The 57116-nt window shown below is 48.8% G+C and carries 53 protein-coding genes and 2 tRNA genes (1 of these 55 running past the window's edge); 35 read left to right on the top strand and 20 right to left on the bottom strand.

Annotated elements, in window-relative coordinates; translation table 11 throughout:
* From MAQ5080_RS08120 to ppnP, 3 genes are all read left to right on the top strand, one after another.
* Window positions 1-1258, top strand: partial view of a DEAD/DEAH box helicase gene (locus MAQ5080_RS08120; RefSeq protein WP_156496547.1) — the 3' portion only. 35 nt of this gene lie to the left of the window's left edge; the window shows 1258 of its 1293 coding nt (coding positions 36-1293); its start codon lies beyond the left edge, outside the window; the stop codon is at window positions 1256-1258.
* Between the two features lie 70 nt (window positions 1259-1328).
* Window positions 1329-2216, top strand: coding sequence for a transcriptional regulator GcvA (gcvA, locus tag MAQ5080_RS08115; RefSeq protein WP_067208848.1), 888 nt, complete (start codon window positions 1329-1331; stop codon window positions 2214-2216).
* Between the two features lie 65 nt (window positions 2217-2281).
* Window positions 2282-2566: a pyrimidine/purine nucleoside phosphorylase gene (gene ppnP / locus MAQ5080_RS08110; protein WP_067208851.1), complete on the top strand. Its 285-nt coding sequence runs from the start codon at window positions 2282-2284 to the stop codon at window positions 2564-2566.
* A 75-nt stretch (window positions 2567-2641) separates the two neighbouring features.
* Here ppnP and MAQ5080_RS08105 read toward each other — a convergent pair whose 3' ends face one another.
* Both MAQ5080_RS08105 and gloB read right to left on the bottom strand, forming a co-directional pair.
* Window positions 2642-4288, bottom strand: a complete 1647-nt coding sequence (locus tag MAQ5080_RS08105) for a lytic transglycosylase (RefSeq protein WP_067208853.1) — start codon at window positions 4286-4288, stop codon at window positions 2642-2644.
* Window positions 4289-4347: 59 nt separating this feature from the next.
* On the bottom strand, window positions 4348-5127 hold the full coding sequence (gene gloB / locus MAQ5080_RS08100) for a hydroxyacylglutathione hydrolase (protein WP_067208856.1): 780 nt from the start codon (window positions 5125-5127) through the stop codon (window positions 4348-4350).
* 85 nt (window positions 5128-5212) lie between these two features.
* Between gloB and MAQ5080_RS08095 the strand changes: the two genes are divergently transcribed.
* The 3 genes from MAQ5080_RS08095 to dnaQ are packed head-to-tail and all read left to right on the top strand — an operon-like array spanning window position 5213 to window position 7129.
* Complete coding sequence (locus MAQ5080_RS08095; protein WP_067208859.1) at window positions 5213-5950, top strand: methyltransferase domain-containing protein; 738 nt, start codon at window positions 5213-5215, stop codon at window positions 5948-5950.
* 4 nt (window positions 5951-5954) lie between these two features.
* On the top strand, window positions 5955-6398 hold the full coding sequence (gene rnhA, locus MAQ5080_RS08090; RefSeq protein WP_067208862.1) for a ribonuclease HI: 444 nt from the start codon (window positions 5955-5957) through the stop codon (window positions 6396-6398).
* Window positions 6395-7129 (top strand): DNA polymerase III subunit epsilon, encoded by a 735-nt coding sequence (gene dnaQ, locus MAQ5080_RS08085; RefSeq protein ID WP_067208865.1) that lies wholly within the window; start codon window positions 6395-6397, stop codon window positions 7127-7129. Before rnhA ends, dnaQ begins: the two co-directional genes overlap by 4 nt.
* 86 nt (window positions 7130-7215) lie before the next feature.
* On the opposite strand, the gene nhaB is transcribed toward dnaQ, so the two are convergent.
* The gene (nhaB, locus tag MAQ5080_RS08080; protein ID WP_067208868.1) at window positions 7216-8721 is read right to left on the bottom strand and encodes a sodium/proton antiporter NhaB; all 1506 of its coding nucleotides are present in this window, start codon (window positions 8719-8721) and stop codon (window positions 7216-7218) included.
* A 180-nt stretch (window positions 8722-8901) separates the two neighbouring features.
* Here nhaB and sohB point away from each other — a divergent pair, with 180 nt between their 5' ends.
* Window positions 8902-9927, top strand: a complete 1026-nt coding sequence (sohB, locus tag MAQ5080_RS08075; RefSeq protein ID WP_067208871.1) for a protease SohB — start codon at window positions 8902-8904, stop codon at window positions 9925-9927.
* Window positions 9928-9986: 59 nt separating this feature from the next.
* Here sohB and MAQ5080_RS08070 read toward each other — a convergent pair whose 3' ends face one another.
* The 3 genes from MAQ5080_RS08070 to folX are packed head-to-tail and all read right to left on the bottom strand — an operon-like array spanning window position 9987 to window position 14470.
* On the bottom strand, window positions 9987-10697 hold the full coding sequence (locus MAQ5080_RS08070; protein ID WP_067208874.1) for a hypothetical protein: 711 nt from the start codon (window positions 10695-10697) through the stop codon (window positions 9987-9989).
* On the bottom strand, window positions 10694-14095 hold the full coding sequence (gene mfd / locus MAQ5080_RS08065; RefSeq protein WP_067208876.1) for a transcription-repair coupling factor: 3402 nt from the start codon (window positions 14093-14095) through the stop codon (window positions 10694-10696). The genes MAQ5080_RS08070 and mfd overlap by 4 nt, the downstream gene beginning before the upstream one ends.
* 12 nt (window positions 14096-14107) lie before the next feature.
* Window positions 14108-14470: a dihydroneopterin triphosphate 2'-epimerase gene (gene folX, locus MAQ5080_RS08060; RefSeq protein ID WP_067208879.1), complete on the bottom strand. Its 363-nt coding sequence runs from the start codon at window positions 14468-14470 to the stop codon at window positions 14108-14110.
* A 403-nt stretch (window positions 14471-14873) separates the two neighbouring features.
* Between folX and MAQ5080_RS08055 the strand changes: the two genes are divergently transcribed.
* From MAQ5080_RS08055 to sthA, 9 genes are all read left to right on the top strand, one after another.
* A complete protein-coding gene (locus MAQ5080_RS08055) occupies window positions 14874-16211 on the top strand; it encodes a Na(+)-translocating NADH-quinone reductase subunit A (protein WP_067208882.1) in 1338 nt (445 codons plus the stop codon).
* Between the two features lie 3 nt (window positions 16212-16214).
* Window positions 16215-17411 (top strand): NADH:ubiquinone reductase (Na(+)-transporting) subunit B, encoded by a 1197-nt coding sequence (locus tag MAQ5080_RS08050; RefSeq protein WP_067208886.1) that lies wholly within the window; start codon window positions 16215-16217, stop codon window positions 17409-17411.
* Window positions 17404-18201: a Na(+)-translocating NADH-quinone reductase subunit C gene (locus tag MAQ5080_RS08045; protein WP_067208890.1), complete on the top strand. Its 798-nt coding sequence runs from the start codon at window positions 17404-17406 to the stop codon at window positions 18199-18201. Before MAQ5080_RS08050 ends, MAQ5080_RS08045 begins: the two co-directional genes overlap by 8 nt.
* 2 nt (window positions 18202-18203) lie before the next feature.
* Complete coding sequence (locus MAQ5080_RS08040; RefSeq protein ID WP_067208893.1) at window positions 18204-18866, top strand: NADH:ubiquinone reductase (Na(+)-transporting) subunit D; 663 nt, start codon at window positions 18204-18206, stop codon at window positions 18864-18866.
* A complete protein-coding gene (nqrE, locus tag MAQ5080_RS08035; RefSeq protein ID WP_067208897.1) occupies window positions 18867-19475 on the top strand; it encodes an NADH:ubiquinone reductase (Na(+)-transporting) subunit E in 609 nt (202 codons plus the stop codon).
* Between the two features lie 42 nt (window positions 19476-19517).
* Window positions 19518-20744, top strand: a complete 1227-nt coding sequence (gene nqrF / locus MAQ5080_RS08030) for an NADH:ubiquinone reductase (Na(+)-transporting) subunit F (protein WP_067208900.1) — start codon at window positions 19518-19520, stop codon at window positions 20742-20744.
* A gap of 73 nt (window positions 20745-20817) precedes the next feature.
* Complete coding sequence (locus MAQ5080_RS08025) at window positions 20818-21837, top strand: FAD:protein FMN transferase (RefSeq protein WP_067208903.1); 1020 nt, start codon at window positions 20818-20820, stop codon at window positions 21835-21837.
* A gap of 20 nt (window positions 21838-21857) precedes the next feature.
* Window positions 21858-22091 carry a (Na+)-NQR maturation NqrM gene (nqrM, locus tag MAQ5080_RS08020; protein WP_067209020.1) on the top strand — a complete coding sequence of 78 codons (234 nt, stop codon included), beginning with the start codon at window positions 21858-21860 and terminating at the stop codon, window positions 22089-22091.
* Window positions 22092-22109: 18 nt separating this feature from the next.
* Window positions 22110-23504 carry a Si-specific NAD(P)(+) transhydrogenase gene (sthA, locus tag MAQ5080_RS08015; RefSeq protein ID WP_067208905.1) on the top strand — a complete coding sequence of 465 codons (1395 nt, stop codon included), beginning with the start codon at window positions 22110-22112 and terminating at the stop codon, window positions 23502-23504.
* Between the two features lie 71 nt (window positions 23505-23575).
* On the opposite strand, the gene MAQ5080_RS08010 is transcribed toward sthA, so the two are convergent.
* Entirely contained in the window at window positions 23576-24124 is a 549-nt protein-coding gene (locus MAQ5080_RS08010; protein WP_067208908.1) for a hypoxanthine-guanine phosphoribosyltransferase, read from the bottom strand.
* 35 nt (window positions 24125-24159) lie between these two features.
* Window positions 24160-25011 carry a YihY family inner membrane protein gene (locus MAQ5080_RS08005; RefSeq protein WP_067208911.1) on the bottom strand — a complete coding sequence of 284 codons (852 nt, stop codon included), beginning with the start codon at window positions 25009-25011 and terminating at the stop codon, window positions 24160-24162.
* Window positions 25012-25354: 343 nt separating this feature from the next.
* Here MAQ5080_RS08005 and MAQ5080_RS08000 point away from each other — a divergent pair.
* The 8 genes from MAQ5080_RS08000 to MAQ5080_RS07965 all read left to right on the top strand — a co-directional run bounded on the left by MAQ5080_RS08000 (window position 25355) and on the right by MAQ5080_RS07965 (window position 33833).
* Window positions 25355-25431: transfer RNA gene (locus MAQ5080_RS08000), tRNA-Arg, on the top strand.
* 109 nt (window positions 25432-25540) lie between these two features.
* A complete protein-coding gene (tig, locus tag MAQ5080_RS07995; protein ID WP_067208914.1) occupies window positions 25541-26875 on the top strand; it encodes a trigger factor in 1335 nt (444 codons plus the stop codon).
* 71 nt (window positions 26876-26946) lie between these two features.
* Window positions 26947-27579: an ATP-dependent Clp endopeptidase proteolytic subunit ClpP gene (gene clpP, locus MAQ5080_RS07990; protein ID WP_067208916.1), complete on the top strand. Its 633-nt coding sequence runs from the start codon at window positions 26947-26949 to the stop codon at window positions 27577-27579.
* Between the two features lie 15 nt (window positions 27580-27594).
* Entirely contained in the window at window positions 27595-28878 is a 1284-nt protein-coding gene (clpX, locus tag MAQ5080_RS07985) for an ATP-dependent Clp protease ATP-binding subunit ClpX (RefSeq protein ID WP_067208919.1), read from the top strand.
* Window positions 28879-29059: 181 nt separating this feature from the next.
* Window positions 29060-31447: an endopeptidase La gene (gene lon / locus MAQ5080_RS07980; protein WP_067208922.1), complete on the top strand. Its 2388-nt coding sequence runs from the start codon at window positions 29060-29062 to the stop codon at window positions 31445-31447.
* Between the two features lie 120 nt (window positions 31448-31567).
* Window positions 31568-31840 carry an HU family DNA-binding protein gene (locus MAQ5080_RS07975; RefSeq protein WP_067208932.1) on the top strand — a complete coding sequence of 91 codons (273 nt, stop codon included), beginning with the start codon at window positions 31568-31570 and terminating at the stop codon, window positions 31838-31840.
* A 7-nt stretch (window positions 31841-31847) separates the two neighbouring features.
* Window positions 31848-31924, top strand: a tRNA-Asp gene (locus tag MAQ5080_RS07970).
* 76 nt (window positions 31925-32000) lie between these two features.
* Window positions 32001-33833 (top strand): SurA N-terminal domain-containing protein, encoded by a 1833-nt coding sequence (locus MAQ5080_RS07965; RefSeq protein ID WP_067208934.1) that lies wholly within the window; start codon window positions 32001-32003, stop codon window positions 33831-33833.
* A gap of 74 nt (window positions 33834-33907) precedes the next feature.
* Here MAQ5080_RS07965 and MAQ5080_RS07960 read toward each other — a convergent pair whose 3' ends face one another.
* Genes MAQ5080_RS07960 through MAQ5080_RS07930 form a run of 7 tightly spaced genes read right to left on the bottom strand, consistent with a single transcriptional unit; the run spans window position 33908 to window position 41725 of the window.
* Window positions 33908-34828, bottom strand: coding sequence for a Dyp-type peroxidase (locus MAQ5080_RS07960; protein WP_067208937.1), 921 nt, complete (start codon window positions 34826-34828; stop codon window positions 33908-33910).
* 20 nt (window positions 34829-34848) lie between these two features.
* A complete protein-coding gene (locus MAQ5080_RS07955; RefSeq protein ID WP_067208940.1) occupies window positions 34849-36699 on the bottom strand; it encodes a BatD family protein in 1851 nt (616 codons plus the stop codon).
* Complete coding sequence (locus MAQ5080_RS07950) at window positions 36693-38405, bottom strand: vWA domain-containing protein (protein WP_067208944.1); 1713 nt, start codon at window positions 38403-38405, stop codon at window positions 36693-36695. Before MAQ5080_RS07950 ends, MAQ5080_RS07955 begins: the two co-directional genes overlap by 7 nt.
* Window positions 38402-39400, bottom strand: a complete 999-nt coding sequence (locus MAQ5080_RS07945) for a VWA domain-containing protein (protein ID WP_067208947.1) — start codon at window positions 39398-39400, stop codon at window positions 38402-38404. The genes MAQ5080_RS07950 and MAQ5080_RS07945 overlap by 4 nt, the downstream gene beginning before the upstream one ends.
* Entirely contained in the window at window positions 39393-39860 is a 468-nt protein-coding gene (locus tag MAQ5080_RS07940) for a DUF4381 family protein (protein ID WP_067208949.1), read from the bottom strand. The genes MAQ5080_RS07945 and MAQ5080_RS07940 overlap by 8 nt, the downstream gene beginning before the upstream one ends.
* Window positions 39860-40756, bottom strand: a complete 897-nt coding sequence (locus MAQ5080_RS07935; RefSeq protein WP_067208952.1) for a DUF58 domain-containing protein — start codon at window positions 40754-40756, stop codon at window positions 39860-39862. Before MAQ5080_RS07935 ends, MAQ5080_RS07940 begins: the two co-directional genes overlap by 1 nt.
* A 3-nt stretch (window positions 40757-40759) precedes the next feature.
* A complete protein-coding gene (locus MAQ5080_RS07930) occupies window positions 40760-41725 on the bottom strand; it encodes an AAA family ATPase (protein WP_067208955.1) in 966 nt (321 codons plus the stop codon).
* Between the two features lie 126 nt (window positions 41726-41851).
* Between MAQ5080_RS07930 and MAQ5080_RS07925 the strand changes: the two genes are divergently transcribed.
* Window positions 41852-42073 carry a DUF2835 domain-containing protein gene (locus MAQ5080_RS07925; protein WP_067208957.1) on the top strand — a complete coding sequence of 74 codons (222 nt, stop codon included), beginning with the start codon at window positions 41852-41854 and terminating at the stop codon, window positions 42071-42073.
* A 36-nt stretch (window positions 42074-42109) separates the two neighbouring features.
* The gene (locus tag MAQ5080_RS07920; RefSeq protein WP_067208960.1) at window positions 42110-43150 is read left to right on the top strand and encodes a quinone-dependent dihydroorotate dehydrogenase; all 1041 of its coding nucleotides are present in this window, start codon (window positions 42110-42112) and stop codon (window positions 43148-43150) included.
* Window positions 43151-43206: 56 nt separating this feature from the next.
* Here MAQ5080_RS07920 and rmf read toward each other — a convergent pair whose 3' ends face one another.
* Window positions 43207-43416 carry a ribosome modulation factor gene (rmf, locus tag MAQ5080_RS07915; protein WP_067208963.1) on the bottom strand — a complete coding sequence of 70 codons (210 nt, stop codon included), beginning with the start codon at window positions 43414-43416 and terminating at the stop codon, window positions 43207-43209.
* A gap of 124 nt (window positions 43417-43540) precedes the next feature.
* Between rmf and rlmKL the strand changes: the two genes are divergently transcribed.
* The 3 genes from rlmKL (at window position 43541) to MAQ5080_RS07900 (ending at window position 47033) form a co-directional block, all read left to right on the top strand.
* On the top strand, window positions 43541-45709 hold the full coding sequence (rlmKL, locus tag MAQ5080_RS07910) for a bifunctional 23S rRNA (guanine(2069)-N(7))-methyltransferase RlmK/23S rRNA (guanine(2445)-N(2))-methyltransferase RlmL (protein WP_067208966.1): 2169 nt from the start codon (window positions 43541-43543) through the stop codon (window positions 45707-45709).
* Window positions 45710-45793: 84 nt separating this feature from the next.
* Window positions 45794-46651, top strand: coding sequence for a formyltetrahydrofolate deformylase (purU, locus tag MAQ5080_RS07905; protein ID WP_067208969.1), 858 nt, complete (start codon window positions 45794-45796; stop codon window positions 46649-46651).
* 121 nt (window positions 46652-46772) lie between these two features.
* Window positions 46773-47033, top strand: coding sequence for a formyltetrahydrofolate deformylase (locus tag MAQ5080_RS07900; protein WP_067208972.1), 261 nt, complete (start codon window positions 46773-46775; stop codon window positions 47031-47033).
* Between the two features lie 27 nt (window positions 47034-47060).
* Here the strand turns inward: MAQ5080_RS07900 and MAQ5080_RS07895 are convergent, their stop codons facing one another.
* Window positions 47061-48125, bottom strand: coding sequence for a DUF3549 family protein (locus tag MAQ5080_RS07895; protein WP_067208976.1), 1065 nt, complete (start codon window positions 48123-48125; stop codon window positions 47061-47063).
* Between the two features lie 74 nt (window positions 48126-48199).
* On the opposite strand from MAQ5080_RS07895, the gene MAQ5080_RS07890 reads away from it, so the two are divergent.
* From MAQ5080_RS07890 to can, 5 genes are all read left to right on the top strand, one after another.
* Window positions 48200-48547 (top strand): YqcC family protein, encoded by a 348-nt coding sequence (locus tag MAQ5080_RS07890; RefSeq protein WP_067208980.1) that lies wholly within the window; start codon window positions 48200-48202, stop codon window positions 48545-48547.
* Window positions 48544-49401: a DUF1853 family protein gene (locus MAQ5080_RS07885; RefSeq protein WP_067208984.1), complete on the top strand. Its 858-nt coding sequence runs from the start codon at window positions 48544-48546 to the stop codon at window positions 49399-49401. Before MAQ5080_RS07890 ends, MAQ5080_RS07885 begins: the two co-directional genes overlap by 4 nt.
* 65 nt (window positions 49402-49466) lie before the next feature.
* Window positions 49467-51530, top strand: a complete 2064-nt coding sequence (locus MAQ5080_RS07880; RefSeq protein WP_067208987.1) for a putative bifunctional diguanylate cyclase/phosphodiesterase — start codon at window positions 49467-49469, stop codon at window positions 51528-51530.
* Between the two features lie 68 nt (window positions 51531-51598).
* Window positions 51599-52453 carry a putative RNA methyltransferase gene (locus tag MAQ5080_RS07875; protein WP_067208990.1) on the top strand — a complete coding sequence of 285 codons (855 nt, stop codon included), beginning with the start codon at window positions 51599-51601 and terminating at the stop codon, window positions 52451-52453.
* Entirely contained in the window at window positions 52443-53078 is a 636-nt protein-coding gene (gene can / locus MAQ5080_RS07870; RefSeq protein WP_067208993.1) for a carbonate dehydratase, read from the top strand. The genes MAQ5080_RS07875 and can overlap by 11 nt, the downstream gene beginning before the upstream one ends.
* A 64-nt stretch (window positions 53079-53142) precedes the next feature.
* On the opposite strand, the gene MAQ5080_RS07865 is transcribed toward can, so the two are convergent.
* Window positions 53143-54096 carry a LysR family transcriptional regulator gene (locus MAQ5080_RS07865; protein ID WP_067208997.1) on the bottom strand — a complete coding sequence of 318 codons (954 nt, stop codon included), beginning with the start codon at window positions 54094-54096 and terminating at the stop codon, window positions 53143-53145.
* Between the two features lie 148 nt (window positions 54097-54244).
* On the opposite strand from MAQ5080_RS07865, the gene MAQ5080_RS07860 reads away from it, so the two are divergent.
* Window positions 54245-55735 carry a TyrR/PhhR family helix-turn-helix DNA-binding protein gene (locus MAQ5080_RS07860; RefSeq protein ID WP_067209000.1) on the top strand — a complete coding sequence of 497 codons (1491 nt, stop codon included), beginning with the start codon at window positions 54245-54247 and terminating at the stop codon, window positions 55733-55735.
* Window positions 55736-55795: 60 nt separating this feature from the next.
* Here MAQ5080_RS07860 and MAQ5080_RS17400 read toward each other — a convergent pair whose 3' ends face one another.
* On the bottom strand, window positions 55796-55957 hold the full coding sequence (locus MAQ5080_RS17400; protein ID WP_156496549.1) for a hypothetical protein: 162 nt from the start codon (window positions 55955-55957) through the stop codon (window positions 55796-55798).
* Window positions 55958-56072: 115 nt separating this feature from the next.
* Window positions 56073-56894 carry an HAD-IIB family hydrolase gene (locus tag MAQ5080_RS07855; RefSeq protein ID WP_067209003.1) on the bottom strand — a complete coding sequence of 274 codons (822 nt, stop codon included), beginning with the start codon at window positions 56892-56894 and terminating at the stop codon, window positions 56073-56075.
* Window positions 56895-57116 lie beyond the last annotated feature (222 nt).

Below are 57116 nucleotides of genomic sequence, written 5' to 3'. Positions count from 1 at the left end.
GACTGAAATTCAGGCGCGTGCGATTCCAGAGGCGATGGCTGGTAAAGATCTTTTGGCGTCATCGAAAACCGGCTCAGGGAAAACCTTGGCGTACCTGTTACCCGCTGTACATCGCCTTTATACGCGCAAAGCGTTAGCGAAACGCGACCCTCGTGTATTGATTCTAGTGCCTACCCGTGAGTTGGCGAAGCAAGTATACGCCACTTTGCGTACTTTGATCGCTGGCACACGCTTTAGCTCGATCTTGGTACTGGGCGGCGAGAACTTTAACGATCAACATAAAAACTTTCAGAAAGACCCACACTTTGTGGTGGCGACACCGGGGCGTATGGTCGACCATTTGAAACAGCGCAACGTGTTTCTTGAGGGCTTGGAAATGTTGATCTTGGACGAAGCGGATCGCATGCTCGATTTGGGCTTTGCGGCCGATCTGCGCGCGATCAATAACGCCGCTAACCACCGTCGCCGTCAGACGCTGTTCTTTTCCGCTACGCTGGATGACACCGAAGTCAATGAATTGGCGCAGGAGCTTTTGTATGAGCCGGTGCGAGTAGCCATTGGTCATGGCCAAGATGAGCACCAAGATATCAAGCAACACGTGTACTTGTGTGATCATTTGGATCATAAGCAAGCGCTATTGCAGCATTTCTTAGAAACACTGACCATCAAGCAAGCCATTGTCTTCACTGCGACTAAGCAAGACACGGTGCGCCTAGCGGAGCTTTTGGCAACCTGGGGCCTAACAACGGGCAGTCTAAACGGCGATATGTCACAAAGTGCCCGTTCAAAAGTGATGGATGACTTTGCCCGTGGTAAGTTTAACGTGTTAGTGAGCACGGATCTGGCGTCACGTGGCCTCGATATTGCAAGCGTTTCACATGTGTTTAACTTTGATATTCCAAAACCTGCGGAAGAGTTTGTACATCGTACTGGCCGTACCGGTCGTGCTGGTTTCCAAGGGGATGCCATTTCTTTAGTAGGGCCAAAAGACTGGTTTAACTTTAAAGAAGTGGAAGACTACCTAAAGCGCAGTTTTAGCATTTCCACGGTAGAAGGCTTAGAGCCGACCTTTACCGGCATTACACAAAAGCGTGCGCCGCAGAAGAAAGCGAAGCATAAAGCCCCTGTCAAAAACAAAGCGCCAAAAGCGCAAAAGAAACCCGCTGCCCGTAAAAAAGTGGTGTTTCACGATAATGAGCAGCAAGGTTTTGAGCCGTTCCGTTTGCCAAAGAAATCGACTCAGACTGATTCTGAATAAGGTTTGAGCGACGGCTTTGGCATCATGTTTGCGCCCTAATAGGGCGCTTGTAAGAGTTGGAGTGTGACCTATTAACAGATTACCGCCTCTAAATTCATTAAAGTGTTTTGAGTCCGCGGCGCGTCATGGAAGTTTTAACAAGGCCGCCCAAGAGCTGAATGTCACCCCTTCGGCGATTAGCCATCAGATAAAGGGATTGGAAAGCTTTTTAGGCATCGAGCTGTTTCGACGAACCAAGCGCAAAGTGGTGTTAACCGAGGCCGGCGAAAATTACATCAAGCCGATCAAACAAATTTTTCAACAATTAGAACAGGCAACCGCCGACTTAAAGAGTGCCCAGCATGCGGGCTCGCTAAAACTAGCAGTGGCACCATCGTTCTTAACGCGTTGGTTGATGCCGCGCATGGAGCGCTTCCAAGCCCGTTACCCAGACATCGAGATTGAAATTCGTTCCTCCATGGGCTTGATTGACTTCTCCTTGGGGGAGATCGATATGGCGGTATATTTTGGTAACGGTGAGTGGTCCGATGTGGAAGCCCACTATTTGCGTCCGATTCGTTTGGCTCCAGTCTGTTCGCCAAAGTTAATTAAACCTGGCCAACCGATTAATGAGCCAGAAGACATGCGTTTATACCCGCTATTGCACGTCAGTAAGCGCAGCGATGAATGGCACGATTGGTTGGTGCAAAATGATCTTGATCCGAAGGTATTTCGCCGTGGATTGATGTTCTCCAGCGGCTCTCTAACGGCTGGCGCGGCGGCACAGGGGTTAGGGATTGCACTGGCGGATGTCAGCTTGGTGACACCTGAGATTGAATCGGGTCAACTGCAGGTGCTGTTCGATAAACAATTGGATACCAATCGCTCCTTTTACCTAGTATTTGAAAAGAAACGTGCTTTGACGCCTGCCATGGCGGCGTTTAAAGAATGGATCATTGAAGAAATGAATGATGGTTGAGTCCTCAGCCATTTTAAAGTTGGCTAGCTGCAGGTTAGCCGTGTTTGACCACAGTGAGTGTGTTTATGTCTCTACAAGTAAATAGCTATTTTGATGATGCCGTGAAGTCGATTGCCCTAGAAAACGCAGAAGGTACCTCGACCGTGGGTGTGATGAGCATCGGTGACTATGAGTTCGGTACATCGCAGCGCGAATACATGACCGTAGTGTCCGGTTATCTAACGGTTTTGCTGCCAGGTGAAACAGAGTGGAAAACGTTCGCAAAAGGCGAAACCTTTATCGTTGAAGCAAACCAGAAGTTTGGCGTGAAAGTAACCGAAATCACAGCTTACTTGTGTCGTTACGAATAATCGTTTGATGATTTCTCGTGCATTAAAAAAGAGGCCATGGGCCTCTTTTTTAATGTTTAATGCTCAGTGGTGGGTTTAGCCACCCACCACATTCACAAGTAAGGTCACTTTGTCGCCCGGTTGTACGTATTTCTTACTGCCAACTTTTGGGTTCCATTTGCGAATCTCATTGACACTGACGTTGAACTTATTCGCTACCACCGCTAGGGAGTCACCAGAACGGATGGTGTAGACCACACGTTTGACCACCGAGCGAGCATTACGCTGACTGCTCTTGCCAGACTCAGGCTTCATCCAAACGGCCAGTTTCTTGCCTGGGTGAAGAGGGTCGCCAAGGCCCATGCTGTTCCAGCGCGCTAACGTTTTCGTGTTAGTGTTGTATTTCTGAGCAATGCTCCACAAACTGTCGCCGCTCTCAACCGTGTAGTTGACCTTAATTCGGTTTGAGCTTGGCGAGCGTGACTGCTTTTTAAGTAGACGCTGATGCGAGCTGAGTGTGTAGCTAGCCGCACTTTGTCCGGCTACTGGGATCATCAACTGTTGACCGACTCGGATGAAGCTGCTGGAGATCTTGTTGATGTCCTGCAGTACTGCGACGGTAGTGTTGTGATCACGTGCTACTGCACCTAGGTTATCGCCTGCTTGCACCGTATAACGGACCCAAGTCACGCGCTCTTTCGGGGGTAAGGTCGCTAACTTAGTGCGAAAGGCATCAGCCGAGTCGACTGGCACAAGTAACTTGTGCGGGCCATCAGGTGAGGTTGCCCATTGGTTGTAAGCTGGGTTAAGCAGGTAGATTTCGTCGATGCTTACGTCCGCCATTTCAGCCGCTTGAGCGAGGTCGATTTGGCCACCAGTGTTGACTTCTTCGAAGTAGGGTTGGTTAGCGATAAAGTAATTTTCGTAGTCGTATTTAGCGGGATCTTTCATGATCTTCGCTAATGCTAGCAATTTTGGTACGTAGGCGCGGGTTTCCGCTGGTAGGTCTAGGTTCCAAAAGTCGGTAGGTTTCCCGGCTTTTTTATTCTTGCGAATGGCGCGCATCACAGTGCCTTCACCAGAGTTGTAGGCCGCTAGTGCGTGTAACCAATCACCATCAAACATCTTATTAAGACGAGTTAGGTAGGTGATCGCTGCTTGAGTAGAGAGTTTGATGTCACGACGACCATCTAACCACCAAGTTTGCTCAAGACCGTACATCTGCCCTGTAGAAGGGATGAACTGCCAAGGCCCTGAGGCGCGTCCATGGCTGTAACCAAATGGGTCAAAGCCACTTTCTACGATTGGCAACAGTGCAATCTCAAGTGGCATGTCGGCTTTCTCAAGTTCTTCGACAATGTAGTGCAAGTAGCGTTCGCCACGTTTTGATACACGATCTAGGTAAGAAAGGTGGGTGCTGAACCAGCGTAGCTGCGACTTCAAACGTGGCTGGTCAATGTTTAGATTAAGCTGGTAGCCTGCACGGATGCGCTCCCAAAGGTCTTCCTCTGACAGGTTAGCATCTAGCGTGTCTGCGCTTTTCTTTGCCATGAGTTTGGCATCGTCTGGTCGAACAGGTTTGACTGTATCAATAAAGTCGACGCCATTGGCGTCGGCTTCCGGAGCGCCAATGGCCTCGTTCTCAGCGTCGATTTCAGCAATATCCGCTGGTTGTTGTGTCAAAGACTGACAGCCAGTTAGGATGCTGCCCGCAAGTAGGGCGATGAGTAAGTTTCTAGTCATTCTGCTCACATAGTTATATATATTTGCCTGCATTCTAAGGATTGGCCTATAGAGGTCAACTAAAAGGCGTCCTTTGCACGGCGGATCTGCGCGAATCCGTTGATCAAATCTTGCGCGGGTTGCTCGTTTAGAAGGGCGGCCGCACCTACGACTACTTCTTGCCAGTCAAAACGCATGAAAGGGTTAGTTTGTGTTTCCAGTGCAATACTTGAAGGTATTGTTGGGATATTTTGATCACGAAGGGCTTGTGCTTCGTTGTTGGCTGCGATTAGCGCTGCGTTATGGCCATCAATGGCTAATGCAAAGCGATAATTGGCAAGCGTATATTCGTGCGTGCAATAGACCTGTGTGTTCTGTGGAAGTTCACGCAGTCGCGTCATGGCGTTCAGCATCTGCGCTGGACTGCCTTCAAATAATCGACCACATCCACCACGGAACAAGGTATCACCACACAATAAGATCGGGTCTTGTTGTTCTGCCTCAGCAAAGTAACACAAGTGATCTAGGGTGTGCCCTGGGGTCTCTAGCACCATAAACTCTGTTTGCCCAACCATGACACTGTCACCTTGTGTTAACGGGTGGGTGACCAGCTCGGGGCTGAGCGAAGCAGGGCCATAAACAGGGCAATTAAAGCGCGCGCTGAGTTCAGGGACGCCGCCAGTATGATCTTTGTGGTGATGCGTTAGCAAAATACCGGCAAGCGTGACGTGTTGGTTCTGGCAATAATCCAGTACGACTTGAGCGTCGCCTGGGTCGACTGCCCATATGGTTTTTTGCGTAGCGTCATTCGTGATCCAGATATAGTTGTCATTAAATGCGGGTAACGGAAAAAATGTCATATGCCCAACGTTATGTTTAAATATTGATGAATAGACCCTATACCAATAAATAGGTATCTGGTTAGCTTACGAAAGAGAGCATTGTATGTTGGATAACCAATCAAGACAATTATTCCAAGATTGGTACAACACCGAATTGGGTCAGCGCTTGTTAAATGAAGAGCATGATCACATTGAGCGAGCGCTTGATAATTTGGTGGGCTACTATCTGGTGCAGCAATCTCCACTGGGCGAGCTGGCGTTTCATAACCACCGTATGCGTGAAACCATTTCGTTGTCGCCGGTGCTTGAGTTAGGGGCCAGTCACACCACAGTCGTGGCCAATATGAGTGAGCTGCCGCTGGAATCGGATGGCATTGATGCGCTTGTTTTGCACCATACCCTAGACTTATCCGAGGATCCCCATCGTGACCTGTATGAGGTGGCGCGTGTGTTGCTGCCCAGCGGCAAGTTAATCATTGTTGGTTTTAACCCCTTCAGTTTCTGGGGCATACGCCACTGTTGCTCAAAACGTGTGCGGGCGCCTTGGTCAGCGCGCTTTATTTCCCACCGGCGTTTAGAGGACTGGCTCAAAGTTGCGGGATTAACACTCGAAAATATTGAGTTTATTGATTACGATATGCCGTTTAAATCCGACAAATGGCGTCAACGTAGCCATTGGCTTGGTCATGGCATCAAAGCCCTGAAGCTGCCACTGGGTGGGGTGTATATCATGACGGTCACGAAACAGACGCGTCGCTATATCCCATTGAAACCACGCTGGAAGCCAAGCAAGGTACGGGTGCCGCCATTAACCAAACCGACCATCAAAGAGATTAAGTAATTTAATGAAAGAAGTGACGCTCTATACCGACGGCGCATGCAAAGGCAATCCTGGCATAGGCGGTTGGGGCGCTTGGCTAACGTTCGGTCCCCACGAAAAACGATTGTGTGGTGGTGAGCACGATACCACCAATAACCGCATGGAATTGATGGGGGCGATTGAAGGGTTAAAAGCGTTAAAAGAGCCTTGTCAGGTGGCTTTGTACACCGACTCTTCCTATGTGCAGAAAGGCATTACTGAGTGGCTGGCAGGCTGGAAGCGTAAAGGCTGGAAGACCGCCTCCAAGCAACCGGTTAAGAACCAAGATCTGTGGCAGCAGCTTGATGAAATGTGTCAAAAACATCAGGTGGAATGGCATTGGGTCAAAGGTCATGCGGGGATTGAAGGCAATGAAATCGCCGATGAGTTGGCCAATCAAGGCATTGAAGAATTGAGAGCGCGTGCATGAGACAAGTTGTTCTAGATACGGAAACAACCGGTATCGACCCGAAACAGGGTCACCGTATCATTGAAATCGGTTGTGTTGAAATGGTGGGGCGTAAGCTGACCAAGCGCCATTTTCACGTCTACATTAACCCTGAACGTGAAGTGGAAGAAGAAGCTTTCAATGTCCACGGCATCAGTAATGAGTTTCTAGCGGACAAGCCGAAATTCGCTGCGGTGGCGCAGGAGTTCCTAGATTTTATCGAAGGCGCTGAATTGATCATCCATAATGCGCCCTTCGACGTGGGCTTTATTGATCACGAGTTCTCGATGGTGGGCAACTTCCCGAAAGTAGCCGATGTCTGCACCGTTTTTGATAGCTTGGTCTACGCGCGTCGTAAGCACCCAGGGCAGAAAAACAACCTAGATGCTCTATGTCGTCGTTACGGTATTGATAACTCCCACCGTGAACTGCACGGCGCCTTATTGGACTCGGAGATCCTTGCGGACGTCTATCTGCTGATGACCGGTGGTCAGATCACCATGGGTGGTTTTGGTGGTGATGGCGACGAGGGAGAGGAAGATCGCACAGCGATTCGCCGTATTGCGGCAGATCGCCCACGTTTGAAAGTGCTCAAAGCCAATGGCACAGAGCTTGAAAGCCACAATGAACGCTTGGATTTAATCGATAAAAAATCAGGTTTATCCCTGTGGCGCAAGCTGGATAACCCTGAGCTGGCAGAAGCCTCTGAATAAAGTCGTGACCAATAACTGTTTGTAAACCATCAGTGAAAACGCCAAGCAGAGGTTTGCTTGGCGTTTTTTTTGGGCTGGATGGTGTGTTAACGCATCAAAAAATTCACGCAAAGACCACCGACGACGGACAGCACGATGGTGTAGGGCAGCGCCATCCAGACCATTTTGCCGTAGGACAAACGCAATAAAGGTGCAATGGCCGAGGTGAGTAGGAATAAGAAGGCCGCTTGTCCATTCGGTGTCGCCACACTCGGCAGGTTGGTGCCTGTGTTCACCGCGATCGCCAATAAGTTGAAATGTTCGCGATCGATCAAACCAGCGTCGAGCGCTGCTTTGATCTCGCTGATGTAAACCGTGGCGACAAAGACATTGTCACTGATGGCCGACAACAAACCATTGGCAATGAAGAACATAATCGGCTGCACGTCGTGGGGCTGTTGTAACACGATGTCGATAAAGGGTTGAAACAACTGTTGCTGATGAATCACGGACACGACACTGAAAAAGACCACCAATAGCGCGGTAAAAGGCAGCGCTTCTTCAAAGGCATGACCAATGCGGTGCTCGTCCGTGATGCCGTTAAAGGCCGTCAGCAAGACGATAACCATTAAGCCAACCAAGCCGACTTCGGCCACGTGAAAAGCCAATGACAGCACCAAGGCAATGGCGACCACCCCTTGTACTACTAATTGAGCGCGGTACTTTGGCGAGCTCTCGCTGGTTTCTTCTTCGGCAAAGCTTTTCAGGATGTTGCGCACGTTTTCTGGCAGTTTGGCACCATAATCAAACCAACGAGTCTTCTCGAGAACAATCACTGTCACCAAGCCCATCGCTAACACCGGCATGGACACAGGGGCGATGCGTATAAAGAACTCGGCGAAGTCCCAGCCGGCGACTTTGGCAATCAACAGGTTTTGCGGCTCGCCCACCAGGGTGCAGACCCCGCCCAGTGCGGTCCCCACGGCGCCATGCATTAATAGGCTGCGCAGAAAGGCCCTAAATTGCGCTAGGTCTTCTTGGTTGACCGGTAAAATAAGGTCGTCACCACTGTGGTCGTGGTTATTATTGTTGGGTTGGCCTGAGGCCACCTTATGGTAGACCGAGTAAAAGCCAACGCTGACACTGATCAGAACAGCCGTCACTGTTAAGGCGTCGAGAAAGGCGGACAGTAATGCGGCGGCAAAACTAAAGACTAAAGAGATGGCGACCTTGGAGCGGATGCGGATCAGCAGCTTGTTAAAAATAAACAGCAGCATGTCCTTCATAAAGTAGATGCCAGCGACCATAAACATCAGCAATAGAATGACTTCAATATTGCTTTCTAGCTCATGGTAGACGCCTGCGCTGGTGGTCAGGCCTAATAAGACGGCTTCAATGGCCAGTAAGCCGCCAGGTTGTAGTGGGTAGCATTTAAGTGCCATGGCGAGGGTGAAGATAAATTCAATGATCAGCAGCCAACCTGTGAGAAAGGGGCCCATGGTCATGAGAATAACGGGATTCAAGATTAAAAAAGCAATGATGGTTTGCTTGTACCAAAGTGGCGATGTCCCTAAAAAGTTATTGCCGAAAGCTTGGGATAGTGAGGCTTTCATTCCAATGCGCTCCTTCTATATGTCGCATGCTTAGACGAGAGTAGAAATACTAAGCAAATGGTTGTGAAAGCGCGACACAAATAATCAAGGAAAAGGCAATTAGCTATTGTGATATGGGTAACTGTCTCTATTATCATTGCTCTGAGACTTTAATATGAGCAAGCAGTTTAGGAGTAGGCATTGGAGTTTTTAGCAGATTACGCAGGTTTTTTAATACGCCTGTTAAGTGTGGCGTTGATCGTGCTGTTAATCCTTTCGGTAATTGCCAGTGGTAAGAACAAGCAGCGTAAAGCAGGCCACTTATCGATTACCAAATTGAATGAAGGTTACCAGTCGATGAAAAGCGAGCTGAGTAAGCAGCTATTCGACAAGAAAACCTTGAAGAAGCAGCACAAGGAAGAAAAAAAGCACAAGAAAGAACAGCATAAAAAAGCTCACCATGGCGACGTAAAAAAGCGGGTCTATGTGCTTGATTTTGATGGTGATATTAAGGCTTCTGCGGTGCAATCCCTACGTGAAGAAATCACCGCGGTGCTGAGTGTGGCAACGGCAAATGACGAAGTCGTGGTGCGCTTGGAAAGTCCTGGAGGGGTGGTGCATGGCTACGGTTTGGCGGCATCCCAATTACAGCGTGTTCGTGATAAAGGCATTCCGTTGACGGTGACCGTGGATAAGGTGGCCGCCAGTGGCGGTTATATGATGGCCTGTGTGGCAGATAAAATCGTTGCTGCGCCGTTTGCTATTTTGGGCTCGATTGGGGTCGTGGCGCAGGTGCCAAACATTCACCGCTTGCTCGAGCGCAATACCATCGATGTGGAATTGCATACCGCGGGCAAATATAAGCGCACTTTGACCATGCTAGGTGAAAATACTGAAGAAGGGCGCGAGAAGTTTAAGCAAGACTTGGAAGACACGCACGCTCTGTTTAAACGCTTTGTCTCGAACAATCGTCCCGTACTGGACATAGAAGCCATTGCCACCGGCGAAACTTGGTATGGCACGGAAGCGCTTGATAATAAGCTAGCGGATGCCGTGATGACCAGTGACACCTACCTGGAACAATTTTACGCAGAGTTTGATGTCTTGCAGGTCAGTTTCCGTGAGCCCAAAGCACTCACCGAACGACTTGGCTTAAGTGTCTTGTCGGCGCTGGAACAGAAAGCCACCGTGTGGCTCTCCAAAGTACTGAATCATCGAGGCTTCTAAAACCAAAAAATCCCGCTGACTGCGGGATTTTTTATGTCGCTAAGGTAGTGCATATTGGCTTAGCGCTCAGAGACGAGGTCAATGGCCTGCTCTAGATCCAGTGGTTCAAAATAAATCAGAGTGCCTATGATAGGGTGGTCGACATAGTTCAGCTTTTGGCTCGCGGTTTTGTTGCGAAAACGCAGCGATAGTACCTGAGTTGGGCCGTCCCAGTTGCTCTGTTGCAGCGCATAAGTCGCTTGGGGGGCTTCAGTGCTGCCGCTTGCAGGGTATTGCGAAGGCGGCTCAGTCGATTGTGCAACCGCAGGTTGGCCAAACTGATAATGCTGGTAGCGTAGGTTGCTTTCTAGGTAGCGGTTCAGTGTAAAGGTGACTTGGCCAGTAAAAGTGGCGTAGCCATTTTCTTGCGCATCACTTTGGAAACGCTCTGAAATGGATGCCCCCGTGTCAGGGAAGATCAGTGTCCAAGAGTTGTTGCTGAGCACCTTGGTGCGATTAGCAAAAGTGCGCTGAAATTTGGCGAACGGGTTGGGCACACTGCTGGGCGCGCTCGCACCTGAGTTGACCGCGAAGCGATTAAGGCCTTCCAGTGAGAAAATGTCTTGGTATTCAACATCTTCAGAGCTGGCGCTCTGGGGCCATTCAAAGGTCATCACGTACGCTTGGTAGGCACGCGCTTTGTCTAGGTCAATAGTGTCTAGATTTAAGCTGTTGGCCTGTAAGTAGGCGCTCGACAGCAGTCCTAGGATAAAAAGTGGCAATGCTTTCAATGTAACTGTTCCAATGTCTTAAGAGTGTGAGTAAAACGCTCATCTGCGTTGGGCATATTAGCAATAAAACGCAAAGTATCCGAGCCGGATAGTTTGAATTGCGCAGGTTTGGTTTGAATCAGGCTGATCAGCTTCATTGGATCCACTGGCGTGTTGCTCTTAAAGAAGATCTTACCTTCATTCTGATTGGCTTCAATTTTACTGATGCCCAAGGCTTCCGCTTTGAACTTGAGGGCTGTTTGGCGGAACAGGTTCTTAGTGGCATCTGGCAATAGGCCAAAGCGGTCGATCATCTCTACCTGCAGTTCTTTCAATTGGGCATCATCCTTGGCGCTGGCGATGCGCTTGTACAGCATCAGACGCATGTGCACATCGGCCAGATAGTCTTCAGGAATCAGAGCGGGGATACGCAGATTAACTTCTGTTTGCTGTGGTGAGCTGATGTCCACATCCGGTGATTCGCCATTTTTTAGAGATTTCACCGCACGATCGAGCATGTCCATAAACAATGAGAAGCCCACGTGTTCGATATGACCACTTTGACCTTCACCGAGTAGTTCGCCGGTGCCTCGAATTTCAAGGTCGTGGGTGGCTAGGGTGAAGCCAGCCCCTAGTGTGTCCGCCATGCTGATGGCTTCTAAGCGCTTTTCCGCATCCGGCGTCACTTTGCGGTCACTAGGTGTCAACAAGTAAGCGTAGGCTTGGTGGTGAGAACGACCCACACGACCACGCAATTGGTGCAATTGCGCTAAACCAAATTTGTCTGCACGTTCGATGATAATGGTGTTGGCATTAGGAACGTCGATGCCGGTTTCGATAATGGTCGAACACACTAATACATTGGCGCGCTTATGGTAGAAGTCTGACATCACCTGTTCCAGTTCGCGCTCGCGCATTTGGCCATGGCCGACAATCACGCGTGCTTCAGGCACCAGCTCTTTCAAATCTTCTGCGGCTTTTTCAATCGATTGCACTTCATTGTGGAGGAAGTACACCTGACCACCACGATACAGCTCACGCAAAATGGCTTCGCGAATCTGATGACTGTCTTTTTGTTTGACAAAGGTCTTCACCGACAAGCGTTTCGCCGGTGGTGTGGCAATGATCGATAGGTCACGAATGCCACTTAAGGACATGTTGAGGGTACGTGGAATCGGTGTCGCGGTCAGAGTCAGAATGTCCACTTCGGCGCGTAAGGCTTTAAATTGATCCTTTTGTTTTACGCCAAAACGGTGCTCCTCATCAATGATGACGAGGCCAAGATTGGCGAAGTTGATATCACTTTGAATCAATTTGTGGGTGCCAACAATGATGTCGGCGGTGCCTTGCTGGATGCGCTCAATGGCTGCCGTGGTTTGCTTGCCGGAACGGAAGCGTGACAGGAGTTCCACTTGGACGGGCCAGTCAGCAAAACGGTCGCAGAAGTTGTCGTAGTGTTGTTGTGCCAGTAGCGTGGTTGGCACCAGTACCGCGACTTGCTTTCCATCCTGTACTGCTAAAAAGGCCGCGCGCATGGCCACTTCGGTTTTACCAAATCCGACGTCACCACAGACCAAGCGGTCCATGGCTTTTTTGGCCGACATATCACGGATGACCGCATCAATGGCGAGCTGCTGGTCTGGGGTCTCTTCAAACGGAAACCCTGCAGCAAATTGTTTGTAGGACTCATCCGGTGAGGCAAACGAATGGCCGATTTTAGATTCGCGTTTGGCGTAAATTTCCAGGAGCTCAGCGGCGGTATCGCGGGCTTTTTCCGCGGCTTTTTGCTTGGCGGCGCTCCATTTCTCACTGCCTAATTTGTGCAGTGGTGCGTGCTCCTCATCGGCCCCTGTATAGCGTGAAATCAGCTGCAGTGACGACACTGGGACATACAGCTTGGCATCATTGGCATAGCCTAGTGTTAAGAGCTCGGTTTCTTGGCCGTCGATGGAGAGGTTAGTGAGACCTAAGTAACGACCCACACCGTGATCGATGTGTACCACAGGTGCACCGATGCGCAGTTCGGTGAGGTTGCGGATGATGGCGTCTTCATCAATATTGGAGGCTTTGCGACGACGGGATTGAGTCACTCGCTCACCGAGCAAATCACTCTCTGAAATAACGATCTGCTGTGGCAGTTGGAAGCCGTGAGACAGTAACCCTTCGGTGATAAAAAGGCCTTGGTTTTGTTGTTCAAAGGCTTGCCAGTTGGCACATTGCTTAGGCTTGATTTTAGCGTCTTGCAGCAGTTCAAGCAGTGCTTCGCGTCGCCCTGCAGACTCGGCAACGATTAGAGTGGCTTGTTCATGCTGAGCCAGAAACTCGTTGAGTTTGGCAAAGCTGGCGCGGCCTTGATTGTCAGCCGTCAGGACAGGTAATGACGCTTCAGGCGCAGCGTTTGCTTGGAAAATCACGCCCGGGAATTCGTTTAGCTGGCTAAAAAATTCGTCTTCCACCAAGCACAGTTCACTGGGTTTCAAGATCGGCTTTTGAACGTCGTAAGCCAGTGATTCATGGCGCGTTTTGTAATCGAGCAGGGTGGCGCCGACGTATTCGTTGATTTGCTCATTACGTAGGATCAGCGTCTCCTGACGTAAGTAATCGAATAGTGTGCCAGTCTGTTCAAAAAATAATGGTAGGTAGTATTCGATACCCCCAGGAATAATCCCCTCGGTGACGTCTTGATAAATCGGGCTGCTCAGTGGATCAATATCAAAGCGCTCGCGAAAGCGTTTGCGAAACCCTGTGATACCTTGCTGTGTAGTGGAGATTTCACGGGCGGGTAGGATTTTGATTTCATCCACTTTTTCGATGGTGCGTTGGGAATCCACGTCAAACCAGCGGATCGACTCAATCTCATCGTCGAACCATTCGACGCGAATAGGATTGGCCATGCCCATTGGGAACACGTCCATAATGGCGCCGCGTACGGCGAATTCACCATGGCCGGTCACAGTGTCGACGTTTAAATAGCCGCCATTGCTTAGGCGATCAATCAGTTGTTTCTGCTCTAAGCGTTGTTCAAGCTTTAGCTCAAAGCGTTGTGCATCAATGTGCTCTTCAGGACAGATGCGGGTAAGTGCTGACGAAATGGTGGTTAAGATGACACCGCAGTTCAGGTCGCGTATCTGTGCCAAGGTGTTAAGGCGATCTGAAATGATGTCTTGGTGCGGTGAAAAACTGTCGTAGGGGAGGGTTTCCCAATCAGAGAAACGCAGCACTAGGGTTTGGTCGCCGATAAAAAAGCGAATGTTGTCTTCTATTTCATTGAGTTCGGTGGCGCTGGCAGCAATGTAGAGCAATGGCTTGGTGTGTGCCTGGGCAATGTCGACAATGTGTTTGGCTTTGTGGCTCAGGTTGTGGCTGTCGAGGTAGTTTTTAAACCCCGCGGCAAAATTTAAAGAGTGTTGTTTGGTCATTGGTCAGGCTATTTAAGATTTATGTTGGGCTAAGCGAAAGGAAACTGAGTCGGCAAAACGCAGGGCGTGAGGTTTATCGACTTCGACTTCGGCATAGGTGACCTGCTCTGGGGCAAGGCAAATCTCCAGCAGTTGTGCGGTCAGGCTCTCAAGCAATAAAAAGCGGTGCTCTTCCACATGCGCAATCATTTGTTTGCAAATGGTTTTATAGTTTACCGCATGGTCAATGTTGTCGCTGCGACAGGCGAATTCGGCAGGGTATTCGATCAGAGCATTAATCACCACATCTTGCTGGTTTTTTTGCTCGTCTTCGTTGAAGCCAATATAGGTACGTAAGCGCAAATCCTTGATGCGTATCTGAGCTGCATGCGACATAACCTTTATCCCTTGTAAAGTGTGAGAGTGCCTGAAGCTATTTTGTCGTGTTCGCTAGATTGCCGCAACCGTACAAGCGTAAACAGACGTGGAAAAATATGTAAAGAGCGGCAGCAATAGTTTCTGTAATAAAAATACAAATAAACTCGTCGCATTCACTAAAATAAACGCCGCTTATAGTTGGTATTTCTTTATTTTTGCCCATTGCATGTAGTTAAAGGAACCGTCCAAGAGTAGTCAAGGAAGACAATGACCTCTATAATACGACGGTTTTTTCGGTGAAGTGATATTACGTTATAAAACTACCTTGTTTAGGTGGCGAGGGCCAAAATGCTTTCCCGGAGGGGATTTGGTTCAGTAGCGTAAGTACGCTTTGGTGTTCAATTTTTGTTGGGCAGAACATATGTATAAAATTACGAAAGGCCTAGATCTGCCGATCAGCGGTGCTCCCAATCAGGTGATTGAGGATGCTCCAACCGCGAAGTCGGTTGCGGTCATCGGACCTGACTACCATGGTATGAAACCTACCATGTTGGTTGCGGAAGGTGATAAGGTCAAAAAAGGGCAGGTTATCTTTACGGATAAGAAAACGGAAGGAGTAAAGTACACCGCCCCAGCCTCAGGTACAATTGCTGCGATTAATCGTGGCGAACGACGTATGCTACAGTCGGTTGTCATTAAAGTTGAAGGTAATGATGCCGTTGAATTTCCAAAATACTCAGGATCAGAGCTTAAGTCTCTAGATCGTAACAAGGTGGTTGACAACCTTGTTGAGTCTGGCTTGTGGACCGCGCTTCGCACGCGTCCTTTCTCGAAAGTTCCTGAAGTTGATTCAGTTCCTCATTCAATCTTCGTAACAGCCATTGATACGAACCCTCTTGCCGCTGATCCAGCGGTCGTGTTGGCGGATAAAGCGGAAGCTTTTGCTGACGGTTTGACTGTCTTGACACGTCTAACAGAAGGCAAAGTATTCCTGTGTAAAGCGCCTAATAGCAAAATCCCAACGACTTCTGACGTCGTCGTAGAAGAGTTTGCTGGTAAGCACCCTGCAGGTTTGGCTGGTACACATATCCATTACTTAGACCCAGTAAGCGACAAGAAAACGGTTTGGTCGGTTAACTACCAAGACGTTGTTGCCATTGGTGAGCTGTTCGTAAACGGTCAATTAGATGTGACTCGTGTGATCGCGCTTGGTGGTCCACAGGTGTCTAAGCCACGTTTGCTACGTACAGTGGTGGGTGCGGACCTAAATCAATTGCTTGCTGGTGAACTGCTAGAGGGTGACAACCGTATCATCTCTGGTTCAGTGTTATCTGGCCGTAAAGCGACGGGTCCATACGCGTACCTAGGTCGTTACCATTCTCAAGTGGTAGTGCTGGCTGAAGGTCGTGAGCGTCAAATGGTGCATTACTTACGTGCTGGTTTTGAGAAACACTCTGTATTGAACGTGTTTATCTCAAAGCTAACGGGTAAGTCTTTGTTCAATATGACCACCACGACTAACGGTAGTGATCGTACTATGCTGCCACTTGGCAACTTTGAGCGTTTGATGCCGTTGGATATTCTGCCAACTCAATTATTGCGCGCTTTGGTAGTAGGCGACACTGAGCAGGCTCAGAAACTAGGTGGTCTAGAACTTGACGAAGAAGATCTAGCGTTAATGACATACGCTTGTTCTGGTAAGTTCGAGTACGGCCCAATTCTGCGTGACTGTCTCACAACGATTGAGAAAGAGGGTTAATCCATGGGTCTTAGAAATATTCTAGATAAAGTGGAGCCTGAATTTCATTCAGGCGGCAAATATGAGAAGTGGTACGCGCTTTACGAAGCGGTAGATACCATTCTTTACCGTCCAAGTAGTGTAACGAAAGGCGGTTCTCACGTCCGTGACGCGGTTGATATGAAGCGTGTCATGATTCTTGTTTGGATGTGTACATTCCCAGCGATGTTCTTTGGTATGTACAACATCGGCTTCCAAGCCAACACAGCGTTAGACGCAATGGGTGCAGCGCCTGCTGATACTTGGCGTCAAGGTGTGATCGGTGCATTGACTGCGTACAACGTAGACAGCATCTGGGATAACATTATTTACGGTGCCATGTACTTCTTACCGGTTTACCTAACCACCTTCGTGGTGGGTGGTTTCTGGGAAGTATTGTTTGCTGCCGTGCGTAAGCACGAAGTGAACGAAGGTTTCTTCGTAACCTCTATCCTGTTCGCGCTGACACTTCCAGCAACCATTCCACTTTGGCAGGTTGCCCTAGGTATTACTTTTGGTGTGGTACTTGGTAAAGAGGTGTTTGGTGGTACGGGTAAAAACTTCCTTAACCCAGCGCTTGCGGGTCGTGCCTTCCTATTCTTTGCTTACCCAGCGTCTATGTCGGGTGATGCGGTTTGGACTGCGGTAGACGGTTACTCTGGTGCAACAGCTCTAAGCCAAATGGCTGCCGGCGGTATGGAAGCGCTATCTGTTTCTTGGTCTGATGCCTTCTTCGGCTTCATCCAAGGTTCTATGGGTGAGACCTCTACTCTGGCCATCTTGATTGGTGGTGGTGCGCTATTGATCATGAAGATCGCTTCTTGGCGTATCGTTGCGGGTGTTATGGCTGGCATGGTGGCAACCTCGTTGCTATTCAATGCGATCGGTTCTGATACCAACCCGATGTTTGCAACGTCTTGGTACTGGCACCTAGTTATCGGTGGTTTTGCTTTCGGTATGATGTACATGGCGACTGATCCAGTATCAGCGTCTTTGACGAACCGTGGTAAGTGGTTCTACGGTGCGCTTATTGGTGTCATGGTAGTCTTGATCCGTGTGATTAACCCGGCTTACCCAGAAGGTATGATGTTGGCAATCTTGTTCGCTAACTTGTTTGCTCCGTTCATCGACCACTTCGTAGTGCAAGCAAACATCAAACGGAGGATTGCTCGTAATGGCTAGCAGTAACGATAGCATTTCAAAAACCATCATTGTTGCGGTGGCACTGTGTTTGGTGTGTTCCATCTTTGTTGCCGGCGCAGCGGTTGGCCTAAAGCCAATTCAGCAAGCCAACAAAGACCTTGACCGTAAACGTAACATCCTTGCAGCGGCACAAATGCTTCAGCCTGGTGATGACATTGATAGAGTGTTTGCGAACGTTGAAAAGCGTCTAGTAAACGTAGCTGAAGGTCGTTTTGCAACCGACGCAGAGCTTGCTGAAGCGGGCGTTACGGTAGCATCTTACAACCAGCAAGCAGCGGCGAAAGATCCGGCTCTGTCTTCTTCTCTAAGTGGGGATGAAGATCCAGCGAGCATCAAACGTCGTGCGAAGTTTGCAACGGTATATGTTGTTAAAGATGAAGACGCGAAAGCGCGCATCATTCTTCCGGTACACGGTTACGGCCTATGGTCAACTATGTACGGCTTTATGGCCTTGGAAGAAGACTTCTCAACAGTGGTTGGCTTTGGTTTCTACCAACAAGCTGAAACTCCTGGGCTAGGTGGTGAAGTTGACAATCCAGCTTGGAAAGCACTTTGGGCAGGTAAAGAAGTTTACAATGAGCAAGGCGAAGCAGTGCTTGGTCTAGCGAAAGGGGCGGTGGATGCCAACGACCCTCAAGCGTCTCATAAAGTAGATGGCCTTTCTGGTGCGACGTTGACAAGCCGTGGTGTAACGAACCTGGTTCAATACTGGTTGGGTGAAGAAGGCTTTGGTCCTTTCCTTACCAAGCTGCGTAGTGAAGGAGTGTAAGCATGTCTGAAGTGAAAAAAGTCCTGTTTGGACCGATTCTTTCAAATAACCCAATTGCATTACAGATCCTTGGTATCTGTTCTGCACTGGCAGTTACAAGTAGTTTAAGCGTAAGTTTGGTAATGTCGATCGCCCTAACAACGGTGTGTGCATTCTCGAACTTGTTTATCGCGGTGATCCGCGCGCACATTCCAAACAGCATCCGTATCATCGTTCAGATGATCATCATTGCTTCGTTGGTAATTGTGGTAGACCAAGTACTGAAAGCGTTTGCGTTTGAAATCAGTAAGCAGCTGTCGGTATTCGTAGGTCTGATCATCACTAACTGTATCGTAATGGGTCGTGCCGAAGCGTACGCCATGAAGAACGGTCCAGCGATGAGTTTCCTAGACGGTATCGGTAACGGTCTGGGCTACAGTGCGATGCTGATGATTGTTGGTTTCTTCCGTGAGCTATTGGGCGCGGGTAAACTTTTTGGTGTTCCAGTATTGGAAACAGTTCAAAACGGTGGCTGGTACCAGCCAAACGGTTTGATGCTTCTTCCACCAAGTGCTTTCTTCGTAATAGGTCTAGTTATCTGGGCGCTACGTGCATACAAGAAAGAGCAGGTTGAAGAGCCAGAGTTCAAGATTGCGAAAAACTCTCGTTCTCAGGAGGCCCTATAAATGGAACACCTAATCAGTCTTTTTATTAAGGCAGTTTTCGTCGAAAACATGGCTTTGGCCTTCTTCCTTGGTATGTGTACTTTCCTAGCGCTGTCTAAGAAAGTAGAAACGGCCATTGGTCTAGGTATTGCCGTAGTAATCGTATTGGCGGTAACGGTTCCTGTGAACAACCTGCTGTACCAAAACCTTCTTAAAGAAGGCGCATTGGACTGGGCAGGTCTGCCAAATGTTGACCTTAGTTTCTTGGGTCTATTGAGCTACATCGGTGTTATCGCAGCGATTGTACAAATATTGGAAATGACTTTGGATAAGTACATGCCAGCGTTATACAACGCACTGGGCGTGTTCTTGCCACTGATCACAGTAAACTGTGCCATCATGGGTGCATCATTGTTCATGGTTGAACGTGATTACAACTTCTCTGAAAGTTTGGTTTACGGTGTTGGTGCTGGTATCGGTTGGGCGCTTGCGATTGCTGCGCTTGCAGGTATCCGTGAGAAGCTTAAATACTCTGACGTGCCTGCGGGTCTACGCGGTTTGGGTATCACGTTCATCACCGTTGGTCTGATGAGCTTGGGCTTCATGTCATTTTCTGGTGTGCAGCTTTAATCGCTGCACAGTTAGACAACCAAGAAAAAAGGTTAAACTAGCATGGACTTAGATACAATTATTCTAGGTGTTGTGATGTTTACCGCTATCGTGCTGGCGTTGGTAGCGATCATTTTGTTCGCTCGCGCCCGCCTAGTAAGTAGTGGTGACGTAACAATCCGTATTAATGGGGAAAAGGAAGTGACGGCACCAGCCGGTGGCAAGCTTCTACAAACCCTAGCAAACAGCGGTATCTTCCTATCATCTGCGTGTGGTGGTGGTGGTACCTGTGCACAGTGTAAGTGTAAAGTGATGTCGGGTGGTGGCTCTATGCTATCGACTGAGCAGTCACACTTTACGCGCCGTGAAGAAAAAGAAGGCTACCGTCTATCTTGTCAGGTTTCTGTGAAACAAGACATGGACGTAGAAGTGCCTGAAGAAGTATTCGGTGTAAAAGCTTGGGAATGTACTGTTGAGTCTAACCCGAACGTTGCAACCTTCATCAAAGAGTTGACACTACGCCTTCCTGAAGGTGAAAACGTTGACTTCCGTGCTGGTGGTTACGTACAGCTTGAAGCGCCTGCGCACACGGTTCACTACAAAGACTTTGATATCCAAGAAGAGTACCGTGGCGACTGGGATCACTTTAACCTTTGGAAATTTGTTTCTAAAGTGGACGAGACGATCATTCGAGCTTACTCGATGGCGAACTACCCAGAAGAGAAGGGCGTTGTTAAATTCAACATCCGTATCGCGTCGCCACCACCGGGTAAAGACGATGTACCACCAGGTCAAATGTCATCTTACGTATTCAGCTTGAAACCAGGTGATAAGATCAAAGTATACGGTCCATTTGGTGAGTTCTTCGCCAAAGACACCGATGCAGAGATGGTCTTCATCGGTGGTGGTGCGGGTATGGCGCCAATGCGCTCGCACATCTTCGATCAGCTTAAGCGTCTAAACTCTTCACGTAAGATGTCTTTCTGGTACGGTGCACGTAGTTTGCGTGAAGCCTTCTACACAGAAGAGTACGATCAACTTCAAGAAGAAAACGACAACTTTGAATGGCATCTAGCTCTGTCTGATCCGCAACCAGAAGATAACTGGGAAGGTAAGACTGGCTTCATTCACAATGTGTTGTATGACAACTACTTGAAAGATCACCCAGCACCAGAAGATTGTGAGTTCTACATGTGTGGACCTCCAATGATGAACGCGTCTGTCATCAAAATGCTGGAAGACTTAGGCGTTGAGAAAGAAAATATCCTTCTTGACGACTTTGGTGGCTAGCACTGAATGAAACACAGACCCACCCGTTCGGTGGGTCTTTGTTTTTCTTTCCTCCAAACTCTGTTGGGTACCTATGAAAAACAAAGTATTGCTGGCGTTGGTGGCCGCGGTTTTAGTCACCATCCTTTACAAAGCAGTTTCATTTTCTCCTGAGCTCGTGAGCTTCTCAGGCCCAACCATGGGCACGACCTATACGGTTAAATACACCACGACCGCCGATGCGCCGAGTCGTGAGCAGTTAAAATCTGAAGTGGACAGTGTGCTATTGCGCATCAACAAGCTGATGTCGACTTACGACCCAACTTCAGAACTATCAGAATTTAATAAGCAGCCTGCTGGCACCCGAGTCACCGTTTCAGATGATTTGGCGTACGTGCTAGGCGAGGCGCTTAACATCAGTGAGCTAACAGGTGGTAAATACGATGTCACCGTTGGGCCGCTGGTGAACCTGTGGGGATTTGGTCCGGGCGCCCACAATGATCAAGTGCCAACTGAGAATGAGATTGTCACTGCCCAAGAGCAAGTGGGCTACCATTATGTCAAGTTGGACGGCAACGAGTTAACAAAATCCCGTGATGTTTATGTGGATTTATCATCGATTGCCAAAGGTTACGGTGTTGATGAAGTGGCTCGCACGTTACAGCAATCCGGTATTAGCAATTACCTAGTAGAAGTGGGCGGTGAGATCCTCGTGTCGGGCCGCAAACTTGACGGCAGTTCTTGGGCGGTCGGCGTGGAAAGTCCAGCGGGTGGGCACAATGTGGCACAGCGTGTGATCAGCGCTAAAGATATCGCCATTGCAACCTCTGGCGATTACCGTAACTACTTTGAAGAGAATGGGGTGCGCTATTCGCACACCATTGATCCGACGACAGGCAAACCGATCACCCATCGATTGGTGTCGGTCACTGTTATTGATTCCAATGCAACCCGTGCAGATGGTTTGGCGACAGCTATTACCGTATTGGGTCCAGAAGACGGCCTTAAATTTGCACAAGAAAATGATATTGCGGCATACCTGTTGGTGAAAGAGGACTTTGGCTTCGCGGAGCAATTCTCCGAAGCTTTTGAAGCTTACCTAACCAACAATTAAGCCCAGAGAGGTAAATGATTATGGCTATGATGATTTCTGCTTTTGTATTGATGATTGCTGTGGTTGCTGCCATGGCGGTAGGTGTTCTAATGGGGCGTAAGCCGATTTCTGGATCTTGTGGCGGTATGAGTGCCCTAGGTATGGAGGTTGCTTGTGATATTTGTGGTGGCGACAAAGGAAAGTGCGAAAAGGAAACAAAAAAAGCACGTGCTGCCAAAGTCTCTGAAGAACTGTTTTATGACGCAACAAAATAGATGAGGTAATAAAATCTTATGACGACTAGACATTATGATGTCGTAGTGCTTGGTACCGGTCCTGCTGGGGAGGGGGCTGCGATGAACGCAGCCAAAGCAGGCAAACGAGTTGCAGTCATCGAAGCTAGTCCGCGGGTTGGTGGTAGCTGTACCCATTTAGGTACCATTCCCTCAAAAGCGCTACGTCACGCGGTAAAAGAAATTATTGCATTCAACACTAACCCCATGTTCCGTGATATCGGTGAGCCTCGCTGGTTCTCGTTTCCGAAGGTGTTGGATCGCGCTAACCGAGTGATTGATAAGCAAGTATTGGGGCGTACAGAATATTACGCTCGTAACCGTATTGATGTTTACTTTGGTCGAGGCCGTTTCAAAGATGCCCATACCATTGAAGTGAACACCTACGAAAAAGGTCCAGAAGAGTTGGTGGCGGATAAAGTGGTGATTGCGACGGGCTCACGTCCTTACCATCCAGCGAACATTGACTTCTCACACCCACGTATTTACTGCTCTGATAGTATCCTGACCTTAAGTCATACACCGCGTTCGTTGATTATTTACGGTGCTGGCGTAATCGGCTGTGAATACGCATCGATTTTCTGTGGTCTTGGTGTGCGTGTTGAGCTGATTAACCCAGGCAAGAAGCTGCTTAGCTTCTTGGACGATGAAATCACCGATGCCTTGAGTTACCACTTACGTGATGGTGGCATTCTAATTCGCCATAACGAAACGTTTGAAAAAGTAGAAAGCACGGATCGTGATGTTACCGTCACCATGGCGTCCGGTAAGAAATTACGTGCCGATGCCTTGCTGTTCTGTAATGGTCGTTCGGGTAATACTGAGAGCTTAGGGCTTGAAAATATTGGTCTTGAAACCAATTCGCGCGGTCAGTTGGCGGTAAATGATACTTACCAAACGGCGGTTGAAAACGTTTACGCAGCGGGTGATGTGATTGGCTGGCCAAGTCTTGCCAGTGCCGCATACGACCAAGGTCGTTCGGTGGCAGCGAATATGTTGGGTCTAGAAGGTGGACACTACATTTCCGAAGTGCCGACGGGTATCTATACCATTCCTGAGATTTCCTCGATTGGTAAAACAGAAGCCGAGCTAACGGCTGAGAAAGTGCCCTATGAAGTGGGGCGTGCGTTCTTTAAGAACACGGCACGGGCGCAAATTACCGGTGAAGCGGTGGGGATGCTGAAGCTGTTGTTCCATCGTGAAACGCTTGAAATTCTTGGTATCCACTGTTTCGGTGACCAAGCATCCGAGATCGTACACATCGGTCAGGCGATCATGAAGCAGCCAGGTGAACTGAACAGCCTGAAGTACTTCCTAAATACCACATTCAACTACCCAACGATGGCGGAAGCCTACCGTGTGGCAGCCTTGAATGGCTTTAACCGTGTGTTCTAAGCTCTGTTGAGCAGGTATAAAAAAGGCGCCGATGGGCGCCTTTTTTTGATGCTGCGGGATTGAAAAGAGGCTTATTTGCCTTTCACCGCATAGATGCCTTGCAGGTTACGGAAGTAACCTTGGTAGTCCATGCCATAGCCGAACAAGAAGCGGTCTTCGATGTCGAGGCCAATGTAATCGGGACGCATCTCAACTTTGCGATCGTGGAGCTTATTGATCACGGTTGCAGAATAGACGTTATTTGCACCGTTTTCTTCAAACCATTTAATGATGGCTTCAACGGTATGGCCTTGGTCAAAGATGTCGTCAACAATTAATACGTCGCGCCCTTTGAAATCCGTTTGAGGATAGCGTGTCCAGTTAAGGTCGCTGCCTTGTGTTGCCATGCCATAGCGGCTAGCGTGGACGTAATCCAGCTCTAGTGGGAACTGCAGGCGTTGTAATAGAGCACCTGTTGGCAGTAGTCCACCATTCATGACACAGATAACAATCGGCTGTTTGGTGGCCAAGTCGTCGGTAATCTGCTGCGCCATTTTATCCAGTGCTTCATTCAGCTGGGCTTCAGAAACGAGGCAGTCGGCCTCATTCAAAATAGAATTTAGTTCGTCGATGTTATGCATGGGCTAAATTTGAGTTTGTGTAAAAGTTTGACCGATCATTCTAACTTAATGTGATCTTTAACGCGATCCAATTTATGCAGGGTCGCATTCAAGCTGACCGTCAGCAAAATAATGAGCCAGCTGGCCTGTAGCCAAACCAAAAACGTTGGTAAGGCTGCGAACGCACCGTAGACAATTTTATAGCTGGCAAAAAACTGTGCAAAGTTTGCGAAGATTGAGTTCAGTATCGCGATCGCAATCGCGCCAATGAGGGCGGAAATGGCGGTTGGCTTGAGCTTTACTTCGGCGTTTGGCGTTAAAAAATTAATGGTAAACAACATCAAAAAATACAGTGCATAGCTACTGAGTTCGAAAATGCCTTTTAGAAAATCGGGAATGTAATCGCCCGTAATTTGATAGGACAGTAGGGTGCCATACAGACTCATGACGACGGCTAGCATGATCGGGCCTAAGGTGAGAATGGCCCAGTAGGTAAGCAGTCGTTCGCGAATATTGCGCTTTTGTTTGACCTGCCAAATGGCTTGGACCGAGGCTTCAAAGCTGTTTAACAACAGTAGGGCCGTCAGAATAAGCATGGCGATCCCCGCCGCTGGCAGGTTCTTGGTTTGTTCTGAAAAAGACAGTAGGTAAGGTATGACGGTGCTACTGCTGCCAGGGGCAAGGTGGGTCTCAACGTATGCTACCAAGGAATCTTGAATGGATACCATGGCGGGGGTGAGTCGCAAAATGCCAAATACAATGGTGATGATGGGAACGGCCGCCAATAAAGTAGCCAGTGTTAGGTGTGCGGCGCGCAGCGAGACTTGGTAGCGAAGTGCGCGACTCCACACTAATCGAATCAGTTGATAGGTTTGTGTGGCAATGTTTTTTACGGCTTTGGTTTGCATGCGAAGGTCCATTTACATCAATAGTCATAGTGTATCTGCAAAGTCCTAATCAGGCCATTGTGTAAAGATTGTGGTAAGTGCACATCTATAGTGCAAGATGCCCAAAACTGCTCCATTTTGGTTGCAAACGCAGGGTGTCAGCTCTAATATCCATCTCGTTCCTTTTGTGATATTTGTACTGTTGAGTGACTAAGGCATAGCTTAGAGAAATTCTCAGTTCCTTGGTGACGAAAAGTCATATATTATCTTTTAGCCCAGCTCTGCTGGGCTTTTTTATGTCTATGAGTTGACGATTTATATTCCTTCCCTATAATAGCGCGTCACTATTTGTGATGTAGTCTTTGCGCCTGTAGCTCAGTTGGATAGAGCATCCCCCTTCTAAGGGGATGGTCGGGGGTTCGAATCCCTCCAGGCGTGCCATTACATTGCTTTAATTGAATTTTTTGGTCTTGTTGACTGAGCTTTAAAGTAAGTCGTGATTCTTCGCGGCAGCGTCAACAAATAAAGCACGTTCCCAAGAGGAAGTTTTATGCAAGTTTCTGTAGAGACAACGTCTCCAATCGAACGCGTTCTTACTATCAGCGTTCCTGCAGCACGTATCGATGATAAAGTTAACGCTGAAGTAGCTAAAACAGCTAAGACAGTACGTATCGACGGTTTCCGTAAAGGTAAAGTGCCAGTAAGCGTTGTTAAAAAACGTTTCGGTCAAAGCATCCGTATGGAAGCTCTAGAGCAAGTAATGCGTGACGCTTACGTTGAAGCAATCCAAGCTGAATCTATCAACCCAGCTGGTATGCCTGCCATCGAACCTAAAAACATCGCTGAAGGCGCTGACCTAGAGTTCGTTGCAAAAGTAGAAGTTTACCCAACGATTGAACTTGCTGACGCTTCTAACATCGAAGTAACTCGCGTGGTTTCTGAAGTAACGGAAGCTGACGTTGACACTATGCTAGAAACACTACGCAAGCAAAACGCTGAGTGGGCTGCTGTTGAGCGTGAAGCGCAAGACGGCGACCAAGTAACACTGGATTTTGTTGGTTTCCTAGGCGATGAAGCATTTGAAGGCGGCGCTGCGGAAGGTCACAAGCTAGTTCTTGGCTCAAACTCAATGATCCCAGGCTTTGAAGAAGGCATCGTAGGTATCAAAGCAGGTGAAGAGCGTACAATCTCTGTAACGTTCCCAGAAAGCTACCAAGCTGAACACCTAGCGGGTAAAGAAGCGACTTTCAAAATCACTGCACACGAAGTGGCTGAGCAAGTACTTCCTGAGCTAAACGATGAGTTCGCTGGCAAATTCGGCCTAGAAAACGCTGACCTAGCTGGTCTACGTGCTGAAGTGCAAAAGAACATGGAGCGTGAGCTAAGCCAAGCAGTTAAAGGCAAGCTGAAAAACTCTCTGTTCGACCAACTTCTAGCGCTTAACCCAGTTGAAGTGCCAGCAGCATTGGTTGATCAAGAAGTTGACGGTCTACGTCAGCAAGCGGCTCGTCAATTCGGTGGCGCACAAGGTTTTGATGCTTCTCAACTACCAGCTGAGTTGTTCCAAGACGAAGCTAAGAAGCGTGCTGCACTAGGTCTTTTGATCTCTGAAGTGATCCAAAAGAACGAACTGACAGTAGAAGAAGAGCGCGTTCGTGCATTCTTGGAAGACATGGCTCAAGCCTACCAAGAACCACAGCAAGTTGTTGAATTCTACCTAAACAACAAAGAACAACTAGAGCAAGTTCAATCTGCTGTACTTGAAGAGCAAGTTGTTGATAAACTGCTAGAAAGCGCGAAAATTACTGAAGTAACTCTAGGTTACGAAGACGCTATCAAGCCAGAAGCTCAAGCTGCAGAAGCAGAAGAGACTGAAGAAGCATAAGCTTAGCTTATAATTCTCACGGGCCGGTATAGCGCAAGCTATACCGGCTTTTTCGTTTTAAGGAATAGAATATGAATTTAATGACCCCGACAACTGGCCCAGTCGCGATTACAAGTAATGGCCTAGTACCAATGGTAGTTGAGCAAACTGCTCGTGGTGAAAGGTCTTTTGATATTTATTCACGTCTGCTTAAAGAGCGTGTTATCTTTTTGGTGGGTCAAGTTGAAGATCACATGGCTAACCTAGTGGTTGCCCAATTGTTGTTCTTGGAATCTGAAAACCCAGACAAAGACATCCACCTATACATTAACTCTCCAGGTGGCTCTGTTACGGCGGGTATGTCTATTTATGATACAATGCAGTTTATTAAGCCAGATGTGAGCACTATGTGTATCGGTCAAGCGGCAAGTATGGGTGCATTGCTATTGACTGCGGGCGCTGAAGGTAAGCGTTATTGCCTACCTAACTCTCGTGTCATGATTCACCAGCCACTTGGTGGTTACCAAGGTCAGGCTTCTGATATCGAAATTCACACTCGCGAAATTCTGAGTATTAAACATCGTCTAAACGAAATCATCGCTCACCACACAGGTCAGCCGATCGAAAAAGTCTCTGAAGACACAGACCGTGATAACTTTATGAACCCACAAATGGCTAAAGACTACGGTTTGATTGACGATATTCTAGAGAAACGCGAAGTATAAAAAGGGTGGACTTTAATGTCTGATGATAAATATAGCCGCGGCGATCACTCTGATCGTTTGCTGTACTGCTCTTTCTGTGGCAAGAGTCAGGACGAGGTTAAAAAGTTAATTGCCGGCCCTTCGGTATACATCTGTAATGAGTGTGTTGATCTATGCAACAACATCATTACGCAAGAGTTGTTACAAGGTGATGGTGAGGCAGAAGCGACTGATGAGTTGCCAACGCCAGCAAAACTTTCAACGGCGCTGGACGATTATGTAATCGGTCAGGACCGTGCCAAGAAGGTGTTAGCGGTAGCGGTATATAACCACTACAAACGTTTGCGTCACCAAGGCTTAGCAAACAAAGATGTTGAGCTGGGTAAGAGTAACATCTTGCTGATCGGCCCAACGGGTAGCGGTAAAACTCTGCTGGCACAAACGCTTGCACGCGTGCTGGATGTACCGTTTACGATTGCTGATGCGACCACGCTTACCGAAGCGGGCTACGTGGGTGAAGACGTTGAAAACATCATCCAGAAGCTGCTGCAAAATTGTGATTACGACGTAGAAAAAGCACAGCGCGGCATCGTTTACATCGATGAAATCGATAAGATTTCGCGTAAGTCGGATAACCCATCTATTACCCGTGATGTATCGGGTGAGGGTGTTCAGCAGGCGCTATTGAAGCTGATCGAAGGTACGGTTGCATCGGTGCCACCACAAGGTGGTCGTAAGCATCCACAGCAAGAGTTTGTTCAAGTGGATACTTCGAACATTCTATTTATCTGTGGTGGTGCATTCTCAGGCCTAGATCGCGTCATCAGTGATCGTACAGAGAAGAGTAGTATTGGCTTCAAGGCAACCGTGAAGAGCAAAGAAGAAAACCGCTCATTCTCTGAGTCGATCCATGATGTGGAAACAGAAGACTTGGTGAAATTTGGTTTGATCCCTGAGTTCGTGGGTCGTTTGCCAGTGGTTGCAACCTTGTCTGAGCTAGACGAAGAAGCTTTGATGACTATTTTGAGTCAGCCTAAGAATGCTTTGACTAAACAGTATCAGCACCTATTTGAATTAGAAGGTGTTGAGCTTGAGTTTACTGAGGAAGCATTGCGTGAAGCGGCTCACTTAGCGCTAGAGCGTAAGACGGGTGCTCGTGGTCTGCGTAGCATTCTAGAGTCGTCTCTACTTGATTGTATGTACGATTTGCCAAACCGTACTGACGTGGCCAAAGTGGTCATGGATGGTCCGTCCATTCGTGGTGATTCGACACCGCTGATGGTGCTTGAAAGTGAGCAGAAAGACGCCTCAAATGGTTAATTTCTATACAGATTTCGCTTGCGACTTAGTGTTGTAAGCGAAATCTGATCTTATTCTTTTCCTTTTTCTTTTAATTCCTCTCCTAACGCTTGCATTTTTACCCCTCTGACCTTATCTCTTAATTATCTAAGTTAAGTCACACATTGACGTTGCGTACGTTAATGTCCAGTTGGAAGTAAATATGTCTGATTCTAAATTTTTACCCATGTTGCCGTTACGCGACGTTGTCGTGTACCCACATATGGTGCTGCCATTATTCGTTGGCCGTAAAAAGTCGATTGCTGCACTAGAGTCGGCAATGGATGGTGATAAGCTGGTATTTCTTGTTGCACAGCAAGACGCCACCAAAGATGACCCTAAGCAAGACGACCTATACAACATTGGTACGGTCGCCAAAGTCATTCAATTGCTACGTCTTCCTGACGGTACCGTGAAAGTCTTGGTAGAAGGTCAGTACCGTGCCGAGCTGCAATCCATTGAAGAAGGTGATGAGTGGGTCTCTGCCAACATCGAAGCCTTGCCAGAAGTGGAAGACGATGAGTCGGAATACCCTGCCATTCGTAATGCCTTGATTAAGCAACTAGATGAATACGTGGCTGGCAGTAAACGCATCCCAAGTGAAGTGGTGACGTCGCTTAAATCGATCGATGACCTATCCAAGCTGATTGACTCCATTGCTGGCCATATGAGCCTGAAACTGGAAGACAAGCAGCGTGCGCTAGAGCTAAGCTCTTTGGTTGAGCGTGGCGAACATTTAATGGGCTTGATGGACGGTGAATTGGACATCGCTCACCTTGAGAAAAGCATCCGTAGCCGCGTTAAGAAACAAATGGAGAAGAGCCAGCGTGAGTACTATTTGAATGAGCAAATGAAGGCCATTCAAAAAGAGCTGGGTGATATGGATGAGGGCAGCAATGAGCTAGATTTGCTGCAAGAGAAAATCACCGAAGCAAAAATGTCCCCGGAAGCCACTGAAAAAGCGGAAGCGGAGCTGAAGAAATTAAAAATGATGTCGCCGATGTCAGCGGAAGCCACGGTGGTGCGTGGTTACATTGATTGGTTGGTATCCCTGCCTTGGTCGAAGCGCTCTAAAGTCCGCAACGACTTGGCTTATGCTGAAAAAGTTTTAAACGAAGATCACTACGGCTTACAAGACGTTAAAGATCGTATTCTTGAGTTCTTAGCCGTGCAGCAGCGTGTTAAAAAAGTAAAAGGCCCTGTGCTGTGTCTAGTGGGGCCTCCAGGTGTCGGTAAAACCTCTCTAGGTCAATCGATTGCCCGTGCCGTGAACCGTAAATACGTGCGTATGGCACTGGGTGGGGTGCGCGATGAATCTGAGATTCGTGGTCACCGCCGTACCTACATTGGCTCTATGCCAGGTAAATTGCTGCAAAAACTGGCTAAGGTAAAAGTAAAAAATCCTCTGTTCTTGCTCGACGAGATTGACAAAATGGGTATGGATCAACGTGGTGATCCAGCGTCAGCCTTGCTTGAGGTGCTAGACCCTGAGCAAAACCATACCTTTAGTGACCACTATCTAGAAGTGGATTACGATCTATCAGATGTGATGTTTATCTGTACCTCTAACAGTATGAATATCCCAGGTCCGCTGATGGACCGTATGGAAATCATCCGTATTCCGGGTTACACCGAAGATGAGAAACTGAACATTGCTAAGCGTTATTTGCTGCCTAAGCAGATGAAGCAAAGTGGTCTTAAAGCCTCCGAAATTGATTTCTCCGACGACGCCTTGATGGACGTGATTCGTTACTACACCAAAGAAGCGGGCGTGCGTGGTCTTGAGCGTGAAATCAGCAAAGTATGTCGTCGCGTAGTGAAAGAGCAAGCGCTGAAGAAGAGCAACGATGCGGTAGAAGTGTCTTCTGACAATCTAGAAGACTACTGTGGTGTGCGTAAATTCAGCTACGGTAAGGCCGAAGAGAACAACCAAATTGGTCAAGTCACCGGTTTGGCGTGGACTTCCGTGGGTGGTGAGTTGTTGACCATTGAAGCCGCTGGTGTGCCGGGTAAAGGTCGTCATGTGAAGACCGGCTCCCTAGGCGATGTCATGCAAGAATCTATTCAAGCGGCCTTGACGGTTGTGCGCAGTCGCGCTGTGGGCTTGGGAATTGATGAAGATTTCCACGAAAAAGTCGATCTGCATTTGCACGTGCCAGAAGGTGCGACCCCTAAAGACGGTCCTAGTGCGGGTATCGCTATGTGTACAGCGATTGTCTCAGTGTTGGCAAAAGTGCCTGTAAAAGCCTCTGTGGCGATGACTGGCGAGATTACCCTGCGCGGTGAGGTGTTGCCTATTGGTGGTCTGAAAGAGAAGCTCCTAGCGGCGCACCGTGGCGGCATTAAAACGGTGTTGATCCCTCAAGAGAACACTCGTGATCTGAAAGAAATTCCAGACAACATCAAAGCGGATCTCGAAATCGTACCGGTGAAATGGATCGATGAGGTGCTGGATGTGGCATTAGAGTATGTTCCTTCACCAAAAAGTGAAGAATCTGTGTCGGGGAAGGAAAAAACTGTTGATGAACAAGAATCTGTGAGTCATCATTAGGCCAAACCCTGTGTTGACAGGGCCTTAGATAGGCTTGTATAAATGCTCATCTAAATCGACCGTTACGTTTTGGTCGGATTACAATACCAAGGAACCACGAGAATACTGAAGGGGTAGAACGTGAACAAATCAGAATTGATTGATGCTATTGCCACGTCCGCAGACTTATCTAAAGCTGCTGCAAGTAATGCGCTAGATGCAACGTTGAAAGCAATCGAAGAAGCGCTAGCAAACGGCGACCAAGTTACACTGGTTGGTTTTGGCACTTTTGCGGTAAAAGAGCGTGCGGCACGTACAGGTCGTAACCCTCAGACAGGTGAAGAGATCCAAATCAGCGCCGCTAAGGTTCCTAGCTTCAAAGCTGGCAAAGGCCTTAAAGACGCAGTGAACTAATGCATTTGGAGCGGTAGTTCAGTTGGTTAGAATACCTGCCTGTCACGCAGGGGGTCGCGGGTTCGAGTCCCGTCCGTTCCGCCATTAGAGCAAAGAGGTGTGTTCCCCGCGGGATGCACCTTTTTTGTTTTCCAGATTACAGTTTTTAGGTGGAGGCAAGATGCTCCAGGATATCAGAGACAAGTCACAGGGTATGATCGTGAAGACGATCATCGGTGTCGTGATTGTGACGTTTGCTCTATTCGGTGTTGAGGCATTGGTACAGAGCTTCACGTCGACAGACACAGTTGCCGAAGTGGATGGCAAAGAAATTACCCGCATGCAGCTTTTGCAAGCGTCAGAAACACAGCGTCGTCAGTTAATTTCGATGATGGGTGGTCAGATCGATCCAGCCATGCTGGAAGAGAATGCGTTACAGCGTCGTGCTTTGGATGAGCTGATCCAGCGTTCAGTGCTAATGAATCAAGCTGAAAGCTTGAATTTGGGCGTTTCCGATGCACAAGTCGACGCCTACTTGCTGCAAGCAGAACAATTCCAAACGGATGGCCAGTTTGATCAGAACAAGTACCTTAACTTCATCCGCTCACTCGGCTTCACTCCGTTAGCGTTTAAAGAGCGTATCAAGCAAGACGTTTTGATCCAGCAAACCCGTAATGCTTTGGCCGGTTCAGAGTTTGTATTACCTAGCCAAGTGGATCATATCGTTGCTTTGCAAAACCAGAAACGCAGCTTTGATTACGTCCGTTACTCGTTGGCGGATAAGACTGAGCAGGTAAATGTTACTGATGAAGAGCTACGTGAATACTACGATCAGAATCAAGCAAGCTTTGTTTCTCCAGAGCAAGTAAAGCTAGATTATGTGGTGGTATCCGTTGCCGACATCCAAGACCAAGTTGAGGTCAGCGATACTGAGCTAAACGATGCTTACCAAGCACGTGTCGCAAGCTTCCAAGGTGAAGAGCGTGCCGCAGCGCATATCTTGATTGACACCTCGTCTCGCTCTAGCGATGAAGCTCAGGCTGTTGTGGCAGAGATTCAAGCCAAACTAGCGGATGGACAGGCGTTTGCGGACCTAGCTGCTGAGTACTCAGATGACCTAGGTTCAAAAGACAATGGTGGTGATCTTGGTTACGTCAGTCGAGGCATCATGGTTGGCGACTTTGAAGACGCTTTGTTTGCTATGCAGGAAGTGGGTCAAGTGGAGTCAGTGGAAACAGAATTCGGTTACCACCTGATTCAACTGAATGACATCAGTGAAACACAGGCACCATCGTTAGATGACATGCGAGCTGAGCTGATGGACGAACTGATTGCTCAAAAAGCCAAAGATCAGTTGTTGGGTGAACACGAGAATATTACTGACCTTGCTTACGCGAGTGATGATCTATCTGCGATTGCCAGTGCATACGGTGTAGCGGTATTGACGACCGACTACTTTGGTCGTAACGGTGGTTCGGATGAGATCAGTTCTGCCCCAGCAGTCATTTCAGCGGCTTACAGCCCAACCGTGTTAGAGGATGGTCATAACAGTGATTTGATTGAGCTGAGCGAAGAAGAAGTTGTAGTGGTTCATGTCAATGACCACAAACCTGCGGCCCAGCAAACCTTTGCTGAGGCGAAAGATGTGATTGCTTCGATCGTGGTTCAGCAAAAAGCTGTTGATGAGTTACAAGCGCAAGCTGAGCAGGCGCTAGTCTCAGGCGAGACAAACTGGACGCTTGTTGAGGCGGCTGAGCGTGGTCAAGACGAAGTTGCTTCGTTGGCATTTGGCTTGGCGCACCCTGCTGAAGGTGATGTGACAACGGGGGTTGAAACGGCCTCTAATGGCGATCTAGTAGCGATTCGACTAACGTCTGTTACGGAAGGTGACAACGTGGTTGAGGAAGCGCAAAAAGAGGTGTACCAAAACTACTTGTCGCAAACGTTAAGCACCTTAACTTTGCGTGCGCAGCAAGAGACGTTGCAAAATGCCGCTGAGATTGTGCGAAACTAACGAAACCTTGCCGTTAAAACAAAAATACCACGCCTAGGCGTGGTATTTTTTTATCTATAGAAACGCTGATGACTTTAAGCAAGCTGTGTTAAAAAGCTCAGTGTCGGCACAAAGAAGGTGCTGCCTGAAGTGGCATGGGTGTACTGCATCAGGTGGTCGGCACGCCCCTGTTCATCCCCTTCGATCATGCTTTTTAGCATCAAATCAAAGATCATCGGTGTTTTAGAGTAGCTGACGAACACCAGGCCTTGCTGCTGTAAATCACCAAATGGCATGCTTTGACGTAATATTTCCAGCGATTTGCCGTGCTCATCTTTTAGCGAGGTGCGTTTGGTGTGGGCGTGGGGGGACTTTTCAGCAGACGGGTATTCCTCATTGTCGTACTTAGTACGGCCATAGGTGTCTTCTTGCGTTTGCAGGGCTTGGTGCTCCCAATGTTCTAAATCATGGACAAATTTCATGTAGTTTAAGTAGGAGCCACCTTGGAAATCAGGGTCTTCTGTGCCCACCAACGCCACCGCGGGGCGTTCATCACCTTGCGGGTTTTCTGTGCCGTCAACGAAGCCCGTAAAGTCACGATTATCTAAGTATTTAAAGCCATTAGTTTGTTCACGCAGCGTGACAGTGTCTGCCAATGCCTTAAATAAACTAAGTGCTAGTATGTGTGTGGCATCATGGAGATGGGCTCGAATGTGCATCAGGATGTCATAAGGAGCATCCGTGACTGACAGGTATTGACCTGAAAAACTCGGAAAAGGCGCCAGCTCTTTGGGGGCTGATTGCTCTGTAATACGTGTGAAGCTATGGCACGAAAAGCCGATTGCCGCGTGCAGTTGGGCATCTGGGAATTGCTGTTGAATAGATCGAATTAATTCTGGAAAGGCTGCGAGGGCCTGACGTAATTGTGCCTCTTTTTCCGGTACGGCATCCAACAAAATGAAGGTGGCATCACTGGATGCTTCGGCGGTGATGCCGGACTGGTGATTTGAACTCATAATGTTACAGCTCCTGTCACTTAAAAATTTGGGTACAGTGTTTTCAATTGACTGGCTTGTGATGGTTTGGCTTGCCCTGTGACATATTCCTCGAGGGCGTCTGCGAGGGCATTGCCATCCCATTGAGTGGCGGCGGCAGATGAGTACATAACCAATTCTGCTTCCATCAGCAACTGCGTCAAATGAGGGTTGTCTGCCAAGCGCTTAATGTCGTCGGTACCACGGATAGTGCCGTCGCCCCAACGGTGACGCGCCCATTCCAAAAGGTTGGCTTGTAATGTGCCTAGGTGATTATTACGGCAGCCGTTGATCAGTGCTTCATAGGCTTGTGTTTCGTTGCCATGAGAGAGTGGGGCAAACTCTTGTAATGTAGGGACATCCTCGTTGTTGGCGTCCTGCTCACGGCCCTTTCGACGCAGCCATAGCCATGTGCCTAAGCCAATCAAACCAATGCCGATCAGGCCCGCGGCTAAGACGCCTTTCCAAGCCCCGCTACTGTCATTCGCAGGCTGAACCACCACTTCTAGTGGGGCAGGCGAGTCGTTGTCTGGTTGCGTTGCCTGAGTGGCTGGCGTTGAGCGCTGCTTGGCTAGTGAAATCGGAGCCACTGACGTCGGTTGCGGTGGTAGATTAGTAACCTCGCTGCTACCACCGTTCGCGTTGGCAGCAGCATTGTTGCTCAAGTCGTTGCTGTTAGTGGCATCCGCCGTACCAGGTAGGGGAGCCACGTCGATCACAGGCGCTTTCGCGCTAGCGGTTTTGATACTGCGTGAGGTGGGGTCCCAATAGGTCACGTCTACAGTCGGTAGCTCGAGCGGGCCTGATTGTGTGGGCACTACTTCAATCCGCATCGATTCATGTCCCGATACGCCACTGATGGATTTATTGGTATCAAAATTGGGCGAGGTCGGGTACAGCTTGTAAGCACGAGTGCTGGCAAAATTGAGCGTCGGCAGTTGCTCTCCCAATACGCCTTGGGCGGTGATGTCTATTTCCCAAATTAAGGTGTCGCCTACGCGCGGATTGCTGACAGTATTGCTGATATGGGAACGCACCGCCACGGCGTCGGTAGGCAGCCAGTTGGAATTACCGTAAGACGCAGGGATGGGCAGCACGTTGAGTGTAATGGGCGTACTTTTGACATTAATTTTACGGGTGCCATTACGGGTATTGACTAAGGCTTCCACACTCTGATTATTCAATTCAAGCATACCGCTGCGCTGTGGGAAGGCCACATATTCACGGGTCATCACTTGGTAAGAGGTGCCATCAATGTCTTCGTAACGCATTTGATCGTCGACTAGGCGCTCGGTCAGCAAGTTAGGGTGGTTGGGCATCGACAGGCTGGCATTCTGCAACGCCACGGCGGTATACAGTTCTAGCGTGATGAGCACTTGCTGTTGCACATAAGGTTCGCTCTTATCGGCTCTGAATTTGAGCATAACCAAAGGGTTGCCGTTACGGTCGGTCATCTGTTGCGCTGGCTTCACTTCAAGAAACAGTGGTTCGGACGCTTGGTCGCCGACTTGAATAGGCGGGATTTGGAAGTTGCCAATGGCTTTTGGCATTAGGGTGACGACCCAAAAATTCAGCGCTTGGTTGGTGCCAAGGTTAAAGCTGAATTGGCTGTTTTGGCTACGTCCTAAAATTTCAAAGTCACGCTTCAAGGCAGACAGATCAGGGCCATTGCCGGTGTTTGGAAAGTCGGTGCGAATGGTCAGTTGCACCACTTCGTTTTCAGCCACCACATTTTTGTCTAGGGCTGCGGTCACTTGGTCGGCGTGGGCGACATTGATTAGGCACAGTGCCATCAGCAAGGCACACAGCCATTGCAACGCCTGTTGTGGTAGATGTGTTGAGTTGGCTACCATGGTTGTCGCCCTTCCTCTTGATTAAAGCGGTTTTCATTGCGTCGTTCTTGATGCAGATACCACAGCTTGCGTTGTAACAAGGTTCCTGGGTCGTCTTGGATTTGACGTAACCATTGTTCTAAAGCTTGCTGCTGTTCCATGTCCATTGTGTCCGCACTTTGAGCGTCTGCCTCTGAGTGCGTATCTGGTTCACTTTGATTATCCCGCTTTTGGGGATTATTGTCTTGTTTTTGCGGTATTTTGTCTGACTCAGGCTCGCCATTCTCGGGTGAGGACGACGGATCATTCTGCGCTGAGCCATTGTCAGGTGGTGACGTTTCGTTCTGTTGGTTCTGGTTTTGCTGCGCTTGCTCTTGTGCTTGCTGCTCTAACAGCTGTTCAATGTAGTCTAAATTTTCTTGTGCCTGTTTTAGGTCTGGCTGCCGAGACAGGGCTTCCTGGTAAGCGTTAGCCGCGCCTTCAAGGTCCTCTTGCAGGGCCAGTGCATTGCCTAAATTGTAAAAGTCGGCGGCGCTAGAGGCGAGGGGTAACAGGGTATTGCTGGTACTGTCGTAGGCCTCATTGGCGTAATCGCTGGCGGCTTTCCAGCGTGGGTCGTGGAACCATTGTGAGGCACTTTGCCAATCCCCTTGGTTAAACGCTTGCTGACCTTTTTGGTCATCCGTTTTAAACCAATCAAGAGGCGCTGCTTTAGCGTCTTGCATGGGCATTGCAAACGTCATCAGTAACATCAGCACATAGCCACCGCGGAACTGCCACAGCAGCCAGGCTAAGAAGGGGAGGGCAAACCAATGGCCCTGTTCCTGCCATGTGATGCCGCTAAATTGCGATTTGGTTGCTTCTTGCGATGGGCGGATATGGCTACCGACACGAGCTAACTCTGCAAGTGACGCTTGGTGAGAGTAGTAATGTCCGCCTAGCTCTGTGGTGGCTTGCTCAATTTGCTCAAGGGGCACTTTGGGGATGGCGGGGATACCTTGATGGCGCAGAATCTGGCCGTCAGGCAGTTGAATGGTGGCGCCGTCAGCCGATCCAATGCTGATGACTTCAAGGCTAATGTTGGCTTCGCGTACCTGAGCCATTTGCTCGATGTCTGAACGACGGATGTCATCGGTCAGTACGACGAAACTGGTATAGGGCGCATCATCCGCGTGAATAAGCTGTTGTGCTTGCGCTAAGGCGCCGGCCAAATTGCTGCCATATAGCGGCATGATCAAGGGGTCGAGGGCGACTAGAAAATGGGTCAAGGTTTCTCGGTCTTGCGTAAAGGGACTCACCACGTAGGCGTCGCCAGCGTAGGCAATCAGTGCCATTTCGCCTTCTAAGTCGCCGCGCAGGATATCGCGCAAGATTTGCTTCTCACGGGTCAGTCGATTGGGGCGCATATCGGTGGCATACATGGACAATGACTGATCGACAATAAACACTGTCTTTTGGTTTGGGCTGTACAGCTCGGTTTCCGTTTTGCTAAAGCTGATGCCGGATAAGCCAACAAAAAGCAAGCTGACACTGATCAGGCCGAGCCATTTCTGGGGCTTGTTCTGCCCTGCTGAATGGGTCAAATAGGGGATCAAGTGCTCTGCAACGGCGCTTTTCAAGGCTTTGTCAGAGCGTTGCCAAGTGAGCAGACTGGCCAGTAACCAGATGATGGGGATAAACAGTAGCCAAATAGGGCGATTGAAATGCAGCCAATCATACAGACTCATGATGGTCTCCTAAGATTGAATCGCAAACGCCTCGTGGCAATCAAAGCCAAGCCAAACAGGGCCGCAGCCGCTAGTCCTAGCCAATGAAATAAGGTGGTTTTCGGGCGCTGTAGGATGTCATCGGAAGGGGTTGGCTCCAGTTGTTCTAACACCTCATACACTTGACGCAGTTCATGGGTGCTGCGGGCGCGAAAAAACTGACCATTGGTCAAGGCGGCGATGTTGGTCAGCAAGGGCTCGTCTAAGTCGCTGGAAGGGTTGATTACTTTGGGACCAAAGAAACCCTGGACCGTCATTTGCTCCGCGCCAATGCCAATGGTGTGGATGGTGACGCCTTCACGTGCCGCGATGTCGGCTGCTTGCAGTGGGCTAACGCGCCCAGCCGTATTCGCGCCATCGGTCATTAGAATCAGCACTTTTTGCTCTGCAGCTTTGTCTTGCAAACGTTTGATGCCTAAGCCAATGGCATCACCGATGGCGGTTTGCTCACCGGCAAAGCCAATCTGACTTTCTTGTACCAGTTGATTGATGGTGTTCAAATCGTAGCTTAACGGCGCTTGTAAATAGGCTTTGCTGCCAAACACTATGATGCCGATGCGATCACCACGGCGCGCCTGAATAAATTGCGCCAATACTTCTTTCGCCGCCGACAGACGATCGGCAGGCTGATCGTTTAGCGTCATATCGGAAATTTGCATGCTGCCAGATAAATCTAAAGCAATCAGTAAGTCCCTGCCGGTTGGCGGGATGCGCGTGGCTTCTCCAAGCCATGTGGGACGACTGATGGCGGTAACTAGGCACAGCCAAGCTAGGCATAATAACAATAGTGCGAATTTACTTTGTGTGGTGCTGCCGTTGTGCCCCGCGTTTTCTAATAAGGTGCTATGGCGCCAATATACAGGTGTTGCATTGTTTTGATGGGGCTTTTTAAACCACCAAGCAAGTAACGGTAAAGGGAGCAATAACAGAGCCCAAGGCCATTGTAAATCAAGCACGGTGCCCCCTTATCCAAGCTTTGGTGACGCGCAGCAGTGCTTCACGTTCGTCGGCACTTAATTGACTATTAGGCTGATAGATGGCGCTGGTAAAGCAAGCTTCATACACTGCTAGTTTGATTTTAGATCGCTTGTTGTGCCGATCGAGAATCGGCAGCAGCTCGCTGGTCGGGATACTGACCAGCTCCTGTTTACCTTCGGTCATCAAACAACGCTTGATTACACTGAGGCACAATTCGATGAGCGCTTGGTCGCTCAGTTCTTGGGTCTGTGACAATTGTGCCAGTGCCTCCCGACGATAGGCACGTTGTCGATGACGGCGTACTAAGCTGAACACGAGCAAGGCGAGTAATAAGATTGCGGCCGCCACGACCAGCCAAAACCACCAAACGGGTGGCCACTCAGGGATGGCTTGCGGCAGCATGTAAGCTTTGTTGGGCAGCTCAATGGTCATCGACATCAATGAATGACTCCACGTAACAGCAGCTCTCGAGCAATGGCCACTGGCGAATCGTCGACACTAAAGGTTAAATGCAAAATGCCTAGACCTGATAAGTATTCGTCTAACCGTTGTCGCTGCTGCTGGTGACGAGACTGCGCTTGCTGCTTTTGTTGAGTGTTTACTTGAATTGCTTTCGAGCCGCTACGGTGGGCGAACAGATACTCACCGTCTGGCAATTGAAAGGTGTTAGGGTCGTCAACGGCAAGCCAATGCACACGGTTATGTTGCGCTAATTGCGCAAACGCCGCTTGACTGTTGTCGGCTACAGACAGCTGGTCGCTCAAGACAATCACTGAATAGCCACGTAGATGGGCCAAATGGGGCAGGCTAAAGACAGGTGAACACTGCTCTCGTTGCTCGATAAGTGTGCTCTCGGCCAATTGCTGACCAAATTGTTGCCAATCTCGAATGATGGGGGTCAGCTGTGCTGTGCCAGCGTGCACGGCCAGCCCCACAGGTTCACGTTGGGCATAGCAGCGCCAACTGATCAAGGCGGCGAGTTGTGCCAAGCGCGTGCTGATAAAGGTGGTCTGAGTGCCGAAATACGCGTCTGTGGATAAACTTAACACCACCAGCGTACGGTGCTCGCTGTCTTCGGTGTAAATTCGCGTATGGGCTTCTCCGGTGCGTGCGGTGACGCGCCAATCAATGTGGCGCGCTTCATCGCTGATGGCATAGGGACGAATCTCATGCAGCTCTAAGCCATGGCCCTTTTTCTTGCTCTGTAAGTTACCCGCCAATAGATGCGAGCGCGGCATGTTGCGCGCTTGCCCTAAGGCCTTGGCGTAACCGCCTAGGGCAAGGATCTGTTCGCTGCTAAGCTCAGGTGACGGTGGGATAATCAACTCATTCATGGTTTAAAGTACAGGGACTTTGGCTAATAACATATTGATTAACTGATCATTACTGAGGTTCTGCGCAATGGCTTGGAAAGATGGCACAATGCGGTGACGGAAGACATTGTGGACCACCGCGCGGACATCGTCAGGGGTAACATAATCGCGTCCGGCAATGACTGCGTGAGCACGTGCACAGCGGTCCAACGCCAAGGTCGCACGAGGGCTGACGCCGTATTCAATCATGGCCGCCATTTTGCCCTCGTCCTCGAAATATTTGTCTGGATGGCGTGTGGCCATCACCAGGTGCACAATGTACTGTTCAACCGCATCGGCCATGTAAATGTTAAGCGCCGTTTTTTGCAGTGCGGCGATGTCATCCAGTGTCACCACCGGGGCTGTGGTTGCCCCACCGCCGTGTTTGTCTTGTTCGCGGATCAGGTGTAATACCTGCAGCTCGGTTTCAAGATCCGGGTAATCCACCTGAATTTTCATTAGGAAACGGTCGAGCTGCGCTTCGGGGAGCGGGTAGGTACCTTCCTGCTCGATCGGGTTTTGTGTGGCGATAACGAAGAACAACTCGGAAAGTGGGTAAGTGGCGCTGCCCACGGTAATTTGGCGCTCGCCCATGGCTTCCAATAAAGCGGATTGCACTTTGGCGGGGGCGCGGTTGATCTCGTCCGCTAACACGATGTCGTGCATGATGGGGCCCGCGGTAAATTGAAACTGGCCGCTATGCTGTTGGTAAATATCGGAACCGGTCACGTCCCCAGGCAACAGGTCAGGGGTAAATTGAATGCGCTGAAAACTGGCTTGGATGGCATTGGCTAACGCTTTGGCCGCCGTGGTTTTGGCAATCCCTGGTGGGCCCTCCAACAGTACGTGACCTTTGGCGATCAGTGCCACCAGCAAATCATCAATTAAAGCGCCTTGTCCGACGATCGAATGATTTAAGTGCTCTTTAAGACGTTCAATTACTGCTTCCATACTACTGTAAGCCCTTATACTGCTGTCAAAATACCCGTCAAGCCAATATAATAACCAGCATCGTATCTAAGTTTAAACCTCTTCTTGATCAAGAAGTTCAAGAGAGCGTTGTGTGTAAGGCATGTCATGGCAAAAGTTACTATAGACGTAAGTCTTCCAGCTTATAAATACAAGGAAATGTATCAAGGCTCAATGAAATACCTCGTGGCGCGCAGTCGAGATGGACGCATGATTCAACTGCCATTATCGATCTTTCAGCGCTTTGTCACGCACAAAGGTGTTTACGGTGCCTTTGAGGTCGAGTTTGATGAAAACAAAAAACTCGTCAAAATAGATAAAATTCTTTAATCCCCTACAACCCCACAGATCATTAGGCTAACTCATATGTATAACTTAGCTCGTTCGCTACTGTTCAAATTAGACCCTGAAGTATCCCATGAATTATCGCTGGATGTGTTAGGGGCGTCAGCACGCTTAGGTTTGACGTCACTGTATGCCCATGAGGCAGCGGCAACACCAGTGAATGTCATGGGCATTGAGTTTCCCAATGCAGTGGGCTTGGCGGCGGGTTTAGATAAGAACGCAGATGCCTTTGAGGCATTGGGTGCGCTGGGCTTTGGTTTTGTTGAAGTGGGTACCGTGACGCCAAAGGGGCAGTCTGGAAATCCTAAGCCACGTCTTTTCCGTTTGCCTGAACATGAGGCCATCATCAACCGCATGGGCTTTAACAACAAAGGCGTGGAACACATGGTGTCGCGCATTCGCCAGCATCAATTTAAAGGCGTGCTCGGGGTAAACATTGGTAAGAACCTAACGACCTCGGTGGAAGATGCGGCGTCAGACTACCTAACTTGCTTGGAGCAAGTGATTCCCTATGCCGATTACATCACGGCGAACATTAGCTCGCCGAACACACCTGGACTGCGTTCGCTACAGTTTGGGGAAAGTCTCGCGCAATTGATTTCACCATTGGTCGAAGCGAAGAACCGCTATGCCGCTGAAAATGGTCGTACGGTGCCACTGGCCGTGAAAATTGCGCCAGATATGAGCGACGATGAGATCAAAATGGTGGCGGATACCTTGGTTGAGCAAAAAGTCGATGCCATCATCGCCACTAACACCACCTTGTCTCGTGACGCCGTGGCAGGCCACAAATACGCGACCGAAGCGGGCGGTTTAAGTGGCGCGCCAGTGAAAGATGCTTCAACGCATGTGGTCAGCGTACTGTGCGATCATTTACAGAGCGAGCTGCCAGTCATTGGTGTGGGTGGTATCTTGTCCGGTGCGGATGCGGTGGAAAAACTGCAAGCCGGTGCTAAGCTGGTACAGATCTATTCTGGCTTTATCTACCGTGGCCCTGAGTTGGTGCACGAAGCGATTGCTGCCACGGATGCTTACATTCGTAAAAATCGTCTAGGCAAATAAACACAAAAAGGCCAGTCGATTGACTGGCCTTTTTGTTAGAATAGGGTTTAGTTGTTTTACTGAGAAAAACCTGCGGCTTTATAAGTTCCGTCGACAGGGGTGAGACCATCCCACATGTCACCTCGACCTTCTCGCCAGCCTGCTAACCAATCAGGACGAGCGGACGAATGACATTGCTCTGAAAGGGCTTTCGATTTGCCAGCCATGCCAGCTCGGTAGCCACGTACATACGCTCTTTGATGAAGATCTCGTTTTTGTTTCTTCATAAATACGTTCCTCTCAGTTCTCTTTTCAATGTAAGTGAACTTTAATTAATAGATGAGTGAGCGGCGTTTGTCTAAAAACACTTTGCTCTAACGAAATTCAAAAATTCACTTAAAAGTAATAAAGATGACACACGATTCTGAACAGACTCCTAGCGACGCTAGTGTACAACCAATATCGCTGGAATTGACTTGCCCAATTGGCTTGGAAAATATCCTTGAAAAAGAGCTGCATGATCTGGGGTTGACCGAAACGCGCCTAGGTGAAGCTCAGGTGAAATTGACGACTGACTTACGCGGCATGTATCTAGCGTGTTTGTGGTCGCGTGTGGCGACGCGCGTAATGATGCCGTTGACGAGCTTTAAAATTGACAGCGCAGATGATCTGTATCAAGGCGTTGCTGCTCTGGAATGGTCCGAGCACATGAGTGCCGACAGTACCATTGCAATAGACTGTCATGGTACTAACCACTCCATTCGTAATACTCAGTTTGGTGCGGTGCGTACCAAAGATGCCATTGCTGACTACTTTATGAAACGAAGTGGTCGTCGTCCTAGTGTTGAAAAACAAAACCCAGACCTGCGCATCGCGCTGAAGATCAAACGCGATCAAGCGGTGCTCAGCTTGGATATGTCCGGCGAAAGTATGCACCGTCGTGGCTACCGTCAGCAGGGCGCTATGGCGCCGCTGAAAGAAAACTTAGCCGCCGGTCTATTGCTGCGTGCAGGTTGGAGCAAAGATTGTAAGTTCCAACAACTGGTGGACCCCATGTGTGGTTCGGCGACGTTCTTGGTGGAAGCCGCGCTGATTTCTTTGAACATTGCACCTGGCGCCCGTCGCCAATATTGGGGCTTTAAAGGCTGGAAGCAGCACGATCACCGTATGTGGCAGCAGCTGAACGATGTTGCGAAAAACGAACGTGTTGCGCCTGAAGACCTAAGCGTGTCTTTCCAAGGCACCGACCGTGAGCAAAAAGCCATCGCAGCGGCTCGTGAAAACATTAAACGCGCAGGACTATCCGGCATTGTGAAGGTTGAAATGTCTGCTTTCCAACAGCATGAGTTTAACTGGGACAAACAGCCGACGTTGATCATGGTCAACCCACCTTATGGTGAGCGTTTAGGGGACGAGATGGCGCTGGTTGCCTTGTACCGCCAGCTGGGCGATTGGGCGATTGAACACGCGTCGGAAGGGGAAATGATGCTGTTGACCAGCAGCGAAAACCTTGCTCGTCAAATACCGATTCGCCCTGAGAAAAGCACCCGAGTATTAAACGGTGGTTTGGAGTGTCGTGCTTACCGTTTCCCAATTGCAGAAAGCCACATCAAAGCTGGCAGTCGTGAACAAGTAGGTTTGTCCTCTGGTGCGCAAATGGTGGTTAACCGTTTGCAGAAAAACCAGAAGAAGCTGCGTAAGTGGTTGGATAAAGAGAAAGTCACTTGTTACCGTGTCTACGATGCGGACATGCCGGAATACTCGGTGGCGATCGATATCTACAATGATTGGGCACACGTGCAAGAGTACCAAGCGCCTAAGAGTGTTGACGAAAACAAAGCACAACAACGTTTATTTGAAGCGGTTTCAGCCATTCCATTGGCACTGAATATTCCTGAGACGAATGTGGTCGTTAAACAGCGATTACGTCAGTCAGGTAAGAATCAGTATGAAAAAGTCGATCAGCAGCAGCACGAAATGATCGTCGAGGAACACGGTTGTGATTTCATTGTTAACCTGAAAGACTACCTGGATACAGGCTTGTTCTTAGATCACCGTCCAGTACGTAAGCTGATTCAAGATAAAGCCAATGGCGCACGCTTCTTAAACCTATTCTGTTACACCGCCTCGGCTTCTGTGCATGCAGGGCAGGGTGGAGCGAAGAGCACTCTAAGTGTCGATATGTCCAATACCTACACGGAGTGGTCACGTCGAAACTTGGAACTGAACGAATTCTCTGAGCGCGACCACAAAGTCGTGCGTGCGGACTGCTTTGAATGGTTACGCAATTCAGAGGATGAGTTCGATTTGATCTTTATGGATCCGCCAACCTTCTCTAACTCTAAAAAAATGGCCGGCGTATTGGATATTCAACGTGATCACGTGGATCTGATCGACCTTGCTATGGCGCGTTTACATAAAGATGGCGAATTGATTTTCTCGAACAACTACCGTCGCTTTGAGCTGGATCCAGCACTCAGTGAACGCTATGAGGTGAAAGACATCACTCGCCAGTCGCTTGACCCGGATTTTGAGCGTAATCAGAAGATTCACCAATGCTGGGTTTTGCGACATAAATAGTAGATAAAACTTTTCCCCATTAATTCGGATGGCCTTGGTCGCTGTGGCTAGGGCAATCTGGATCTTATAAAAGTAGTAGAGACTATGAGCAAAACGTATCGTTTAGTGATCAGTTGCCCAGATCGAGTTGGTATCGTAGCGGCTGTGAGCCAGTATTTGAATGAGCGCAATGGTTCGATTGTTGAAGCGAACCACCACACTGGTCCCGAGCAAAAATGGTTCTTTATGCGGCATGTCATTGATGCCGAGAGCATGACCGTAGATCTTGAAACCTTCCGTGCGGAGTTTGCCAAGATTGCCGCAGAGTTCGACATGGACTGGTTTATTAACAGCAGTGAAGATAAGCCCAAAGTGATGCTGATGGCGACCAAAGAGTCCCACTGTCTGAACGACTTATTGCATCGCTGGCACACGGGTGAGTTGCAATGCGATATCGTCGGTGTGATTGCCAACCATGAAGATTTGCGCTCTATGGTGGAGTGGTACAAGATTCCGTATCACTGCATCAATGTGCCAAAAGAAGACAAACTACCCGCCTTTCAAGCGATTGAAACAGCCATCGATGAGTCCGGTGCCGATACCATCGTCTTGGCGCGTTACATGCAGATCTTCCCCGAATACCTGTGTGAGAAATACCGCTTCCGTGTGATCAACATTCACCATAGCTTCTTGCCATCTTTTATTGGTGCCAAGCCTTATCACCAAGCGGCGGTGCGTGGGGTGAAGTTGATCGGCGCTACCTGCCATTATGTGACGGCTGATTTGGATGCGGGGCCAATCATCGAGCAAGATGTGATCCGTGTTCGTCACAGCCATTCGGCGACAGATATGGTGCGTTTGGGCAAAGATATCGAAAAGCTGGTGCTGTCCCGTGGTTTGAGTTATCACATTGAAGATCGTGTGCTAGTGCATGGCAACAAAACGGTTGTGTTCGCACAGTAACGGCCAAAAAGGGTAAGTTTGGTGCAATCCGCTTGCCCTTTCTCTTCAATAACGTCCTGTTATCCGATTTTTTGTCTATAGTTACCTCAGTAAATCAATTAGTTTGGTTGAGGGTGACGCGATGAAATTGAAATTAACACCAACTCAAAACCTTTGTGTCGGGTTTCTCGAGACAGGTTTCGAACTGATCCAGGTGGATGATCAATATTTCTTTGTGAAGGGCAAACGCCGTCAGAAAGTCTTACCAAAAACATTGGAAGCCTTAGTCAGTCGTGGCGCATTACAGCACACTGATGATGGTAATTATGAACTCAGTGATGAGTTTAAAGAGCATCGTAAAGAGATGCGTTCAATGGTAGAGCCCAAACATACCCGCCATTAACTGAATGGCGGGCAGTTCTTATGGATCTTACTGCAAGGTTGAGGATGCAGGAGTAAACAGATTAGCCACGGCATTTTGCAGTGCTTGACTGGCATGGTCAGAGCGCAAAATATGCCAGCATTCGGTGCGTGTTTCTGGCTGTTGAGTCAGTTCTGCAACAATGTGTTTGAAGCCCAGTTGGCTATCATCACGGTGCGCCAGTTTTTCCAAAATAATACGCAATAGTTGACCTTGCTCCGCCACCCAGTGCGGACATTTCGCCACCAAGGATGCGATCAATTCCAGTTGCTCATCGTCACAATGGCTGATATCCCCTAGCATGGTAAACAATGGAATAAATAGCTCCGTGACAAACTCAGTGCGAGCGATGGCGCGTACAAAGTGGGCGGCATCCGCAGTGGATACAGTGTCAGATAGCATTTGTTCGCACACTGCTTTGACGACTGCGTCACTTTGCACGTGATGTTCGAGAGCATGACATAGGGGAAAGCGCACTTCATTCGGGGCTTGCTCAATAGCGGTGACAATCACGCTGTCTAGGCTCTTATCGGTATTGCGCGCGGCCAAATCGGCCAAGCCTTGGATGCCTAATTGATTCCAAGTGTCTTCGCTGTGCAAATCATCGCCCTTCAAATAGTCCAGTACCGCTGAAAAGTACTGCGATGGCGGTTGCTTAAGGTCGCGTGCAAGGATCGCATGGAAGCTAGCCAGGCGGTCTTGATCCGGCTGGAAGGCATAAGGGTTGTCTTCAAGGGCTTCTTGAACCCCTTGTTCAGCGCCTTTGTGCAGGATTTTATCCACGATGGTCTTAATAAAGTGATCGCGGGCGCCAAGGTTGAGGCAGCCAGACTCGTCTAACGGTAAACGTAAGAACCACACCACTTGGCCATCATTTGTTTGTGCTTGTTGTTCGGTGAGTACACAGGCAAGCCAAGCTTGCTTGCGAAAGCCATACGGGTAAACTTGTTGCTTTTTATCGAACTGAATAACCTGTTGTGGCGTGATTTTCGTAATGTAGCGGCCAACGTCGTAAAATGAGGCCTTGCACCCAACGGCACTGAAAAGATCGCTTAATGATTCAATATTTTGCATAGCAGTGATGTGCACCCAAACTGATGTGGATTTAAAAAGCTTCGCATCATACCGTTTTTTAGGAGAGAAATCAGTTGTCCCAATCGATTCAACGTTATACCGAGTTGGCGGATCTTGTATTAGAGCTGCAAATGGCTATGCAAGCGGCACAAGTATGGGAAACGAAGGCGCCGTCTAGCGAGGCGCTGGCGTCAGAACAGCCATTTTGTATTGATACTATGACGTTCGAGCAGTGGTTGCGTTATGTGCTGATTGAGCGCTTTAAGGAAATGATCGAACAGCAGCAGCCCTTACCCCAACGCTGCCATATCTCGCCGATGGTTGAAGAAGCCTTTCGCGGCTTAGAGCCTCAGAAAGTCAAACATCTGATGCTGGTATGTGATGCCTTAGATCGTTTTTTAACCCGCTCGAGCCAATTATGATCTACGCTGGGGCGTCGTTACTGGCCGATTTGGAATGGTTGCTGCAAGAGCGTGAGAGCTTTGTTTGCGATGAGCCTTTGTCTGGGTTCTTACGTCAAGATTGGCGTGCCTGCTTTGAGCGCTTATGCGCCGATCCGACCTCCTTGATTGCCCATATGGCGGCTGCGAAATCCCATTTTTTGGGGACTTACTTTGAGCAGTTATTCTCTTTCGCGGTTGAGCATTTCACTACGCTCGAGGTGTTGGCGGAGCACGAACAAATTCAAACAAACGGTAAAACTCTTGGTGAAGTAGACTTAGTGGTGCGCGACTGTAACGGCCGTGTGCTGCAGTTTGAGATCGCGTTAAAGTTTTATTTAGAGCGCCCCGATCTGTTTCCCAACCATTGGATTGGCCCTAATAAAAATGACAGCTTAGCCAAAAAGGTCAGCCATGCACGTCAGCATCAGTTAGCGATCCTACACACGCCTGCGGGCCAAGAGTGGCTGCAAGAGGCGTCGTTAAGCACGGCTGTTCAGCCCAACTTAATGATCTACGGCCGCCACTTCTATACGCTGTCAGAGCAAGCGTCAGCCTTTTTTTCCCTGGCCAAGCACCACTCTGCTTGGCTAAGGTGTTCCCAACTTTTGACGTTGCAAGGGTATCTGTGTGACTTGCAGGAAGCGAACAAACCGAATTGGATCACTCCTGCAACAGGGGAGAGTGTAACGCAGCAGATCTCTGCGACCTTGCTGCAGACGTTGGCACAGCGCTTTGACGAGGATCCGCGTCCAGTATTGTTCTCCTGTCGACATACAGACGTCGATCGTCAGCACGAGATTTTTTGGTTGTTTGTTTGCCCAGACAATTGGTAGCTATTGAAAATAGCCTAGGCTTCAGGCATAACTATGCGCTAATTATTTTTTTCAAACGTATTTAGATGTCCGACACCGTTGAGTTCTTAGTGCCAAGCCCCAAGAAGGCCGCTTGGGTTATAGATGTCGCACAAGGAACCGTGTCATGGAGTAATGCTATTGCCAAGCAGCGCTTTGGTGAGGCGTTGGGCGTTTGCCGTGACGGACTGGTCTATATCCATCATGAGTTAAAGCATGATTTGGCTCATTTCCTAGCCCAAGCACAGCAAAGTACTTTGTTGTGCTTTCATTGGCTACTACGCGATACCCAAGATGAACTGTATCGCTGCACCGCAACGGTGATCTCGCTAGGGGAGTCACGCCACGGTTTTTCCGTTGAGGCCTACCCTTGTCCTGCTGAAACGGCGCAATATGTACCTCGTAGTTATGGTAATAAAAGCATCCCTGAGCGCTTGAACTCACTCATCCTGATGTCATTCACGGGCGAGGGCGAGAAAGCGTTTCTCAGTTCACGTGCCAACGCATTATTCCCAGAATTACAGAACATTCGTTCTATGTTTGCTGTGCAAAGTGCCGCGCAATACTTTATTGACCGTGTACAGCGTGAGCGTGAGTTTCATCAGGAAATTCGTTTGTCTACTGTTGAAGGGGTGCGCTGGTTCCAACTGGAAGCCCACCAAAACCCGCAAAACGGTCATATTGATATTTATGCGCAAGACATCCAAGAGCTGCGCGACTATGAAGTCCAGTTGTACCGCTTGCAAAATTACGATGGCCTGACGCACTTGCCGAACCGCAGTTTGTTGTACCAACAGCTTGAGATTGCTAAAGCGACGGCCAATAAACGTGAACGTATGTTTGGCGTTATGTATCTTGACTTGGATGGTTTTAAAGTCGTCAATGATACCTTTGGTCATCGCGTCGGTGATCAGCTATTGCAGCAAGTAGCCAATCGCATTAAAACCACCATTCCAACTCGTTCTTGTTTGTATCGCTTAGGCGGGGATGAGTTTGTGGTGGTGATGGAGCATGTACAGGACATTACAGAGTTAGAAGATATTGCGCGTCAAATCAATGAAACGGGCGTACAGTCATACCCCGTTTCTGACATGGAGATGCTGATTACCACTAGCATTGGCATTGCCTGTTACCCCATGCATGGCAGCGATATAGATACCCTATTAATGAACGCCGATGCGGCCATGTATCGTTCTAAAGCCAATGCTCATAATGGCTATCGTGTTTACGAAGAGGTCATGAGTGAAGGCTTCAATGCTTATCTGACACTAGGTGGTGGCTTGCGTAAGGCCATCGAAGAAGGCCAGTTTGAACTGTATTATCAGCCCAAAGTGCGCTCTTTAGATGAGCAAACCGTCGGCGCGGAAGCCCTGATTCGCTGGCATCATCCGGAATGGGGCATGATTGCACCAGATAAGTTTATTCCGATTGCCGAGGAAAGTGGCTTGATTCTGCCATTAGGGGAATGGGTCATTCGACGTGCTTGCCAACAGCTCAAAATCTGGCAAGAGCAAGGTTTGGCTCCGATTAGCTTATCAGTGAATTTATCTGGCCGTCAGTTTCTGCAGCCGAACCTAGTCGATGTGGTGCAACAAATACTCGATGAAACGGACATCAATCCAAAGTTATTAGAGCTTGAGCTGACAGAAAGCATGCTGATGTCGGACGTGCATGGCACCATTAAAAAACTGCATGATTTTCGGGAAATGGGCGTTTCGCTATCCATCGACGATTTTGGCACCGGCTACTCATCGCTGGCGTATTTGAAAAAATTCCCGATCCAAGCGCTGAAAATTGACCGCTCTTTTATCCAAGACTTGGGCATAGATGGTGAAGACGATGCCATTGTTAAAGCCACCATTGCCATGGCGCAAAGCCTGAATTTAAAAGTCATTGCCGAAGGTGTTGAGAACCGTCAACAAATGAGTTTGCTGACCGATTACCAATGTCAGGAAGTACAGGGCTATTTATTTGCTAAGCCGATGTCCTGCACTGACTTTGAAGTCTACCTAGAAAAATTTTCAAACTCATGCTCAGATGAGTGTGCAATCCCTCGTGTAGGCGTCGTATATGGTCCTAAAGCACCAATTAGTAGTGATATAGCGCATTAATTTGCTGCGCTTTTTGGTAACATGCGCGCCATTATATATTTGATTTCCCCGCCGATAATGGAGTCTGAGTGTCTGCTTTAGAACAACTGTGCTGCCCGCTAGATCAATTGCCTTTAATTCGCCAAGAGCGTTCCTTAGTGTGTGCCAATGGTCACGCTTACGACATTGCCAAAACGGGCTATATAAACTTGCTGCCGGTTCAAAAGAAGCACTCAAAAGACCCTGGTGATAGCAAAGAAATGGTGGCAGCACGTCGCGATTTCTTAGCGCAGGGCTACTATGATCCGATCATCGCTGCAATCGTTACTTCCGTTCCAGAAACCTTGAAACGGCTAAGTGAACTACGTTTGTTTGACGCGGGTTGCGGTGAAGGCCACTACTTGCGTCAGATTGTGGCGCAGTTAACGCCGTCCCATAGTATGGATGCCGTCGGTTTGGACATTTCGAAATGGGCCATTACCGATGCCAGTAAGCGCGCTAAAACCATTGATTGGATTGTTGGTAGCAACGCCCATGTGCCCGTGGCAGAAGGGCGCTTTGACTGGGTGATGTGCGCTTTTGGTTTTCCGGTGTTCCCAGAGTTCTCACGCATTTTAGCGGACCAAGGCTGGTTGCTGCTGGTGGAATCAGGCGCGGATCACTTAATCGAACTGCGTCAAATTTTATACCCTGAAATCAAGCCGCATCGTGTGACGTACACAGAGGGTGTCGAAGGCTTTGTTCTGCGTCATGAAGTGGATCAGCGTTTTGCTTTTTCATTGGACAATGGTGAGGACATCGCGCGTCTGTTGGCCATGACACCGCATATTCATAAGGCCTCTTACCAAGGTAAACAGGCTGCGCTAGCGTTACAAAAGATAGATCTTACAGCGGACGTGAAGTTGCGCTGGTATCAGAAGCAAGGAAAAAACCATGTCGAGTAAATTGGGTGTTCTGTTTGATAAAAACCGTGAGTGGGCTGCCAAAGTCAATGCTGAAGACCCGACATTTTTCAATAAGCTTTCAGAGCAGCAAAAGCCTGACTATCTATGGATAGGCTGTGCTGACAGCCGAGTGCCTGCGAACCAGATTGTTGACCTATTGCCAGGGGAAGTGTTTGTTCACCGTAATATCGCCAACGTGGTGGTGCACACGGATTTGAACTGTTTGTCCGTGATTCAATACGCCGTAGACGTGCTGCAAGTGAAGCACATTATGGTGGTCGGGCATTACGGCTGTGGTGGTATCAAAGCGGCGATGGAAACCAAAGAATACGGCCTGATTGATAACTGGTTACGTCACATTAAAGACGTCCATCGTCTGCATAAAGCCGAAATGGACACTTTAACGGATGAAAACGAGCGCTTTGATCGCTTGTGTGAGCTGAATGTCATTGAGCAGGTGGCCAACGTGTGTCAGACCAGTATTGTGCAAAACGCTTGGAAGCGTGGCCAGGAGCTGACCATTCACGGTTGGTGCTACAGCATTAAGAATGGCCACATCACCGACCTTGAGGTCACCGTGTCCTCTGAGGGCGAAGCAGAAACTTGCTTACACACGCTGCCTTAAGGGTGACTGGAGTATAACAAAACGGCGCTGATGAGCGCCGTTTTTTTGTCTTGCACAGTAGGGTTTACAGGTCGGCTTTTTCCGCAATGGTCTTGGCACAGCCTGCAATAGTCGAGCGCAGCCAAATATGGCCTGGGTCGTGTTGCAGTAAAGGGCTCCACAACATCTTAAGCTCAATCGGTGGAATCTCAAAAGGCGGTTCAACGACTTTCACGTTTTGGCTGTCCAGCATTAAACGAGTGGCCAGTGAAGGCAGTGTCGCCACTAGTCCGAGTTGCTCAGTGGAGCGCATGGCCACATTGTAGCTGCGTGTGAACAGGCGAATATTTCGCTTATGGCCCAGTTCTGCAAGGGTGGAATCGACCCAGCCAAGCTTCTGTACCTCTTCTGGTTGGATGCCAACCCCGACACCAAAGCCCGTTTTGCTCACCCAAACGTGTTGTGCTTCAAGGTATTGCTCCAGTGTCATGACCTCGTCAAAGCGATCATCATTGGGCACTAAACAAGAGAAACGGTCGACCCAAACGGACTTCTGGTGGAATGACTGGGGTAGAGTCTCAAAGCGGTTAATCACCAAGTCTACTTTGCCCTTCTCAACATCGTGGAAACTGACATCGCTAGGGTTCATCACGTCCATGATGACGTTTGGCGCTTCCTGTTGCAGTTTTTGCATCAGTGGCGGAATCAGAGTGGCTTCGGCGTAATCACTGGCCATGATGCGAAACACGCGTGAGCTGGAGCCGGCATCAAAGTTATGACCTAAATGCAGTACTTCATCGACGGATTGTAAAATGCTACGCACACGGGGTTGCAGCTGAATAGCCAGTGCGGTTGGCATCATGCCATCGCTGGTACGTACCAGTAATGGATCGTGAAATAGGTCTCGTAAACGACGTAGGCCATTACTCATGGCAGGTTGTGTGATGCCTAATTGATTGGCGGCGTGCGTGACATTTTGCTCACGAAGAAGAGAATCTAGATAACGCAGAAGGTTAAGGTCGATTTTATCGAGCTGCATAAGGAGACCATTTCGACTAATAATGGCCACGCATGATACTGTATTTTTGTCGTGAATAGAACGTGCAGCCAAGCATCGCTTGACCAATGTCGCAACTATCTTTCAGTGTGTTAGATTAGCAGCCCATGAGATTGGCAATGGAGCAGGCATGCGTTTAGAGGTGAGATGTGAAGATCGGGTCGGTATGGCCCGTGAGATACTGGATCTACTGGTCCCTTATCATATTGATATGCGCCGTATTGAAGTAGACAGTCGTGCGGGCTGTCTATATGTAGGGTTTGAAGATCTTGCTTTTAATGATTTGAAGCTGTTGTTGGCGGACATTCGCCGTTTGCGTGGGGTGACCGATGTCAAAACGGTTCATTACACGCCTTCTGAGCGTGAACAGCATGCGCTGCATACTTTGTTAGAGGCCTTGCCTGATGGGGTAGTGGCGGTAGATTTAAAAGGCTGCGTCACCATGGCCACCCACCAAGCGGCGCAGGATCTCGGTGTGGCGCTAGAAGACTTGATAGGCCACAGCTTAAGTGAGTTTATTGCCAGTATTGCCTTTGAGCGCTTGGATTGGCCAGCATTAGGCAGCGGGGTAACCAAGCGCGTTCGGCTCAATGGCCAGCTGCTATTGCTAGAAATGCAGCCCTTCTTTGTCAGTAATGAAAATGCCCTACAAGTCTGCGCCGGTGGTGTGGTGCATATTCGCTCCGCGCAACGTCTAGGGCGTCAAGCCTCCAGTCTGCGCAAAGCACCAGATGCTGAGCACGCTCTACAGGGGTTTCTCAAGCCGAGTCTGACCAAAAGTGCCGTGATGAAACGCTGTTTGGCGTTTGCTAAGGCTTATGTGGCCAATGACAGTCCGATGTTGCTGACCGGAGAGTTTGCGGTTGGCAAGAAGCGTTTATTGGAAGCGATTTTCCAATACTGGCAACAGCAGCATTTGGAGCATGACGCCGTCTTGCGCTTTGTCCCTGCAGCCACCTTAACCCCACAAACCCTACCAGCCCACTTACAGCAAGGGGGCTGGTTAGCACTCTTAGATGTGGAGCTTTTAAGTGATGAATGCCAGCAGCTGTTAATCGACTGGCTTAAAGAGCAGCCCAGTCGACTGTTTCAAATCGAAGCACCGAGCCGAGTGATTGGTGTCTCGCGCCTAGCCGATGAAGCTCTACGTCAACAGGACTGTCTACGTGATGAGTTGTACTTTTTGTTGAGCGCATTTCAGCTGGTGGTGCCACCATTACGGGATCGTAAAGAAGATCTTTTGGGGTTATGTACAGACATTCTAGAAGAGGCCTGCGAACGCTTTAACGACGCGGCGAGTGTCTTGAGTAAGGATGCCTTGGCAACCTTGAAAATGCATCATTGGCCGGGCAATTTAAAAGAGCTGGAGTCCTGTCTTTATCAAGCCCGTCAAGTGGCCAGCCAGGGCGACATTGAAGCACAGGACCTGCCTATTCAAGTCGGTCAAACCATGCCCATTGAATTGATTGATGGTTCATTGGATAAAACGGTGAAAGCCTACGAAGCAGAGGTGCTGCGTAAACTGTATCCGCAATATCCAAGCACACGCAAACTGGCCAAATTCTTAAATGTCAGCCACAGTTCAATTGCCAACAAACTCAAAGACTACGGAATAGTGTGATCAGATCGACAAAGCAAGGCTTTGCTGCCTTGCTTTTAGTGATGGGTAAAACGTGAGAAATTAGTAAGGGTAACGATTCTGACGACGTTGCGGGGCTTTTTTCTCCGTCTCAATCTTGATCGGTTGCGCTTTCATCGTCGGACGAGAAACTAGGTTGATTAGGGAATGTGCCATCCAGAACGCTCCAGCAATGGCCGCGAAAAATAGGGCAAATTCAAACATAATCTTTCTCCACTAGGTTGGTTATGACTCTACTATGGGCCAAACAGCCGAATTCGTAAAGGGGCTTTTGTTGCAAAAACGTAACAAAATCCCCGTCTAAGCGATGGCTCATACCTTACAAATCAAAGCGCTTTTTCAAAAAAAGCGCCACGCCATCTTCATCGTGGTGACCCACGGTGCCTGAGGCTTGTGCTTTGATATGGTTCGGGGCGTTATCGGTGGCATAGGCTTCGTCAGCGATCTTAAACATGGTTAAGTCATTGTCGCCATCGCCAAAGACGATCAAATTAGTGGCATTTAGCTCCTGTTTGAGCTGCTCAATGGCTGAGCCTTTACAGGTACTGTTGTGGTGAATGTCGATCCAGTGGGTTTCGGGATGGTAGATGCCGCCGCCACTGTAGGCCACCAAGTGTTCATGATCATCACAGTTGGCGACAATGGTGCTTAGGCTATCAGGGTGACCTAATGCGCTAATGTTGATGATGCGTGCATTGCTTGGCATCTGTTCAATGTCGCACAACACAATGTTGTGGTGTTTAGATAACTCTTTAAATACCGTGTTGCCATAATGATTGTGGGGCTCTGGGTAGTATACCGACTGGGTACCGTCATCTTCTAAACAAAAGACAAAGGGGGTGACTTCATGGTTGGCGAAAGCTTGCAGGGTACCGTTGATCATCTCAAGATCTAAAATGCCCTGATGACGGTAAACTTCTTGCTCAGGGTGCCACCATTCCACACCATTTTTGTAGATTTGCCACAAAGGGAAAGCATGGGTATCAATACAGGGCGCCGCAGCAAGGTGTGTTCGTCCCGTAGCAATGGTGTAGGCAATACCTGCTTGTTGCATTTTTTCCAATGTGTTGAGTGTGACATCTGATAAGCGTTGTTGCTTATTAAGCAAAGTGCCATCTAAGTCAAATACGACTAAATCCATTCATCACCTCATACCAGCGTTTTTCAAACATATAAAGAATTAGATACAGCTTACGCAGATAATTCAATGTCTGGATCAAAAAAGGGGCGATCAGCGCCTAATGCTGTTCACTTAAGCGAAACAGCATTACGAGATACCGGATATCTTGTCTTTGATTGCTTTACCATGCGGGGCCTATTAGGCCTCGCTTTCTTTTGTTCCAAAAACAAATTACATATCCCT

Source organism: Marinomonas aquimarina (assembly GCF_900089755.1).
GTDB classification, from domain to species: Bacteria; Pseudomonadota; Gammaproteobacteria; order Pseudomonadales; family Marinomonadaceae; genus Marinomonas; species Marinomonas aquimarina.
This window is presented reverse-complemented; position numbering and strand designations above follow the sequence as displayed.

What these genes read in the sequence shown, in the direction of transcription:
- ppnP (WP_067208851.1), top strand. Translation starts at nt 2,282, where the DNA reads ATGTCTCTACAAGTAAATAGCTATTTTGATGATGCCGTGAAGTCGATT.
- MAQ5080_RS08105 (WP_067208853.1), bottom strand. Translation starts at nt 4,288, where the DNA reads ATGACTAGAAACTTACTCATCGCCCTACTTGCGGGCAGCATCCTAACT.
- gloB (WP_067208856.1), bottom strand. Translation starts at nt 5,127, where the DNA reads ATGACATTTTTTCCGTTACCCGCATTTAATGACAACTATATCTGGATC.
- MAQ5080_RS08095 (WP_067208859.1), top strand. Translation starts at nt 5,213, where the DNA reads ATGTTGGATAACCAATCAAGACAATTATTCCAAGATTGGTACAACACC.
- rnhA (WP_067208862.1), top strand. Translation starts at nt 5,955, where the DNA reads ATGAAAGAAGTGACGCTCTATACCGACGGCGCATGCAAAGGCAATCCT.
- dnaQ (WP_067208865.1), top strand. Translation starts at nt 6,395, where the DNA reads ATGAGACAAGTTGTTCTAGATACGGAAACAACCGGTATCGACCCGAAA.
- nhaB (WP_067208868.1), bottom strand. Translation starts at nt 8,721, where the DNA reads ATGAAAGCCTCACTATCCCAAGCTTTCGGCAATAACTTTTTAGGGACA.
- mfd (WP_067208876.1), bottom strand. Translation starts at nt 14,095, where the DNA reads ATGACCAAACAACACTCTTTAAATTTTGCCGCGGGGTTTAAAAACTAC.
- folX (WP_067208879.1), bottom strand. Translation starts at nt 14,470, where the DNA reads ATGTCGCATGCAGCTCAGATACGCATCAAGGATTTGCGCTTACGTACC.
- MAQ5080_RS08055 (WP_067208882.1), top strand. Translation starts at nt 14,874, where the DNA reads ATGTATAAAATTACGAAAGGCCTAGATCTGCCGATCAGCGGTGCTCCC.
- MAQ5080_RS08050 (WP_067208886.1), top strand. Translation starts at nt 16,215, where the DNA reads ATGGGTCTTAGAAATATTCTAGATAAAGTGGAGCCTGAATTTCATTCA.
- MAQ5080_RS08045 (WP_067208890.1), top strand. Translation starts at nt 17,404, where the DNA reads ATGGCTAGCAGTAACGATAGCATTTCAAAAACCATCATTGTTGCGGTG.
- MAQ5080_RS08040 (WP_067208893.1), top strand. Translation starts at nt 18,204, where the DNA reads ATGTCTGAAGTGAAAAAAGTCCTGTTTGGACCGATTCTTTCAAATAAC.
- nqrE (WP_067208897.1), top strand. Translation starts at nt 18,867, where the DNA reads ATGGAACACCTAATCAGTCTTTTTATTAAGGCAGTTTTCGTCGAAAAC.
- nqrF (WP_067208900.1), top strand. Translation starts at nt 19,518, where the DNA reads ATGGACTTAGATACAATTATTCTAGGTGTTGTGATGTTTACCGCTATC.
- MAQ5080_RS08025 (WP_067208903.1), top strand. Translation starts at nt 20,818, where the DNA reads ATGAAAAACAAAGTATTGCTGGCGTTGGTGGCCGCGGTTTTAGTCACC.
- nqrM (WP_067209020.1), top strand. Translation starts at nt 21,858, where the DNA reads ATGGCTATGATGATTTCTGCTTTTGTATTGATGATTGCTGTGGTTGCT.
- sthA (WP_067208905.1), top strand. Translation starts at nt 22,110, where the DNA reads ATGACGACTAGACATTATGATGTCGTAGTGCTTGGTACCGGTCCTGCT.
- MAQ5080_RS08010 (WP_067208908.1), bottom strand. Translation starts at nt 24,124, where the DNA reads ATGCATAACATCGACGAACTAAATTCTATTTTGAATGAGGCCGACTGC.
- MAQ5080_RS08005 (WP_067208911.1), bottom strand. Translation starts at nt 25,011, where the DNA reads ATGCAAACCAAAGCCGTAAAAAACATTGCCACACAAACCTATCAACTG.
- tig (WP_067208914.1), top strand. Translation starts at nt 25,541, where the DNA reads ATGCAAGTTTCTGTAGAGACAACGTCTCCAATCGAACGCGTTCTTACT.
- clpP (WP_067208916.1), top strand. Translation starts at nt 26,947, where the DNA reads ATGAATTTAATGACCCCGACAACTGGCCCAGTCGCGATTACAAGTAAT.
- clpX (WP_067208919.1), top strand. Translation starts at nt 27,595, where the DNA reads ATGTCTGATGATAAATATAGCCGCGGCGATCACTCTGATCGTTTGCTG.
- lon (WP_067208922.1), top strand. Translation starts at nt 29,060, where the DNA reads ATGTCTGATTCTAAATTTTTACCCATGTTGCCGTTACGCGACGTTGTC.
- MAQ5080_RS07965 (WP_067208934.1), top strand. Translation starts at nt 32,001, where the DNA reads ATGCTCCAGGATATCAGAGACAAGTCACAGGGTATGATCGTGAAGACG.
- MAQ5080_RS07960 (WP_067208937.1), bottom strand. Translation starts at nt 34,828, where the DNA reads ATGAGTTCAAATCACCAGTCCGGCATCACCGCCGAAGCATCCAGTGAT.
- MAQ5080_RS07955 (WP_067208940.1), bottom strand. Translation starts at nt 36,699, where the DNA reads ATGGTAGCCAACTCAACACATCTACCACAACAGGCGTTGCAATGGCTG.
- MAQ5080_RS07950 (WP_067208944.1), bottom strand. Translation starts at nt 38,405, where the DNA reads ATGAGTCTGTATGATTGGCTGCATTTCAATCGCCCTATTTGGCTACTG.
- MAQ5080_RS07940 (WP_067208949.1), bottom strand. Translation starts at nt 39,860, where the DNA reads ATGTCGATGACCATTGAGCTGCCCAACAAAGCTTACATGCTGCCGCAA.
- MAQ5080_RS07935 (WP_067208952.1), bottom strand. Translation starts at nt 40,756, where the DNA reads ATGAATGAGTTGATTATCCCACCGTCACCTGAGCTTAGCAGCGAACAG.
- MAQ5080_RS07930 (WP_067208955.1), bottom strand. Translation starts at nt 41,725, where the DNA reads ATGGAAGCAGTAATTGAACGTCTTAAAGAGCACTTAAATCATTCGATC.
- MAQ5080_RS07925 (WP_067208957.1), top strand. Translation starts at nt 41,852, where the DNA reads ATGGCAAAAGTTACTATAGACGTAAGTCTTCCAGCTTATAAATACAAG.
- MAQ5080_RS07920 (WP_067208960.1), top strand. Translation starts at nt 42,110, where the DNA reads ATGTATAACTTAGCTCGTTCGCTACTGTTCAAATTAGACCCTGAAGTA.
- rmf (WP_067208963.1), bottom strand. Translation starts at nt 43,416, where the DNA reads ATGAAGAAACAAAAACGAGATCTTCATCAAAGAGCGTATGTACGTGGC.
- rlmKL (WP_067208966.1), top strand. Translation starts at nt 43,541, where the DNA reads ATGACACACGATTCTGAACAGACTCCTAGCGACGCTAGTGTACAACCA.
- purU (WP_067208969.1), top strand. Translation starts at nt 45,794, where the DNA reads ATGAGCAAAACGTATCGTTTAGTGATCAGTTGCCCAGATCGAGTTGGT.
- MAQ5080_RS07900 (WP_067208972.1), top strand. Translation starts at nt 46,773, where the DNA reads ATGAAATTGAAATTAACACCAACTCAAAACCTTTGTGTCGGGTTTCTC.
- MAQ5080_RS07895 (WP_067208976.1), bottom strand. Translation starts at nt 48,125, where the DNA reads ATGCAAAATATTGAATCATTAAGCGATCTTTTCAGTGCCGTTGGGTGC.
- MAQ5080_RS07885 (WP_067208984.1), top strand. Translation starts at nt 48,544, where the DNA reads ATGATCTACGCTGGGGCGTCGTTACTGGCCGATTTGGAATGGTTGCTG.
- MAQ5080_RS07880 (WP_067208987.1), top strand. Translation starts at nt 49,467, where the DNA reads ATGTCCGACACCGTTGAGTTCTTAGTGCCAAGCCCCAAGAAGGCCGCT.
- can (WP_067208993.1), top strand. Translation starts at nt 52,443, where the DNA reads ATGTCGAGTAAATTGGGTGTTCTGTTTGATAAAAACCGTGAGTGGGCT.
- MAQ5080_RS07865 (WP_067208997.1), bottom strand. Translation starts at nt 54,096, where the DNA reads ATGCAGCTCGATAAAATCGACCTTAACCTTCTGCGTTATCTAGATTCT.
- MAQ5080_RS07860 (WP_067209000.1), top strand. Translation starts at nt 54,245, where the DNA reads ATGCGTTTAGAGGTGAGATGTGAAGATCGGGTCGGTATGGCCCGTGAG.
- MAQ5080_RS17400 (WP_156496549.1), bottom strand. Translation starts at nt 55,957, where the DNA reads ATGTTTGAATTTGCCCTATTTTTCGCGGCCATTGCTGGAGCGTTCTGG.
- MAQ5080_RS07855 (WP_067209003.1), bottom strand. Translation starts at nt 56,894, where the DNA reads ATGGATTTAGTCGTATTTGACTTAGATGGCACTTTGCTTAATAAGCAA.